This window comes from Lentzea sp., assembly GCF_036380075.1.
Lineage (GTDB): Bacteria > Actinomycetota > Actinomycetes > Mycobacteriales > Pseudonocardiaceae > Lentzea.
The window spans coordinates 1-55,923 of record NZ_DASVFL010000332.1; the positions used below are offsets into that span (position 1 = coordinate 1).

At 72.8% G+C, this 55,923-nt stretch carries 57 protein-coding genes; 38 read left to right on the top strand and 19 right to left on the bottom strand.

Translation table 11 applies throughout. The features are described 5' to 3' along the window. Window positions 1-554: 554 nt before the first annotated feature. From VF330_RS35105 to VF330_RS35115, 3 genes are all read left to right on the top strand, one after another. Window positions 555-791 carry a hypothetical protein gene (locus tag VF330_RS35105; RefSeq protein WP_330856036.1) on the top strand — a complete coding sequence of 79 codons (237 nt, stop codon included), beginning with the start codon at window positions 555-557 and terminating at the stop codon, window positions 789-791. A 133-nt stretch (window positions 792-924) separates the two neighbouring features. Beyond that, a complete protein-coding gene (locus tag VF330_RS35110) occupies window positions 925-1,227 on the top strand; it encodes a hypothetical protein (RefSeq protein WP_330856037.1) in 303 nt (100 codons plus the stop codon). Between the two features lie 282 nt (window positions 1,228-1,509). Beyond that, window positions 1,510-1,680, top strand: coding sequence for a hypothetical protein (locus VF330_RS35115; RefSeq protein ID WP_330856038.1), 171 nt, complete (start codon window positions 1,510-1,512; stop codon window positions 1,678-1,680). Window positions 1,681-1,686: 6 nt separating this feature from the next. On the opposite strand, the gene VF330_RS35120 is transcribed toward VF330_RS35115, so the two are convergent. Then, on the bottom strand, window positions 1,687-2,745 hold the full coding sequence (locus VF330_RS35120) for a glycoside hydrolase family 43 protein (protein ID WP_330856039.1): 1,059 nt from the start codon (window positions 2,743-2,745) through the stop codon (window positions 1,687-1,689). 352 nt (window positions 2,746-3,097) lie between these two features. On the opposite strand from VF330_RS35120, the gene VF330_RS35125 reads away from it, so the two are divergent. The 7 genes from VF330_RS35125 to VF330_RS35155 all read left to right on the top strand — a co-directional run bounded on the left by VF330_RS35125 (window position 3,098) and on the right by VF330_RS35155 (window position 10,689). After that, entirely contained in the window at window positions 3,098-4,606 is a 1,509-nt protein-coding gene (locus VF330_RS35125) for a sugar ABC transporter ATP-binding protein (RefSeq protein ID WP_330856040.1), read from the top strand. Then, entirely contained in the window at window positions 4,603-5,628 is a 1,026-nt protein-coding gene (locus tag VF330_RS35130; protein WP_330856041.1) for an ABC transporter permease, read from the top strand. Before VF330_RS35125 ends, VF330_RS35130 begins: the two co-directional genes overlap by 4 nt. Window positions 5,629-5,672: 44 nt before the next feature. After that, window positions 5,673-6,701, top strand: a complete 1,029-nt coding sequence (locus VF330_RS35135) for a substrate-binding domain-containing protein (protein WP_330856042.1) — start codon at window positions 5,673-5,675, stop codon at window positions 6,699-6,701. A gap of 68 nt (window positions 6,702-6,769) precedes the next feature. Further along, a complete protein-coding gene (locus tag VF330_RS35140; protein WP_330856091.1) occupies window positions 6,770-7,906 on the top strand; it encodes a Gfo/Idh/MocA family oxidoreductase in 1,137 nt (378 codons plus the stop codon). 26 nt (window positions 7,907-7,932) lie between these two features. Beyond that, window positions 7,933-8,940 (top strand): sugar phosphate isomerase/epimerase family protein, encoded by a 1,008-nt coding sequence (locus VF330_RS35145; RefSeq protein ID WP_330856043.1) that lies wholly within the window; start codon window positions 7,933-7,935, stop codon window positions 8,938-8,940. A gap of 41 nt (window positions 8,941-8,981) precedes the next feature. Next, window positions 8,982-10,205, top strand: coding sequence for an ROK family transcriptional regulator (locus tag VF330_RS35150; RefSeq protein WP_330856044.1), 1,224 nt, complete (start codon window positions 8,982-8,984; stop codon window positions 10,203-10,205). 178 nt (window positions 10,206-10,383) lie between these two features. Further along, complete coding sequence (locus VF330_RS35155; protein ID WP_330856045.1) at window positions 10,384-10,689, top strand: LuxR C-terminal-related transcriptional regulator; 306 nt, start codon at window positions 10,384-10,386, stop codon at window positions 10,687-10,689. A 20-nt stretch (window positions 10,690-10,709) separates the two neighbouring features. Here the strand turns inward: VF330_RS35155 and VF330_RS35160 are convergent, their stop codons facing one another. Then, window positions 10,710-11,273 (bottom strand): helix-turn-helix domain-containing protein, encoded by a 564-nt coding sequence (locus tag VF330_RS35160; RefSeq protein WP_330856046.1) that lies wholly within the window; start codon window positions 11,271-11,273, stop codon window positions 10,710-10,712. A gap of 114 nt (window positions 11,274-11,387) precedes the next feature. Between VF330_RS35160 and VF330_RS35165 the strand changes: the two genes are divergently transcribed. Both VF330_RS35165 and VF330_RS35170 read left to right on the top strand, forming a co-directional pair. Next, window positions 11,388-11,822, top strand: coding sequence for a DUF6069 family protein (locus VF330_RS35165; RefSeq protein WP_330856047.1), 435 nt, complete (start codon window positions 11,388-11,390; stop codon window positions 11,820-11,822). Between the two features lie 193 nt (window positions 11,823-12,015). Next, complete coding sequence (locus VF330_RS35170; protein ID WP_330856048.1) at window positions 12,016-13,917, top strand: serine/threonine-protein kinase; 1,902 nt, start codon at window positions 12,016-12,018, stop codon at window positions 13,915-13,917. A 4-nt stretch (window positions 13,918-13,921) separates the two neighbouring features. On the opposite strand, the gene VF330_RS35175 is transcribed toward VF330_RS35170, so the two are convergent. From VF330_RS35175 to VF330_RS35185, 3 genes are read right to left on the bottom strand one after another with little or no spacing between them, the layout of a single operon-like run. Continuing rightward, window positions 13,922-14,749 carry a catechol 1,2-dioxygenase gene (locus tag VF330_RS35175; protein WP_330856049.1) on the bottom strand — a complete coding sequence of 276 codons (828 nt, stop codon included), beginning with the start codon at window positions 14,747-14,749 and terminating at the stop codon, window positions 13,922-13,924. A gap of 22 nt (window positions 14,750-14,771) precedes the next feature. Then, a complete protein-coding gene (locus tag VF330_RS35180; RefSeq protein ID WP_330856050.1) occupies window positions 14,772-15,761 on the bottom strand; it encodes an amidohydrolase family protein in 990 nt (329 codons plus the stop codon). Between the two features lie 6 nt (window positions 15,762-15,767). Then, entirely contained in the window at window positions 15,768-16,331 is a 564-nt protein-coding gene (locus tag VF330_RS35185; RefSeq protein WP_330856051.1) for an NAD(P)H-dependent oxidoreductase, read from the bottom strand. Window positions 16,332-16,431: 100 nt separating this feature from the next. Between VF330_RS35185 and VF330_RS35190 the strand changes: the two genes are divergently transcribed. After that, window positions 16,432-16,920, top strand: a complete 489-nt coding sequence (locus tag VF330_RS35190) for a MarR family winged helix-turn-helix transcriptional regulator (protein ID WP_330856052.1) — start codon at window positions 16,432-16,434, stop codon at window positions 16,918-16,920. Here the strand turns inward: VF330_RS35190 and VF330_RS35195 are convergent. Further along, the gene (locus tag VF330_RS35195; protein WP_330856092.1) at window positions 16,917-17,423 is read right to left on the bottom strand and encodes a mycothiol transferase; all 507 of its coding nucleotides are present in this window, start codon (window positions 17,421-17,423) and stop codon (window positions 16,917-16,919) included. The genes VF330_RS35190 and VF330_RS35195 overlap by 4 nt on opposite strands. 48 nt (window positions 17,424-17,471) lie before the next feature. Continuing rightward, window positions 17,472-18,044: a helix-turn-helix domain-containing protein gene (locus VF330_RS35200; RefSeq protein ID WP_330856053.1), complete on the bottom strand. Its 573-nt coding sequence runs from the start codon at window positions 18,042-18,044 to the stop codon at window positions 17,472-17,474. A gap of 62 nt (window positions 18,045-18,106) precedes the next feature. Here VF330_RS35200 and VF330_RS35205 point away from each other — a divergent pair, with 62 nt between their 5' ends. Both VF330_RS35205 and VF330_RS35210 read left to right on the top strand, forming a co-directional pair. Next, entirely contained in the window at window positions 18,107-19,261 is a 1,155-nt protein-coding gene (locus VF330_RS35205; protein WP_330856054.1) for an epoxide hydrolase family protein, read from the top strand. Between the two features lie 84 nt (window positions 19,262-19,345). After that, window positions 19,346-19,846, top strand: a complete 501-nt coding sequence (locus VF330_RS35210; protein ID WP_330856055.1) for a helix-turn-helix domain-containing protein — start codon at window positions 19,346-19,348, stop codon at window positions 19,844-19,846. A 22-nt stretch (window positions 19,847-19,868) separates the two neighbouring features. On the opposite strand, the gene VF330_RS35215 is transcribed toward VF330_RS35210, so the two are convergent. After that, a complete protein-coding gene (locus tag VF330_RS35215; protein ID WP_330856056.1) occupies window positions 19,869-21,044 on the bottom strand; it encodes a thiolase family protein in 1,176 nt (391 codons plus the stop codon). A gap of 236 nt (window positions 21,045-21,280) precedes the next feature. On the opposite strand from VF330_RS35215, the gene VF330_RS35220 reads away from it, so the two are divergent. After that, window positions 21,281-23,302 carry an MGH1-like glycoside hydrolase domain-containing protein gene (locus VF330_RS35220; protein WP_330856057.1) on the top strand — a complete coding sequence of 674 codons (2,022 nt, stop codon included), beginning with the start codon at window positions 21,281-21,283 and terminating at the stop codon, window positions 23,300-23,302. Here VF330_RS35220 and VF330_RS35225 read toward each other — a convergent pair. Further along, window positions 23,287-25,722 carry an ATP-binding protein gene (locus VF330_RS35225; protein ID WP_330856058.1) on the bottom strand — a complete coding sequence of 812 codons (2,436 nt, stop codon included), beginning with the start codon at window positions 25,720-25,722 and terminating at the stop codon, window positions 23,287-23,289. The genes VF330_RS35220 and VF330_RS35225 overlap by 16 nt on opposite strands. A 131-nt stretch (window positions 25,723-25,853) precedes the next feature. On the opposite strand from VF330_RS35225, the gene VF330_RS35230 reads away from it, so the two are divergent. Then, the gene (locus VF330_RS35230; protein ID WP_330856059.1) at window positions 25,854-27,824 is read left to right on the top strand and encodes a S8 family serine peptidase; all 1,971 of its coding nucleotides are present in this window, start codon (window positions 25,854-25,856) and stop codon (window positions 27,822-27,824) included. Between the two features lie 115 nt (window positions 27,825-27,939). Here VF330_RS35230 and VF330_RS35235 read toward each other — a convergent pair whose 3' ends face one another. After that, on the bottom strand, window positions 27,940-28,440 hold the full coding sequence (locus tag VF330_RS35235) for a MarR family winged helix-turn-helix transcriptional regulator (protein WP_330856060.1): 501 nt from the start codon (window positions 28,438-28,440) through the stop codon (window positions 27,940-27,942). 44 nt (window positions 28,441-28,484) lie between these two features. Between VF330_RS35235 and VF330_RS35240 the strand changes: the two genes are divergently transcribed. From VF330_RS35240 to VF330_RS35265, 6 genes are all read left to right on the top strand, one after another. Continuing rightward, window positions 28,485-29,147 carry an NADPH-dependent F420 reductase gene (locus VF330_RS35240; RefSeq protein ID WP_414675528.1) on the top strand — a complete coding sequence of 221 codons (663 nt, stop codon included), beginning with the start codon at window positions 28,485-28,487 and terminating at the stop codon, window positions 29,145-29,147. Window positions 29,148-29,169: 22 nt separating this feature from the next. After that, complete coding sequence (locus VF330_RS35245) at window positions 29,170-30,147, top strand: NADPH:quinone reductase (protein ID WP_330856062.1); 978 nt, start codon at window positions 29,170-29,172, stop codon at window positions 30,145-30,147. 24 nt (window positions 30,148-30,171) lie between these two features. Then, the gene (locus VF330_RS35250) at window positions 30,172-31,719 is read left to right on the top strand and encodes a helix-turn-helix domain-containing protein (RefSeq protein ID WP_330856063.1); all 1,548 of its coding nucleotides are present in this window, start codon (window positions 30,172-30,174) and stop codon (window positions 31,717-31,719) included. Between the two features lie 85 nt (window positions 31,720-31,804). Then, window positions 31,805-33,064 carry an NAD(P)/FAD-dependent oxidoreductase gene (locus VF330_RS35255; RefSeq protein WP_330856064.1) on the top strand — a complete coding sequence of 420 codons (1,260 nt, stop codon included), beginning with the start codon at window positions 31,805-31,807 and terminating at the stop codon, window positions 33,062-33,064. Next, window positions 33,061-33,225, top strand: a complete 165-nt coding sequence (locus VF330_RS35260; RefSeq protein ID WP_330856065.1) for a hypothetical protein — start codon at window positions 33,061-33,063, stop codon at window positions 33,223-33,225. Before VF330_RS35255 ends, VF330_RS35260 begins: the two co-directional genes overlap by 4 nt. Before the next feature lie 120 nt (window positions 33,226-33,345). Continuing rightward, window positions 33,346-33,762 (top strand): GreA/GreB family elongation factor, encoded by a 417-nt coding sequence (locus VF330_RS35265; RefSeq protein WP_330856066.1) that lies wholly within the window; start codon window positions 33,346-33,348, stop codon window positions 33,760-33,762. Window position 33,763: 1 nt separating this feature from the next. Here the strand turns inward: VF330_RS35265 and VF330_RS35270 are convergent, their stop codons facing one another. Further along, entirely contained in the window at window positions 33,764-34,660 is an 897-nt protein-coding gene (locus VF330_RS35270; RefSeq protein WP_330856067.1) for a LysR family transcriptional regulator, read from the bottom strand. Window positions 34,661-34,751: 91 nt separating this feature from the next. Here VF330_RS35270 and VF330_RS35275 point away from each other — a divergent pair, with 91 nt between their 5' ends. Next, entirely contained in the window at window positions 34,752-35,825 is a 1,074-nt protein-coding gene (locus VF330_RS35275; protein WP_330856068.1) for an alcohol dehydrogenase catalytic domain-containing protein, read from the top strand. An 88-nt stretch (window positions 35,826-35,913) separates the two neighbouring features. After that, window positions 35,914-36,780, top strand: a complete 867-nt coding sequence (locus tag VF330_RS35280) for a helix-turn-helix transcriptional regulator (protein WP_330856069.1) — start codon at window positions 35,914-35,916, stop codon at window positions 36,778-36,780. A 9-nt stretch (window positions 36,781-36,789) separates the two neighbouring features. On the opposite strand, the gene VF330_RS35285 is transcribed toward VF330_RS35280, so the two are convergent. Both VF330_RS35285 and VF330_RS35290 read right to left on the bottom strand, forming a co-directional pair. After that, window positions 36,790-37,380, bottom strand: coding sequence for a TetR family transcriptional regulator (locus tag VF330_RS35285; RefSeq protein WP_330856070.1), 591 nt, complete (start codon window positions 37,378-37,380; stop codon window positions 36,790-36,792). A 116-nt stretch (window positions 37,381-37,496) separates the two neighbouring features. After that, window positions 37,497-37,820, bottom strand: coding sequence for a hypothetical protein (locus VF330_RS35290; protein WP_330856071.1), 324 nt, complete (start codon window positions 37,818-37,820; stop codon window positions 37,497-37,499). A gap of 91 nt (window positions 37,821-37,911) precedes the next feature. Here VF330_RS35290 and VF330_RS35295 point away from each other — a divergent pair, with 91 nt between their 5' ends. The 3 genes from VF330_RS35295 (at window position 37,912) to VF330_RS35305 (ending at window position 39,998) form a co-directional block, all read left to right on the top strand. Beyond that, a complete protein-coding gene (locus VF330_RS35295) occupies window positions 37,912-38,547 on the top strand; it encodes a TetR/AcrR family transcriptional regulator (protein WP_330856072.1) in 636 nt (211 codons plus the stop codon). Window positions 38,548-38,619: 72 nt separating this feature from the next. Beyond that, window positions 38,620-39,330, top strand: a complete 711-nt coding sequence (locus VF330_RS35300; protein ID WP_330856073.1) for a hypothetical protein — start codon at window positions 38,620-38,622, stop codon at window positions 39,328-39,330. Next, window positions 39,327-39,998 carry a DUF4166 domain-containing protein gene (locus tag VF330_RS35305; RefSeq protein WP_330856074.1) on the top strand — a complete coding sequence of 224 codons (672 nt, stop codon included), beginning with the start codon at window positions 39,327-39,329 and terminating at the stop codon, window positions 39,996-39,998. The genes VF330_RS35300 and VF330_RS35305 overlap by 4 nt, the downstream gene beginning before the upstream one ends. A 7-nt stretch (window positions 39,999-40,005) precedes the next feature. Here VF330_RS35305 and VF330_RS35310 read toward each other — a convergent pair whose 3' ends face one another. Together VF330_RS35310 and VF330_RS35315 are read right to left on the bottom strand one after the other, a co-directional pair. Beyond that, window positions 40,006-42,801 (bottom strand): ATP-binding protein, encoded by a 2,796-nt coding sequence (locus tag VF330_RS35310; RefSeq protein WP_330856075.1) that lies wholly within the window; start codon window positions 42,799-42,801, stop codon window positions 40,006-40,008. 409 nt (window positions 42,802-43,210) lie between these two features. Then, a complete protein-coding gene (locus VF330_RS35315; protein WP_330856076.1) occupies window positions 43,211-46,090 on the bottom strand; it encodes an AfsR/SARP family transcriptional regulator in 2,880 nt (959 codons plus the stop codon). Between the two features lie 138 nt (window positions 46,091-46,228). Here VF330_RS35315 and VF330_RS35320 point away from each other — a divergent pair, with 138 nt between their 5' ends. From VF330_RS35320 to VF330_RS35330, 3 genes are read left to right on the top strand one after another with little or no spacing between them, the layout of a single operon-like run. Beyond that, a complete protein-coding gene (locus VF330_RS35320) occupies window positions 46,229-46,768 on the top strand; it encodes a hypothetical protein (RefSeq protein WP_330856077.1) in 540 nt (179 codons plus the stop codon). A 7-nt stretch (window positions 46,769-46,775) separates the two neighbouring features. Next, complete coding sequence (locus VF330_RS35325) at window positions 46,776-47,318, top strand: hypothetical protein (RefSeq protein WP_330856078.1); 543 nt, start codon at window positions 46,776-46,778, stop codon at window positions 47,316-47,318. A gap of 37 nt (window positions 47,319-47,355) precedes the next feature. Then, window positions 47,356-47,841 carry a hypothetical protein gene (locus VF330_RS35330; protein ID WP_330856079.1) on the top strand — a complete coding sequence of 162 codons (486 nt, stop codon included), beginning with the start codon at window positions 47,356-47,358 and terminating at the stop codon, window positions 47,839-47,841. A gap of 24 nt (window positions 47,842-47,865) precedes the next feature. Here the strand turns inward: VF330_RS35330 and VF330_RS35335 are convergent, their stop codons facing one another. Beyond that, entirely contained in the window at window positions 47,866-48,078 is a 213-nt protein-coding gene (locus VF330_RS35335) for a hypothetical protein (RefSeq protein WP_330856080.1), read from the bottom strand. Window positions 48,079-48,198: 120 nt separating this feature from the next. On the opposite strand from VF330_RS35335, the gene VF330_RS35340 reads away from it, so the two are divergent. Further along, window positions 48,199-48,387, top strand: coding sequence for a hypothetical protein (locus VF330_RS35340; protein ID WP_330856081.1), 189 nt, complete (start codon window positions 48,199-48,201; stop codon window positions 48,385-48,387). Between the two features lie 215 nt (window positions 48,388-48,602). Here VF330_RS35340 and VF330_RS35345 read toward each other — a convergent pair whose 3' ends face one another. Together VF330_RS35345 and VF330_RS35350 are read right to left on the bottom strand one after the other, a co-directional pair. Further along, window positions 48,603-48,893 carry a DUF202 domain-containing protein gene (locus VF330_RS35345; RefSeq protein WP_330856082.1) on the bottom strand — a complete coding sequence of 97 codons (291 nt, stop codon included), beginning with the start codon at window positions 48,891-48,893 and terminating at the stop codon, window positions 48,603-48,605. Then, window positions 48,890-49,234 (bottom strand): YidH family protein, encoded by a 345-nt coding sequence (locus VF330_RS35350; protein ID WP_330856083.1) that lies wholly within the window; start codon window positions 49,232-49,234, stop codon window positions 48,890-48,892. Before VF330_RS35350 ends, VF330_RS35345 begins: the two co-directional genes overlap by 4 nt. A 175-nt stretch (window positions 49,235-49,409) precedes the next feature. Here VF330_RS35350 and VF330_RS35355 point away from each other — a divergent pair, with 175 nt between their 5' ends. From VF330_RS35355 to VF330_RS35375, 5 genes are all read left to right on the top strand, one after another. After that, a complete protein-coding gene (locus VF330_RS35355; RefSeq protein WP_330856084.1) occupies window positions 49,410-49,874 on the top strand; it encodes a helix-turn-helix domain-containing protein in 465 nt (154 codons plus the stop codon). Between the two features lies 1 nt (window position 49,875). Further along, entirely contained in the window at window positions 49,876-50,229 is a 354-nt protein-coding gene (locus VF330_RS35360) for a hypothetical protein (protein WP_330856085.1), read from the top strand. After that, on the top strand, window positions 50,226-51,275 hold the full coding sequence (locus VF330_RS35365) for an alpha/beta hydrolase (protein WP_330856086.1): 1,050 nt from the start codon (window positions 50,226-50,228) through the stop codon (window positions 51,273-51,275). Before VF330_RS35360 ends, VF330_RS35365 begins: the two co-directional genes overlap by 4 nt. Before the next feature lie 190 nt (window positions 51,276-51,465). Continuing rightward, entirely contained in the window at window positions 51,466-53,919 is a 2,454-nt protein-coding gene (locus VF330_RS35370) for a reprolysin-like metallopeptidase (protein WP_330856087.1), read from the top strand. Window positions 53,920-53,941: 22 nt separating this feature from the next. Next, window positions 53,942-54,418, top strand: a complete 477-nt coding sequence (locus tag VF330_RS35375) for a hypothetical protein (RefSeq protein WP_330856088.1) — start codon at window positions 53,942-53,944, stop codon at window positions 54,416-54,418. Between the two features lie 6 nt (window positions 54,419-54,424). On the opposite strand, the gene VF330_RS35380 is transcribed toward VF330_RS35375, so the two are convergent. Further along, the gene (locus VF330_RS35380; protein WP_330856089.1) at window positions 54,425-55,339 is read right to left on the bottom strand and encodes a MerR family transcriptional regulator; all 915 of its coding nucleotides are present in this window, start codon (window positions 55,337-55,339) and stop codon (window positions 54,425-54,427) included. Window positions 55,340-55,455: 116 nt separating this feature from the next. Between VF330_RS35380 and VF330_RS35385 the strand changes: the two genes are divergently transcribed. Then, window positions 55,456-55,923: helix-turn-helix transcriptional regulator (locus tag VF330_RS35385; RefSeq protein ID WP_330856090.1), on the top strand; the 468-nt coding region annotated here is incomplete at its 3' end.

The window sequence follows — 55,923 nt, forward strand, 5'->3', positions numbered from 1 at the left end:
CGAGCTGCCGGCTCAACTCGACCATTCCGGTGATGAGTGGTCGACCGTATTGCCTGCTGCCGAGGTGGACAAGCGCTGACCTGCGCGGGAAATGCTTGCGGTGTCACCGACCTGCGGTTCGGCCGTCCGGCCTCCTCGGGACCGGGCGCCCCCGCACGCCGCTCCTGACATCGGCGGCGAGGAGATAAGTGCAGCTCAGATGCAACACCGCACTTCATCAAGCGTGGGTCCGACCTTGCTCGGTCTGATCAACCGCGGAGCACGCCGTCCCGGGACGGGCCTCCTGGCGCCGTCCGGCGCCCTCCTTCACCCCAAAGAAAGATGCGAGCGGCGGCATTCCCTGATCTCTCCTGCTCACGGCGGCGGAAATTCTTAAACATCCCAAACCAAGTATCACTCGAAAGTGTGATTCGGGCTGTTTCGGCGACACCATCGCGTGGTCCGCGATTTGGTTTGTCTTGACCATTTGGATACGGTCCCCTCGGACTTGCGAACGGCGGTGAAACGCCGACGTGAATCCGTTCTCTCGACAGATTTCGAACAAGGAGATTTTTGTGCTGAAGAAGGCAGGGGCGGCCGTCGCTATCGCGGGCGCTTTCCTCGGTATTGGTACCTCCGCTCTGGCCGATGCCCCTGAGCTCGACCTCACGGACCAGGTCGGCGTCGCCGACCTCAACGACTCCGAGGTCGCCAGCGACCTGAACGCCTGCTTCATCGACGTCAACGTCATCGCGGTGCCGGTGCTGTCCGACAACGACAGCGGCCTCTGCGCCAACCCCGACGACAAGTGACGCGGAACGGCGCCCGCTCCGGCGGCGCGCCGTTCTCCCGGTGGGGAACGGGGCTCTGGCAGGGGTGCCGGCTCCGTTTTCCGCCTCGTCGCACGTTCAGATCGAACGACTGGTTCGTGAGGAGAAAGAAATCATGCTGAAGAAGGCATTCGCCGCGGCTGCCGTCGGCGCCGGTTTCCTGATGTTGGGCACGCCCGCGTTCGCGACCCAGGGCGGCGCGATGGACGACATGATGGACCTCGCGTCGAAGTACGACCACGACCACCAGGTCGGCCTGGTGAACATGGAAGACTCCGAGCTGCTCAGCGACATCAACGTCTGCCACGTCGACGTGAACGTCATCGCGGTGCCGCTCCTCTCCAACAACGACGGTGGTCCGTGCACCAACCCGGACCTCGAGGTCGAGGACGTCTACGAGGGCGACTCGGACCGCTGACCGCGGCACGCATCGGTGAGGCCGTCGCCGCCCTGGTCCCTACCGGTTGATCGCTTCGGGGGCCGGTACGCCCGAAGCAGCTGACGATCCCGCCGGTGTGCGGGGGCCCCACCGCGTTCGACCCGGAGACGCCCGGCTGGACCACCCAGCCGGGCGTTTCGCTGCGTTCTGGAGTTGTTCTTGCGCCACAAGGGTTTCCGAGGCGGCGAACCTGTCACCTGATCCGGGGGTTTAGGCGTGTCACTGCAGGATCTGTGATCTGGGCTGATCACCATTGTGGGCATGACCAGAACGCCTATCTTCGACGAGCTCTACGCCAAGTACGTCATGGGCTCGCCGGTGGGAGAGCCCGTGACGCCGAAGGTGACCGCGCCGCTGGAGCCGTGGCAGGAGCAGGCCGCCGTCCCGTACACGGGCCGGCACCAGACGCCGGAGTGGCCGACCGGCGAATGACGGCTCCTACTCGAAGAACTTGAGGCCGAACCCGGTGTCGGACGGCGCGCCGGGGGAGTTGGCCCGGCTGTAGGTGGTGGAGCCCCACCACACGAACGTCCCCGAGTACCAGTGCCGGTTGCTCCACGAGTACGGGGTGCCCTTGGCCACGGCGTGGTACAGGAAGGGGAACTTCGGCCCGGCCGGCGGGCTGGTCGCGATGTCGCCGTTGAGCAGCACGAACGTGTTGTGGCCCGGGCCGCTGACGTTCAGCGTGGGGTGCCAGCCGGACATCATCGTGGCGGCGTTCGACCCGAACAGGCACCCGTTGGACTTGTACCAGTCCCACACGTAGGTCGGGTCCCCGCCCGCGCGCAGCCTCAGGTCGGCGAGGCAGTACTGGTCGCTCCAGCTGCCGTTCGCGGAGTAGACGACGTGCAGCTGCCCGTTCGGGTCCTTGATCGCCTCCGGCGACTCGTTGATGTACGGGTTGCCGACGACGCGCTCCCAGCTCTCCCGCGGCTGGGAGATGACGTACCGCGAGCCGGTCGGCGTGGTCGGGCTGCTCATCCGCGCGATGTAGAGGTTCTGCTCGACGTTGGTGTCACCGGCCCACCCCGACCACACGAACCAGCGCTGCCCGTTGAAGGTGAAGAGCGTGCCGTCGATGGCCCACTTGTCGCCGGGGAGCGCGAGCTTGGTCTCGGCGCCGTAGCCGCTGCCGGCCTGCGCCGAGCTGATCACGTACATCCGGTGCGCCGCACCTCGCCCGGCGCTGAAGTAGACGTAGAACCGGCCGCCGTCGGTGACGATCTCCGGCGCCCACACCTCGCCGAGACCGCGGGTGTCGGTCCAGACGCGCTGGGCGGTCGCGGTGGCCAGGCCGTCGGGCGACGAGGCCTGGCGCACGACGATGCCGGTGTCGACCGACTGCACGCCGACGTAGGTCGAGCCGATCCGGAGCACGCTCGGGTCCGCGGCTCTGAGACCCGTGGGGCCGGCGCCCGAGGACGGTGCGCCGAGGACGGTCGTGGTGGTGAGCAGGACGAGAACGACGGCACAGCGGAAGAACCGCGAGAACATCATGGCGACATCCCTCGGTGATCGGCGCCCTGGCAGGGGGTGGGCGTTCCCCGAAGGATCGCCTGAGTCCGGGCGGCGGGGTAAGCGGCGCGCCGCACTTGCTCGATCCAGCAGGCCCGAGATTGGTCTGAACCGGTGAGCGGAGCCCCCGCGCGGAGCCGCGGGTCAAGTCCGAAGTTGGCCGATATGTGCCACTCCGCCAATCTTGACCGCGTGGGGGCCGTCCATTTGACTTGAGTTCTCGCAAGACGGAACTTCCCTCCGGCACAACGGTTGCCGGGCCCCCGGAGGACTCAATGGTGAGCTCGCCCGCGCTTCGTCGCGCGCTCGTCCTGCCCTGGACGGGAGAGGCCGCATGACGGCCGCGGCCCTGCTGTCGGTCGAGGGCGTGGTGAAGCGCTTCCCCGGCGTGACGGCACTGGGAGGCGTGGACTTCGACGTCCGCGCGGGGGAGGTGCACTGCCTGCTCGGGCAGAACGGCGCGGGCAAGTCGACGCTGATCAAGGTGCTGTCCGGCGCGCACCGGCCCGACGAGGGCGAGATCCGCTGGCGGGGCGAGGTCGTGTCGTTCGGCAACCCGACCGCCGCGATGCGCAGCGGGGTGGCCGCGATCTACCAGGAGCTCGACCTCGTGGCGGGCCTGTCGGTGGCCGACAACGTGTTCCTCGGCCACGAACTGTCCACCGCGGGCTTCAGCAGGCGGTCGGAGGCGCGCCGCAGGACCAGGGCGCTGCTCGACCGGCTGGGGCACCCCGACATCTCGCCCGACCGCGACGTCGGCCGGTTGTCCGTGGCGCACCAGCAGATCGTCAGCATGGCGCGGGCGCTGTCGCTCGACGGGCAGCTGCTGATCATGGACGAGCCGTCGGCCGTGCTGGACCCGGACGAGGTGCGCGTCCTGTTCGGGATCATCAGGGAGCTCACCGCCCAGGGGGTGGCGGTGATCTACATCTCGCACCGGCTGGCGGAGATCAGGGAGATCGGCGACCGCGTGACCGTCCTCAAGGACGGCCGCACCGTCGCGACCGGCCTGCCGGCCCGCGAGGTGAAGACCTCGGACCTGATCGCGCTGATGACCGGCCGGGTGCTGGAGAACGTGTTCCCGCACCGCACCCCGGTCGCCCCGGACGCGCCCGAGGTCCTGAAGGTGCGCGGCCTGACCGACGGCGCGCGCTTCGATGAGGTGGACTTCACCGTCCACGCCGGTGAGGTCGTCGGTTTCGCCGGGCTCGTCGGGTCGGGGCGGTCGGAGATCCTGGAAACCGTCTACGGCGCGCGCAAAGCGGCCTCCGGGACCGTCGAGGTGGACGGCAGGAAGCTGCGGCGCGGCAGCGTCGGAGCGGCCGTGCGCGCCGGGATGGGACTGTGCCCGGAGGAGCGCAAGAGCCAGGGGCTGCTGCTCGACCAGGCCGTGTTCCGCAACATCACCGTCTCCTCGATGTCGTCGTTCGCGAAGTTCGGGTTCCTGGACGACCGGGCCGAACGCGCCCGCGCGGCCGAGCTCACCGAGTCGCTGGACGTCCGGCCCGCCGGGGTCGACCGGGTGGTGCGCGGCCTGTCCGGCGGCAACCAGCAGAAGGTCGTGCTCGCGCGGTGGCTGCTGCGGGAGTGCCGGGTGCTGCTGCTGGACGAACCGACCCGCGGCGTGGACGTGGGTGCGCGCAGCGAGATCTACGAGCTGATCCGCGCACTGGCGGACCGGGGTGTGGCCGTCGTCGTCGTGTCGAGCGACGTCGAGGAGGTCCTGGGCCTGGCCGACCGGGTCCTGGTGGTGCGCGAGGGCAGGGTCGTCCACGAGGGCCCCGCCGACGAGATCGACGAGTCCCGGGTCCTCGACCTGGTCATGGAAGGACACGCCGCATGAGCGAGGACACCGCCTTGTCCGCGCAGCAGAGCGCTCCCGTCGTGAAGAAGGAGTCGAGCCTGCAGGCCCTGCTCGCTTCTCCCGCCGGGCGCAACACCGGTCTCGTCGTCGCCCTCGTCCTGCTGTGCCTGGGCGGGGTGGTCACCGCGGGCGACCGGTTCGCCGACGTCGACAACCTGCTCACCATCCTGCGGCTCGCCGCGGTGATCGGTGTCGTGAGCGTCGGCATGACGTTCGTGATCACCGGCGGCGGGATCGACCTGTCGGTGGGCGCGATCGTCGCGCTGTCGTCGGTGTGGGCGACCACCCTCGCCACGCAGGGGATCGCCAACGACACGCACTGGATCGTCATCGTGTTCACCGCACTGCTGGTGGGTGGTGCGTGCGGCCTGGTCAACGGCGCGCTCATCGCCTACGGACGGGTCGTGGCGTTCATCGCGACCCTGGCGAGCCTCGCCGCCGCCCGCGGTCTCGCCGAGATCATCTCCAACCGCAAGACGCAGATCGTGAACGTCCCGGGCTTCACCGCGTTCTTCGACGCCTCGGTGCTGGGGGTACCGGTGCTCGTGGTGATCTTCGCGGTGGTCGCCGCCGGCGGCTGGGTGCTGCTCAACCGCACCACTTTCGGCCGCAGGACGTTCGCGGTCGGCGGCAACCCGGAGGCGGCGCGGCTGGCCGGCATCGACGTGCGGCGCCACACGGTGATGCTCTACACGCTGCTCGGCCTGTGCTGCGGGCTGGCGGCCGTGATGCTGATCGCCCGCACCACCACGGGAAGCGCGACGCACGGCGGCCTGTACGAGCTCGACGCCATCGCCGCGGTCGTCATCGGCGGCACGCTGCTCACCGGCGGCCGCGGCACGATCGCGGGCACCGTCTTCGGCGTCCTGATCTTCACCACGCTGTCGAACGTCTTCACCCTCAACAACCTCTCCATCTCCGCCCAGGCCGTCGCGAAGGGAGCGATCATCGTGGTCGCCGTCCTCCTGCAGCAGCGGCTCGCCCGACGCAGCGGCGCTTGACGCCGCGACTCCAGCCCGCCGCCACCCGAGGAGAACAGAAACCCATGCAACTCAAGAGAACCGCGCTCCTCTTCGCCGCCTCAGCGCTGGTGCTGACCGCCTGCACGGGCAACACGCCCGAGAGCCAGGGCGGCGGGAACCAGGGCGGCGGTGTGAAGGTCGCCAACGACGAGCCCGGCAAGAAGGTCGTCATCGGCTTCTCCGCCCCAGCCGCCGACCACGGCTGGATGGCCGCGATCACCGACGCCGCCAAGAAGGAGGCCGGCAAGTACTCCGACGTCGAGCTGCGCGTCGTCGAGGGCACCAACGACGTCAACCTCCAGATCAGCCAGGTGGAGACCTTCATCAACAACAAGGTCGACGCGATCGTGCTGCTGCCGTTCGACGGCGCGGCGCTCACCCCGGTGGCGCTCAAGGCCATGAAGGCCGGCATCACCGTGATCAACGTCGACCGCCAGTTCGACAGCCCGTTCGCCGCCCGGTCCACGGTGCTGGGCGACAACTACGGCATGGGCGTCTCCGCGGGCACGTACGTCTGCGAGCGGCTCAAGGACAAGCCGAACGCCGTCGTCGCCGAGATCGCGGGCATCGACTCGCTGCCGCTCACCCAGGACCGCAGCAAGGGCTTCGCGCAGGCGCTCGCCGGCTGCAACCTGAAGGTCGGCAACCGCGTCGCGGCCGAGTTCACCGTGGAGAGCGGCGAGCGCGCGGCGGCCAACCTGCTGCAGGCCGCGCCCAAGATCGACGCCATCTGGAACCACGACGACGACCAGGGCGTCGGTGTCGCCGCGGCCGTCAAGAACTCCGGCCGCAGCGAGTTCTTCATGGTCGGCGGCGCGGGTTCGGCCAACGTGATGCGGGAGATCAAGGCGGACAACGGCCCGCACAAGGCCACCGTCATCTACCCGTCCACCCAGGGCGCCGACGGCATCCGGCTCGCGCGGCTCGCGGTGCAGAACAAGAGCCTCGGAGACCTGGTCGAGGTGGAGGTCCCGCGGCAGGTCCAGCTCTACGCGCCGGTCGTGACGAAGGACAACGTCGACCGCTACCTGCCGACCGCCTTCGAGTCCTGAGATCCCGAGAGGACCGCATTGTGACGACTTCTGGCACCACCTCTGGGACGACGCCGCTGGGCGTCGCGATGGTCGGCCACGCGTTCATGGGAGCCGCTCATTCCCAGGCGTGGCGGGTCGCGCCGCGCTTCTTCGACCTGCCGCTGCGACCGGTGATGTCCGTGCTGGCCGGCCGCGACGCGGACCGGACGAGGGCGGCCGCCGAACGCCTGGGCTGGGCGGAGGCCGTGACCGACTGGAAGTCCGTGCTGGACCGCGACGACGTGCACGTGGTGGACATCTGCACGCCGGGTGACACGCACGCGGAGATCGCGATCGCCGCTCTCGAGGCGGGCAAGCACGTGCTGTGCGAGAAGCCGATGGCCAACACCGTCGACGAGGCGGTCGCGATGGCGGAGGCCGCCGCACGGGCGGCCGGGCGCGGTGTGCGGGCGATGGTCGGGTTCACCTACCGCCGGGTGCCCGCCCTCGGTCTCGCCCGCGACCTGGTGGCGCAGGGCAGGCTCGGCCGGATCCACCACGTCCGCGCCCAGTACCTGCAGGACTGGATCGTCGACCCGGCCGCGCCGCTGTCGTGGCGGCTGGACAAGGACAAGGCGGGGTCCGGGGCACTGGGTGACATCGGCGCGCACATCGTCGACGCCACCCAGTTCATCCTCGGCGACACCGTCGCCGAGGTCACCGGGACGCTCCAGACGTTCGTGCCGGAGCGTCCGCTCGCGACCAGCCACTCCGGACTGTCCGGCACCGCCTCCGACGAGAGGGGACCGGTCACGGTCGACGACGCCGCGCTGTTCCTGGCGCGGTTCGCCGGCGGCGCGCTCGGCTCGTTCGAGGCCACCCGGTTCGCCAACGGCCGCAAGAACGCGCTGCGGATCGAGGTCAACGGGTCGGCGGGCAGCCTGGCGTTCGACTTCGAGGACATGAACGTGCTGCAGTTCTTCGACGGCACCGAGGACTCGTCCATCGCCGGGTTCCGCCGGATCATCGTCACCGAGCCGGAGCACCCGTACGTGGCGGCTTGGTGGCCGGCCGGGCACGGTCTGGGCTACGAGCACGGCTTCACGCACCAGGCCGTCGACTTCGTGCGCGCGATCGCCGCGGGCACCGACCCGGCGCCGACGTTCGCGGACGGTCTGCAGGTGCAGCGCGTCCTGGCCGCCGTCGAGGCGAGCTCGGCGTCCCGCACGTGGCAGCAGGTCTGAGCAGGGTTTCGAGGAGGAGACCGGAGATGGCACGTCCGATCACGTTGTTCACCGGGCAGTGGGCCGACCTGCCGTTCGAGGAGGTCTGCCGGCTCGCCTCCGGCTGGGGCTACGACGGCCTGGAGATCGCCTGCTGGGGCGACCACCTCGACCCGTGGCGCGCGGCGGAGGACGACGACTACGTCGCCGACCGGCTCGCGATCCTCGCCAAGCACGACCTGAAGGTGTGGACGATCTCCAACCACCTCACCGGTCAGGCCGTGTGCGACGACCCGATCGACGAGCGGCACCAGGGCATCCTGTCCGCCCGCAACTGGGGCGACGGCGACCCCGAGGGCGTGCGGCAGCGGGCGGCGGAGGAGATGAAGGCGACCGCGCGGGCCGCCGCCAGGCTCGGCGTGAAGACCGTCGTCGGGTTCACCGGCTCGTCGATCTGGAAGACCGTCGCGATGTTCCCGCCGGTCCCCGCGTCCATGATCGACGCCGGGTACCAGGACTTCGCCGACCGCTGGAACCCCATCCTGGACGTGTTCGACGAGGTCGGCGTCCGGTTCGCGCACGAGGTCCACCCGTCGGAGATCGCCTACGACTACTGGACCACCGTGCGCGCGTTGGAGGCCATCGGGCACCGGCCCGCGTTCGGCCTCAACTGGGACCCGTCGCACTTCGTCTGGCAGGACCTCGACCCGGTCGGGTTCCTGTGGGACTTCCGCGACCGGATCTACCACGTCGACTGCAAGGACGCCCGGCGCCAGGTCGGCAACGGCCGCAACGGCCGGATGGGCTCGCACCTCGCCTGGGCCGACCCCCGGCGCGGCTGGGACTTCGTCTCCACCGGACGCGGTGACGTGCCGTGGGAGCAGTCGTTCCGGATGCTCAACACCATCGGCTACGACGGTCCGATCAGCGTCGAGTGGGAGGACGCGGGCATCGACCGGCTCGTCGGCGCGCCCGAGGCGCTGGAGTTCATCCGCCGCAACGCCTTCGACGCGCCGTCGGCCGCGTTCGACGCCGCGTTCAGCTCGGGCGGCTGACGGGCACGTCCGTCCTCCCGAACCGATGTGACAATTGATCGATGGAGAGCACCTTGGGTGTCGAGGCGGGATCGCCGGCCGCAGTGCTGCGCATGCTGATGGACGGCGGCCCGCACACCCGAGCGGAGATCGTGACGGCGACGGGCCTCGCCCGGTCCACCGTGCGGGCGCGGCTGGACCTGCTGGTGGCCGCGGGCCTGGTCACCGGCAGCGGCACGGGGGAGTCCACCGGCGGCCGGCCGGCGGGCCGGTTCGGGTTCAACCCCGTGGCGCAGCTGGTGCTGGCCGCCGAGGTGGGGGCCACGCACGCCACGGTCGCCGTCTCCGACCTGGGGTGCCGGCTGCTCGCCGTCGACCAGGTGGAGCTCGACGTCGCGGACGGACCGGCGGCGATCCTGCCGCTGCTGGCCGCGACCTGGCGCGCACTGCTCAGGACCGTGGACGGCGCGGAGATCGCCGGCGTGGGCATCGGCCTGCCGGGCCCGGTCGAGCACTCCACCGGCCGCCCGAACAACCCGCCGATCATGCCGGGCTGGGACGGTTACGACGTGCCCGCGGCGATCGCGGCGGAGTTCGGCGTGCCCGTGCTCGTCGACAACGAGGTCAACCTGATGGCGCTGGGCGAGCACACCGCCTCGCACCCGGACGTGCGGCACATGATCGTGGTGAAGGCGGCCACCGGCATCGGCGCGGGCCTGGTCAGCAACGGCGTGCTGCACCGCGGCGCGGCGGGCGCGGCCGGCGACCTCGGGCACATCAGGGTGCCCGACGGCGGCGACGTGCTCTGCCGCTGCGGCAACACCGGGTGCCTGGAGGCGGTCGCCGCCGGTCCCGCGCTGGCGGCGAGGCTGCGCGAGCTCGGGCACCCCGCGCACTCGACCGCCGACGTCGTGAACCTGGTCCGCGCGGGCAACCTGGAGGCCGGCCGCGTCGTGCGGCAGGCGGGCAGGGACATCGGCGAGGTGCTCGCGGGCTGCGTGAGCATGTTCAACCCGTCGCTCGTGGTCATCGGCGGCCTGCTGGCGGACGCGGGGGAGATGCTGCTCGCGGGCGTGCGCGAGTCGATCTACCGCCGGTCGCTGCCGCTGGCCACCGAGAACCTGCGGATCGTCGCGTCGGGAGCCGGCGTGACGGCCGGCGCGCTGGGCGCGGCGGCCATGGTGGTGCGGCACGTGCTGTCGCCGGAGGTGCTGGACGCGCGGCTGGGCGAGGTCGCCGCCGGGGTGTCCGCGGCCGAGCCGCAGCTGTCGTCGCACGCCACCTAGACCCGTCCTGATCTCCCGAAGGGCCTCCGTGCACCCGCGCGGAGGCCCTTTCGCATGCCCCGAGCGGCCACTTGCTGGGGGAGTAATGGCGATGTCACTCCCGAAGTCGATTGCGATATGACATCGAGGTGAGGACTTTTGATTGACAGTCGCCAATAGTCGCGCCTACGGTCACCACATGTCTGTGACCCGCGTAACAACGGGGACCGTGGTCGAAGTGCGGCACCCCAGAGGCGTTCACACCGTCGCCGTGCGCAACGAGCCCACGGCGGCCACGCAGCACCTGCTCCAGCTCATGCGCACCGGCGCGACCGACCGCGCGATCGCGCGCGAGCTCGACGTCAGCCTGCGCACGCTGAACCGGCGCATCGCGCGCCTGCAGTCGTTGCTGGGAGTGCAGTCGAGGTTCCAGCTCGGCGTGCTCGCCGCGGAGCTGGACTGGCTCGCCGACAGGGCCGTCGTCGCCACCGAGCAGTGCGCCTGACGACCCGCCCGTAGACCCCGCTACCCGGGGCGGTGCCCGTCGAGGAACCGCCGCACGACGGCCTCGGGATCGGCGGGCGCCTGGGTGGCCCGCTGGTCCACCCGCCGGGCGAAGGACCGCATCATCAACGGCCCCACCAGGGCGAAGAACGTGTGTCGCGGCGGCTCGGTGACGAGGGCGCCCCGCCGCTGGTGGTGCAGGATCACCTCGTCCACCTTCTCGAGCAGCGCCTCCGGTTCGGCGAGCACCGCCGCCACGTCCGGGCTGAACTTCGCCTCCCGCATCAGGGTCAGCACCACGCCGCCGCGCGTCTCGTAGAGCCGCGCGTAGTAGCTCACGATCGTCAGGAGGTCGGCGGCCACGTCGTCGCCCGGCGCGTCCAGGTCGAGCGCGAACCCGACGAAGTTGCTGCGCACCGCCTGCCGCAGCAGGTTCTCCTTCGAGGTGAACCTGCGGAACAGCGTCACCTCGTTGATCCCGGCGGCGTCGGCGATCGCGCGGGTGGTCGCCCGCTCGTACCCCTGGTCGGCGATCACCTTCAGGACCGCGTCGTACACCGCCTGGTCGGTCACCCGGCTGGCCACTCACCCTCCTCGATCGGCCGCTGATGCAAGTGAGCACTTGCATCAGAGTGCACCGGATGGCTACCGTGATTGCAAGTGACCGCTTGCAAATCAGCCTATCGAAGGACAGGGCCCATGGCCGACACCGGCGTTCCCGCACGCTCCTCAGTTCTCGCTCCCGGCGTCGGAGAGGTCGCCGTCGGCCTCCTGGGGGCCGCGGTGGTCTCGATCGCGGTCAACTCGCTGATCGCCCTGGTCGCGGGCAAGCTCATCCCCGCCGACGCCGACCGCAAGGGCCTCGCCCTCGTCGAGTACGCGCCGGCCACCGTGATCGGCATCCTGCTCGGCACGCTCGGCTGGTACCTCGTGCGCCGCTTCGCCGGCGACCCGCGGCGGGTGCTGCGCGTCCTCGTCCCGGTCGTGGTCGTGCTCTCGTGGATCCCCGACCTGGGCATCCTCGCGGGCGGCGCGACCCTGGTGAACTCGATCGCGCTGATCCTGATGCACGCCGTCGTCGCCGGTGCCACCGTGCCCGTGCTGTCGCGGGTGCTGCCGCTCGGCGCGAGGTGACCGCTCCCCGGAGCTGATCCGGCCCCTCGCCCACCCGGCCGCGCGGCACGACGTCCGAACGGAAGAGGAACGATCCCGTCGTTCGCACACCTGTCGGTGTGCAAGTTTGTAGGCTGCTCCGTGCACCTGGGGGAACCCGTGGCGGTCGGCGCGCGTCGACCCGTACGGACAAGGCGCGCGGGACACGAGGACGATGACGGAAGAGACGTTCGGGCCGTACCGGATCGAGCAGCTGCTCGGTCGCGGTGGGATGGGCGAGGTGCACCGGGCCTACGACACGGCGCACGACCGGGTCGTGGCGCTCAAGAGGCTGTCGCCCGGCTACCACGACGACCAGGAGTTCCGCGCCCGCTTCCGCCGCGAGGCGCAGATCGTCGCACGGCTGCGCGAGCCGCACGTCATCCCGATCCACGCCTACGGCGAGATCGAGGACCGGCTCTACCTCGACATGCGCCTGGTGGAGGGCTCCGACCTGTCGGACCTCATCGACCAGGGCACCTTCGAGCCCGCGCGGGCCGTGCGGATCGTCGAGCAGGTGGCGAGCGCCCTGGACGCCGCGCACGCCGACGGACTCGTGCACCGCGACGTGAAGCCGTCGAACATCCTCGTGACCTCCGGCGACTTCGTGTACCTGGTGGACTTCGGCATCGCCCGCAGCTCGTCCCCGGCCGCGACGAGCCTGACCGCGTCCGGTTCGGTGGTCGGCACCCTCGACTACATGGCCCCGGAACGCTTCGAGAGCGGCCCGGTGGACGGCCGCGCCGACGTCTACGCCCTGGCCTGCGTGCTGTTCGCGTGCGTGGCGGGCCGCCGCCCGTTCACCGCGGAGGGCACCGCCGCCCAGATCTGGGCGCACATGCGTGAGGAACCGCCCAAGGCCTCGCCGCTGAACCCGGCGGTGCCGGCGGCGCTGGACCACGTCATCGCGAAGGGCATGGCCAAGGACCCGGGCGACCGCTACGCCACGGCGGGCGCGCTCGCCCAGGCCGCGGCGCAGGCGCTGACCGCCGCGACGCCACCGGGCGGCCCGGGACCGGGGATCGCGGCCGGCCTCCCGACGCCGCCGCAGCAGGGCCCCGGCACGCCGGCCGGCGGCCAGCAGGTTCTCGGCACCCCGGCCGGCGGCCAGCCGGGACTCGGCACCCCGGCGGGGCTCGCGACACCGCCGGGCGGTCAGCCGGGACTCGCCACGCCACCCGGCGGTCAGGCGGCGTCGGGCCGTCCGCCGCTGGCCAGCCCTCCCGGCGGCTTCCCCCGCCCCGCCACCTCGGGCCCCCAGCCGCAGTTCCCCCGCCCGACGACGCCCCAGCACGCGACGACACCGCCACCGTTCCAGCCCTTCACGACCGGCCCGCAGCCGGTCCACCCGCAGCCGTACCCGCCGGCGTCGCGGTCCGGCACGACGTCACCGGGCAAGCGCGCCGCCCTCGTCGGCGGCGTCCTCGCGGTGGTGGCCGCCATCGTCACGACGATCCTGGTCGCCACGAACGGCGACAAGATCCTCGGCTCCGGCACCTCCACCACCGACTCGACCAGCTCGACCACGACGAGCACCACGACGAGCTCGGCCGGCGGCAGCTCGGCGCCGCCCCCGACCACCACCACGACGAGGCCGCCGCAGAACGACGCCCTGACGGCCGCCCTGCCCGCCATCTACCGGACCTCGAACCTCTGCCTGCCCATGACGCCGGACCGGAACGCGATCGCCGCCGTCCGCTGCGGCACGGTCGCCGACACCGACCCGTTCGCCCCGCCGCCGGACGCCGGCGAGTTCCTGCTCTTCGCCGACAGGGCCCAGCAGGACTCCTACTTCCTGGAGCTGGTGAGGGGGCGCGGCATCCCGCGCAACGACGAGCGCGGCGGGTGCCGCCCCAAGGTCGACGCCATCCACTACTCGACCTACTACCGCACCGTCCAGGGCCCGCTCGACGGCGACTTCACGACGTGCTTCCTCGCGGACGGCACCGCCCAGGTCTGGTGGTCCGACTCCAAGACCCTCACCATCGGCGTGCTGAAGAAGCCGGGGGACGTCGAGGTGCTCGACAAGCTCGACCTGTGGTGGAACCACAACGTCCTGTCGAAGCTGCCGGACTGACACCTCAGCCGGTCGCCGGGCGCAGGACGAAGTCGTACGTGAGGGCGCGGTGGTCGTCGTGCCGGGTGGTCGTCTTCACCGCGGAGGCCGGGACGGCGCCCTCGACGGTGCTGTCCACCACCGGGTCGCCGTCGAAGTAGATCTGCGTGGTCAGCGGCAGGTACCCGTCGGCCATCACGATCGAATGGATGTGCAACGGCCGCTGACCGCGGAACTCCAGCGCGTCGACCAACCTGGCGAGCGGACCGCCGGTCGCCAGGCCGAAGGTCTCGACGCCGGGCACGACCGTGCGGAACTCGTAGCGGCCCTCGCCGTCGGCGATGACCCGCCCGCGGAGGTTGTCGACCGGGACTCCGGTGGAGTCGTTGGGGATGTGCAACGGCAGGAAGTCGCTCGCGTCCAGTCCTGAGTAGACGTTGTTCGCGTCGATCTGCCAGATCTCCAGTGCCGCGCCGGGCAACGCGTCGCCGTTGGTGGAGCGGACGGTGCCGGACACGACGAGGGGTTCACCGGGTTCGTCCGGGCGCATCGGCAGCACGGCGGGGGAGTGCAGGACGGGCGCGCCCGGCCGGTGCGCGGGGCCCTCCATCTCCCAGTGGCTCGCGCCGTCCTTCTCCGGGTGCGCGTAGGAAGCACCCGCGGTCGCCTTCAGAACCGTCTTGTAGAACAGGATGCTCGCGGCCGTCAGTTCGCCGGCGTCGGCGGTCTCCTGCACCCAGCCGATCGCCGCGAGCAGCTCGTCGAGGGTGACCTCGTGCCTGAGGATGACGTCGTCGACCGCCCGGCGGAGGTCGCCGAAGACGACCTGCACCCGGCTCGGGGACTCGTTCAAGTCCGGTCCTTTCGCGGGAAGGTCAGCGCCGGATGCCGGCGACGAGCCTCTCCCAGTTGCCGTGCGCGATGAGCTCGCGCTCGAAGTCGGTGACGGGCGCGGAGTCCAGGAAGGCGCGTGCGGATCCGCCGCGTTCGGTGTTGAACGGGTGGTCGGAGGCGTACATGATCCGTTCGGCGCCGACCACCTCCAGGCTCCACCGCAGGTACCGGTGGCTGGAGATGCCGCCGGGGGTGACGAAGACGTTGGTGCGGAAGTACTCCGCGACGGGCTGTCGCAACGAGGTGAGCTCGTCCAGGACGGCGACGCGGTCGAGGTAGAACAGCACGACCTCGCCCCAGTGGCCGAGAACCACCTGCAGCTCGGGGAACCGGTCGAACACGCCGGCCAGGATCATCCGCAGGACCGTCAGACCCGCGTCGTGGTGCCACCCGAACGCGCCGGTCGCGAGCATGCCGTCCACCGGCTCGCCGAACCCGCGGTAGCTCGCCTCGACGACCGCCGGGAACGGCGCCCGCGGGTGCAGGTAGACGGGCGCGCGCAGGTCCGCGGCGGCCTCGTAGACGTCCCAGAACTCCGGCGCGTCGAGGAAACGGCCACCGGAGTGCGCGTTCACGAGCGCCCCGGCGAACCCCAGCTCGGTGACGGCGCGCCGCAGCTCGTCCGCGGCGGCCGCCGGTGCGGGCGTGGCCAGCGCGGCAAAGCCTTGCAGCCGATCGGGATTGCGCCGGACCGCGTCCGCGACCGTGTCGTTCACGAGCGTCTGCAACGCGACCGCCTCCGCGGCGGGCAGGTTCTGCAGGCCCGGTGTCGTCAGCGACAGCACCGCGGTGTCGATCCCGGCGTCGTCCATGGCGGCGATCCGCCCGTCACCGAGGTCCAGCAGGTCCGCGGTGACGTTCGAGGTGAGCGCACGTTCCATCATCGGCTCGGCGAGCCGCGGGTCGTGCCGCCGCCACGCCCGCGCCACGTCGGCGGTGAGGAAGTGCTCCTCCAGCCCGTACAGCCTCATCGCCGGTCAGCTCCGGACGGTCTTCAGAGCGCGGGCCCACGACTCGAGCTGGTCGAACAGCACCTCGGCGGCGGCGTCGTGCCGGGCGGCGGGCTTGAACACCGAGAAGTTCTCGAAGTCGGTCAGCAACGAGAACGAGAGTTGCTGGCGGACGTGCGCGATCTGCAGTTCGCTGGAGATCGCCCGTAGGTGCTCGACCGCCCGCGCCCCGCCGAGCGAGCCGTAGGAGACGAACGCGGCGGCCTTGTTGTTCCATTCGCCGTACAGGTGGTCGATCGCGTTCTTCAGCACGCCGGACGTGGAGTGGTTGTACTCGGGCGTGACGAAGACGAAGCCGTCGAACCGCGCGATCGTCGCCGACCAGGCCTTCGTGTGCTCGCCGGAGTACCTGCCCGTGCTGGCCGGCAACGCCTCGTCGAGGTGCGGCAGCGGGTGGTCGAGCAGGTCGACCAGCTCGTAGCCGGCGTTCGCCCGTTCCTTCGCCCTGGTCAGCACCCAGTCCGCCACCGCGGCACCGTTGCGACCGGGACGGGTGCTGCCGAGGATGATCGCGAGCTTCAGCTCGTTCATGGTGCCGCCTCCGGAACCGGTTGACTTGAATCTTCAAGTGAGCGTAGCGACGCTGACTTGAAGATTCAAGTGAGGGGACCGGTCGGTAGACTGCCCGGCCATGCCCGCCAGACGGAAGTCCGAAGTGGACGAACAGCGGTGGCTGACCGGCGACGAGCTGGCGACGTGGCGCGGCTTCATGAAGCTCGTGCAGCGCCTGCCCGCCGCCCTGGAGTCGCAGCTGCAGCAGGACTCGAACCTCAGCTTCGTCGAGTACCACGTGCTGGCTCACCTGTCCGAGCAGCCGGAGCGGCGCATGCGGCTCAGCGAGCTCGCCCTGCTGGCGAACACGGAGCTGTCCCGCCTGTCCCACCTGGTCGGCCGGCTGGAGAAGCGCGGCTTCGCCTACCGCGAGCCGGACCCGGACAACGGCCGCTACACCCGCGCGGTGCTGACCGCCGAGGGCTTCGCGCACCTGGAGAGCGCGGCACCCGCGCACGTGGCGCGGGTGCTCGGCCTGTTCGTCGACGTCCTCGAACCGGACGACCTTCGCGCCCTGCGGCGGATCTCCGCCAAGGTGCTCGCCCGCATCGACGCCGAGGCGGGTTAGCCCTCCGGCAACAGCCCGCGCGCGAACGCCGCCTGCCCGGCGTGCTGGAGGTCGTCCTCCAGCACGCTGACCAGCCGCACGGCGCGCGTCACCGGCGGGTCCCACGCGTCGTCGACCACGTCGGGCAGGTCGGTGGCCTTGAGGTCACCCAGGTAGGCCTTGGTGCGCTCGTGCACGGCCCGGTGGTAGGCCACCAGCAGGTCGGCGGTCGCGGCGACCGCCGAGACCTGCTCGGAGTCGTGACCGTAGCCGGTGTCCCCGGCGGGCAGCGGCAGGGCGAACCGGTCGGCCCAGCCCTCGTCGGTCCACGCCTGACCGGTGCCCGCCAGGTCGGCGACGTGGTCGTCCTGCACGCGGGTGAGGTGCCAGACGAGCCAGGCGATCGAGTTCGCGGTTCCGTCGACCCGGTGGGTGAGCTGGTCGGCGGACAGGCCGTCCACGATCTCCTCGACGGCCTGCCGGACCCGGTCGAAGCCGTCCAGGAGCACGTCCGTTGCGCTGATCTCGCTCATGCTCCGGGGTTACCCGCGCGCCGGGCGTTCCAGTCGCCGTCAGTGCGGCGCCGCCAGGCGCAGCAGGGTGTTCCCGGCGAACTCCCGCCGCGCCTGCACGCTCGGCGGGACGCCGTCGAACACGAGCTGGTTCAGCGTCCAGGCGAACCCGACCTCCAGCGCCCGCCGCACGAGCTGTTCGTCGATGCTCGTGCCGCGGCCGGCCGCGTTCCGCGTGAGCGCGGCCGCGTTCTCGTCGCACGACACGTCGAACAGGCGCCGCATCTGCGCGCGCAGCTCGTCGTCGCGGCGGGCGGCGTTGAGCAGTTCGATCAACGCGATGCCGTGGGTGCCGATGAGGGTGTCGACCATCGAGTCGAGGCAGGCCGCGAAGTCGCCCGTGAGGCTGTCCGTGGCGCCGAACGCGGCGGGCGCGCAGTCGGCGGCCCGGCGCAGGGCCGCGGCCACCAGGTCCGCCCGGCCGCCGGGCCAGTACCGGTACAGCGTCGTCTTCGACGTCTGCGCACGGGCGACGACGACGTCGGTGGTCAGTCCTTCGTAACCGATCTCGGAGATCAGCTCGGTGACGACGGCGAGGATCTGGTCCTGTCGCGCTCCTCCGCGGGCTTGCACATGTGTACTGTACCGTACTGATAAGTGTACGGATCAGTACTCATCGAGCTCCCGAGGACGCCATGAACCCGATTCGCCCCTTCACGCTCGACGTTCCCGAGAAAGACCTCGACGACCTGCGGCAGCGGCTCGCGGCCACCCGCTGGCCCGTCGACGGCCCCGACGTGGGCACCGAACAGGGACCGCAGACCGCGCGGATCCGCGCGTTGGCCGAGCACTGGCGCACGCGGCACGACTGGCGCGCGGCCGAACGGACGCTCAACGGCTGGGGTCTGTTCCGCACCGAGATCGACGGCCTGGACATCGACTTCGCGCACGTCCGGTCGCCGCACGAGGACGCGTTGCCGCTGGTGCTCACGCACGGCTGGCCTGGCTCGATCCTCGAGTTCCGGCACGTGGTCGGACCGCTGACCGACCCCGAGGCGCACGGCGGCCACGCGCGCGACGCCTTCCACGTGGTGCTGCCGACGTTGCCCGGCTTCGGGTTCTCCGCGGCACCGGCCGAGCCCGGCTGGGGCGTCGGCCGCACCGCGAAGGCGTGGGAGACCCTCATGGCCCGCCTCGGGTACGAGCGCTGGGGCGCGCAGGGCGGCGACCTCGGCAGCGCGGTCACCGAGGAGCTGGCCCACCGCGGGGCGGCCGGTCTCGTCGGCATCCACCTCAACATGCTGACGTTCGACCCGACCCCGGACGAGGTCGCGGCGGCGGACCCGGATGAACGCGCCGCCCTCGACGACGCCGAGCGCTACCGGCACCACCAGTCCGCCTACGCGGCCCTGCAGAGCACCCAGCCGCAGACGATCGGCTACTCCCTGGCCGACTCGCCGGCCGGGCTGGCCGCGTGGCTGCACGCCATCTTCCAGGACCAGGGCGGCACGCCCGGCGACGCGGAGGCGAGCTTCGACGTCGACGAGCTGCTGGACAACCTGTCGCTGTACTGGCTGCCCGGTTCCGCGGTGACGGCGGCCCGGTTCTACTGGGAGCTGACCCGCGAGGGGTGGCGGCCGCCGTTCAGCCGGGAGTCCCCGCTGGCCCTGCCCACCGGCGTCACGATGACCCCGCGGGACGTCGTGCGGAAGTCCCGCCGCTGGACCGAGAAGCGCTACTCCAACCTGGTCCACTTCGGACAGACGGCGAGCGGTGGTCACTTCGCCGCCTGGGAGCAGCCGGAGCAGTTCGTCGCCGACGTGCGGGCGACGTTCGCGGGCGTGCGGTGACCACCCGGCCGTGACGGGTGCCGCGCCCTGCCGGGGTGGGCTCGGCTGGGTATGCCGGAGGCAAGCCAGGGGTAGGCTTCCGGCATGCCCATGCAGATGCAGGGACCACTGTCCAGGTTGGACGAGTGGCAGCCGCAGCGGTGCTCGGTCGCGCTGGCGCTGGAGGTCGTCGGCACGAAGTCCGCGATGCTCCTGGTGCGGGAGGCCTTCTACGGCACCACCCGGTTCGAGGGTTTCGTGCGGCGCGTGGGCATCACCGAGGCCGTCGCCGCGAAACGGCTGAAGGAGCTCGTCGAGGCCGGGGTGCTCGAGAAGCGGCCCTACCGGGAGCCCGGCGCGCGGACGCGGGACGAGTACGTGCTCACCGAGAAGGGCGAGGCGCTGCTTCCGGTGGTCGTCGCGCTGATGCAGTGGGGAGACGCCTACCTCCAGGAGGACGGCGGTCCGCTCCAGGTCGTGTCGGCGGAGACCGGCGAACCGGTCAGCGCGCAGGTCGGTCCGTCCGGGGCGCGGTCGTTGCGGACGGACGGTGTGGCGGTGCGCGTGAGCCGGCGGCGGGGGAGCGGCCGGGCTCGCGGGAGGTGAGGCGAGCCCGGCCTGTGCCCGGTCAGGCGTCGAGGCGTTCGACGATCGTCGCGTTGGCCAGCCCGCCCGCCTCGCACATGACCTGGAGCCCGTACCGGCCGCCGGTCTGCTCCAGGCCGCCGAGCAGGGTGGTCATCAGGCGCGCGCCCGAAGCACCGAGCGGGTGGCCGATCGCGAGCGCGCCGCCGTGGACGTTGACCTTGGCGGGGTCGGCGCCGGTCTCCGCCTGCCAGGCCAGCACGACGGAGGCGAACGCCTCGTTCACCTCGAACAGGTCGATGTCCCGCAGCGCGAGCCCGGCGCGGTCGAGGACCTTGCGGGTGGCGGGGATGATCCCGGTGAGCATGAGCACCGGGTCGTCGCCGACGACGGCGAACGAGTGCAGGCGCGCCCGCGGCCGGAGCCCCAGGCGGGCGGCCGCCTCCTCGCTGGTCACCATGACCGCGGCGGCGCCGTCGTTGACCGGTGAGGAGTTGCCGGCCGTGACGCGCCAGTCCAGGTCCGGGAACCGCGCGGCCCAGTGGTCGGAGCGGAACGCGGGCCGCAGCCCGGACAACACGCCGGTGGTCGTGTCCGGCCGGATCGTCTCGTCCACGCCCAGGTCGGTCACGCGCGCCACCTGCGCGTCGAAGAGCCCGTCCTTCCACGCCGCGGCGGCCTTGCGGTGCGACTCGGCGGCGAACTCGTCGAGCTCGGCGCGGGAGAGGTCCCAGCGCCGGGCGATGAGCTCGGCGCTGATCCCCTGGGGCACGAGCCCGTTCTCGTACCGCGCGTGCACCTTGGGGCCCGCGAAGTCCCGGCCGAGCGTCTGCGACCCGATCGGGACGCGGCTCATCGACTCGACGCCGGACGCGATCACCACGTCGTAGGCGCCGGCGATGACGCCCTGGGCGGCGAAGTGCAGTGCCTGCTGGCTCGACCCGCACTGCCGGTCGACCGTCACGCCGGGCACCGACTCGGGGAACCCCGCCGCGAGCGCGGCCCAGCGGGCGGTGTTGCCGGACTGCTCGCCGACCTGGCCGACGGCTCCGCTGATGACGTCGTCGACCGCGGCCGGGTCGATGCCGGTGCGGTCGACGAGCGCCGCGAGGACGGTGCTGTGCAGGTCGACCGGGTGGACGTCCGCGTAGGCGCCGCCGGACTTGCCCCGGGCGAGGGGCGTGCGGACGGCGTCGACGACGACGGCGCTGGTGCTCATGGCGGATCCTCCCGCGGCGGTGGCGTGTTCCTGACTTTGCTCAACTATAGCCAGGGTGGGGGCTGGCAATGCCAGGGTGAAGCCAGCTCCGGAGGTGGGGGTCGTCACAGCCACGCGCGTCGGAACGCTGACAGAAGAAGACAGGATCGTTACCGGGTGATTGCGTGGGAGCGATTCCATGGTGCACTGCCCTCACGGCTCCGGTCGGGTCCGGGTGCCGGGAAAGGGTGCGCGGAATGAGTCTGCGGCGGCGGATCGGTCGTGTTCTCCTGGTCCTGACGACCCTGTCCGGCGTGGTCGCCGGCGCCCCACCGGCGACAGCGGCCACCACGCCGTCGCTGAGGTTCGCCAGCCCGCTGAGCCAGGCCCTCTACGGCAGTCCGTACGCGGCCGCGCTGGACAACCTGTTGCGCGTCAACGCACTGGGCTACGACTCGCGCTACAACAAGAGCGGCCTGCTCGACCCGGCCACCGGGTTCTTCCGCGCGGGCGGCGGCTACCAGCAGCCGTGGACGCGCGACGCGTCGATCAACAGCTGGAACGCGGGCAGCCAGCTGGCCCCGGCGCTGGCGAGGAACACGCTGTGGGCCGTGGTGGACAAGGACTCCGCCGGCGCGCTGCGGGTGCAGCAGGACGACCAGCAGTGGGACCAGGTCGTGTGGCTCACCGCCGCCTGGAACCACTACCTCGTCACCGGCGACCTGGCGTTCCTCGACAACGCCTACCGCACCGCCAAGAACACCCTCGCGATCAGGGAACGCGCCGGCACGGCGGGCTTCAACGCCACCTACGGCCTGTTCACCGGTGCCTCGTTCTTCAACGACGGCATCGCCGGCTACCCCGCGCCGCCCGCCGACGCGACCGAGTCCGTCAGCACCGGCAGCATGCCGTGGCCGGGCGTCGCGAGCGGGATGTACCTGAGCACCAACGCGGTCTACCACGCCGCCTACCTCAACGCGGCGAACATGGCCGAGCGGCTGGGCCAGGCGCAGGAGGCCACCGGGTACCGGACGAAGGCCGCCGCGCTCAAGACCGCGATCAACCGCCACTTCTGGAACGCGCAGACGGGCCTGTACAACTACCAGCTGCTCGCCGACGGCAGCCAGGGCGCCTACCAGGAGGGCGCCGGACTCGCGTTCGCGCTGCTGTTCGACATCGCGAACCCGGACCAGGCGCGGTCCGTCATCAGCCGCGCCCGCTCGATGACGTGGGGCATGCCCGACACCTTCCCGCACTGGAACCGCTACTCCGACGCGCAGCCCGGCCGCCACAACGCGATCGTCTGGCCGCTCGTGCAGGGCCTGTGGGCCAAAGCGCTGGCACGGCAGGGCAACCAGAACCTGTTCGCCTCCGAGGTGACGCGCCTGGCGAAGCTCGCGAACAACAACAGCGGCTTCTGGGAGATCTACAACGGCAGCACCGGCGTCGTCGACGGCGGCTACCAGCGGCTCGGCGACACGGTGAAGTTCCACTGGGGGTCGGAACCCGACCAGACCTGGTCGGCCACCGCGTACCTGGACATGGTCCACACCGGACTGTTCGGGCTGCGCTACGGCCAGCAGGGGCTCACCTTCGCGCCGAACCTGCCCGCGGGCTGGGGTGACGTCACGCTGCAGAACCTGCGCTACCGCGGCGCCGATCTCACGATCACGTTGCGCGGCGCGGGAACCACGATCGGCTCGGTCAAGCTCGACGGCCAGCCGTCGCGCGCCGAGATCCCCGCGACGCTCCAGGGCGCGCACACCGTCGAGATCACGCTGACGGGCGCGGCCGCGGGCGACCGCGACGGCGACGGCCTGGGCGACGCGCAGGACCGCTGCCCCGACATCGGCGGAGGGGTCGCCGGCTGCCCGTCACCGAGCCGCCTGGACGCCGAGGACGCCCGCAACACCGGCGGCGTCAAGACGAACGTCAACCACACCGGCTACTCCGGCCGCGCGTTCGTGGACGGCCTCTGGGCCGAGGGCGCCGCGTCGTCGTTCACGCTGCACCGCGCGTCGGCGGCACCGGGCACCGGCTCGATCACCCTGCGGTACGCCAACGGCAACAGCGACTCCCGCACGATGACGCTGTCGGTCGACGGGCGCGCCGTGCGCCAGGTGAGCTTCCCGAAGATCTCCGACAGCTGGGACGCCTGGGGCACGGTCACTTTCGACGGCGTTCCGGTGAGCGGCAGCGACCCGGTGGTGACGATCTCCTACGGCTCGGGCGACAACGGCAGGATCAACCTCGACTGGCTCAGCTACAGCGGGGCCTGACCCAGCCCGGCGACGAAGTCCTCCAGGGCCGGGTCGTCGAGGCCGCGCCCGGTGTCGAGGCGCTCGGTCCACCGCTCAGGACCGAGCGCCGCCGCCACCACCGCGACGGCCCGTTCCCGCACGCCGGCCACGAACGGCGTGATCTTCTTGCGCCGCAGGCGGTCCGCCGCTCCCAGCAGCACCGCCGCCGACGCCGGGTCACGTGCGCAGAGGTGGCGCGCGTGCAGGTCCAGCGCCTCCGCCACCGAGTCGCGGTCGCGGGTCGTGTGGTTCAACGAGATCCGCAGGGTGGTGGCCAGCTCCCGCCACGCCGCCGCCGGATCGCCCAGGGCGTGCCGGACCACCCCGGCGCGCAGCCGGACAGTGGCCTCGACGCGGTCGTTCCCGTTGCCTCCCGACGACTCCGAGAGCAGGCGGTCGGATCGCCGCAGGGCCGCCGAGGACGCCACGGGGTCGGTGTCGAGCAGCGCCAGCGCCGCGGTCGCCTCGGTCAAGGCCGCCAGCAGCGTGTGGCCGCCGGCGGTGAGCGGCGGCACGGCTTTCGCCGCCCAGCTCACCGCGGTGGCGGTCCGGCCCAGGTCCAGGGCGAGGAAGGCGAGGTTGAACAGCGTGCGGCCCAGGTCGACCGGCCCGGTCCCGGCGCGCTTCTTGGCCGCCAGCGCGGACTCCAGCTGCCGGTAGGCGTCCTGCGGGCGGCCGAGCTCGACGGACACCGACGAGAGGTTGTTGAGCACACGGCCGAGCGTCGCGTCGTCACCGGAGAGCTTCGCGGCGGCGAGCGCCGTGCGCAGGTGCGCCAAGGCCTCCCGGGGCTTCCCGTGCTCCACCGCCACCATGCCGAGCAGGCTCAGTGCGGCCGTCCGCGTGCCGTGGTCGTCCTCCGCGGTCGCCGCCAGCGCGCGCCGGGCCGCCCCGGCCGCCGCGCCGAGGTCGCCGCGCAACGCCGCCAGCTGTCCCGACCTGACCAGCAGCGGCGGGACACCACCCGCGCCCACCTGGCTCAGCAGCTCCGCGCCCTCGCCGAGCCGCCCGGTGGCCTCGTAGAACCGGACCAGCGCCATCGACGTGTCCGCGTCGAGCCGGGCCCGGTCCTCGCGGGCAGCCCAGCGCACCGCGGCGCGGATGTTGGCCGCGTCGAGCGCGCCGAACGTCGCACCGTTCCGCAGCTCCTCCAGGTAGTGCACGGAGATCCGCCCACGGACGTCCTCGGACTCGTCCGAGGCGGCGAGGTGCTCCTGCGCCAGCTCGGCGACCATGTCCGGCAACGCGTAGCGCGACGAGTCGCCGTCCGGCGTGCTCCGGACGAGGTTGAGGTCGACCAGCTCGGTCAGCTCCGCCGGCGCGGGCCCGAAGACCGCTTCGAGGTCGGCCAGCCGGACACCGCCGTCGAACCCGCCCAGGCGGCCGAACACCGCGCGTGCCCCGGCGGTGACGAGGTCCAGCGTCGCCTCGACCGCGGCGCGCAACGACCGGTGCCGCGCGGGCAGGTCGCGGTCCCCGTCGGTGAGGTACCGCAACCGGTGGGTGAGCCGCTCGGCCAGCTCGGCCGGGCGCATCAGCCGCACCCAGCCCGCCGCCAGCTCGATCGCGAGCGGGAGGTTCTCCACCCTGTGGCAGATCGTCTCGACGGCCGCCTCGGCGTCGGGGTCCAGCGGGGTGTCCAGCCGGGCGCGCCGCGCGAACAGCTCGGCCGCGGCCCGGGAAGGCAGTCCCGCCAACGGGAGCACCCGTTCGTCGCGCACCCGCAACGGCCGCTGGCTCGTGACCACCACGGTCAGCCCTGGGCACCGGCGGGACAGCGCGGCGAGGTCGGCTGCGGCGTCCACGAGCTGCTCGAACCGGTCCACCACCAGCACCACCCGCCGGTCGCCCAGGTGCGCGGCCACCCGGTCCGCCGGGGCGAGCCGCGACGGGCCGCAGCCCAGCGCGTCCGCCACCAGGTCGCCGACCAGGACCACGTCGGTGACGGCGGACAGGTCCAGGGTGCTCACCACGAGGTCGGTGCGGCCGCTCAGCAACGCGGCCAGCTCGGCCGCGAGGCTCGACTTGCCGGCGCCCGCCGGTCCGGTGACCGTGACGATCCGGTGCCGTGCCAGGAGAACGAGGTCCAGCAACGATCTCAGCTCGTCCGACCGTCCGAGGAGGCCACCGCCGGTGCTCACCACCGCCGCCCGTGCGGGCGTCGAGTGCGGCCGTGCCGCGGCGAGGAACGCGGTGAGGTCGTCTCCCGCCAGCGCGAGCGCCGTGGCCATCAGCCGCGCCGACTGCGCCCGGGGTACCCGCCTGCCCTGCTCCAGATCCCGCAGCGCGCGGTCGCTGATCCCGCTGAGCCTGGCCAGTTCCACCTGGCTCAGCCCCGTGGTCGCCCGGTGGCGGCGCAGCAGCTCGGCGAACGCGCTCGCGGACCCCTCCGGCGTCACCGGGCCGACCGTAGCGGAAGTTGACCGGAAACTCCGGGAGTTGCGCTCGCTTCCCCTCTCGCCGGCCGTCATCGTCTTCCCACGGACGTCGGGGGACAGGTCCGCGGACGGGATTTCGTGGGGAGACGGAATTGTCGTACACATCAGGACGGCGGCGCGGGCTGGTGCTCGTGCTCGCCGTCGCGGCGGCGACCGCGGGGCTGGCGACGCCCGCGGCGGCCGCGGAGGGGGAGATCCGCGTCGGCGCGGGAGCGAGGACCATCGCCGGCCGGTACGTCGTGGTGCTCGAGGAAGGCGCCTCCGAGAGGGCGCGGACCGCCGAGACCGCGGCCGACGTCGTCACCAGGAACGGTGGCGGTGACGTGGGGGAGACCTGGCAGCACGCGGTGCACGGGTTCTCCGTCGGGGCGAGCGAGACGACGGCCAGGCGGATCGCGGCCGACCCGCGGGTCGCCTACGTCGAGCAGGACGCCGAGGTCACCGCGGAGGCGAGCCAGCCGACGCCGTCGGCGCTGTGGGGCCTGGACCGGCTCGACCAGCTCAGCGGCCGGTCGAACGGGCAGTACGTCTCCAGCGGTTCCGGTGCCCGCTCCGTGCGGGCGTACGTGATCGACACGGGCATCCGCACGACGCACACCGACTTCGGCGGCCGGGCGAGCTGGGGCACCAACACCACCGGGGACAACAACAACACCGACTGCAACGGGCACGGCACGCACGTCGCGGGCACCATCGGCGGCAGCACGCACGGCGTCGCGAAGTCCGTGCGGCTGGTCGCGGTGAAGGTGCTGAACTGCTTCGGTTCGGGCAGCACCTCCAGCGTCATCGGCGGTGTCGACTGGGTGACGCAGCACGCCGTGCGCCCGGCCGTCGCCAACATGAGCCTCGGCGGCGGAGCCAGCGCGACGCTGGACGCCGCCGTCGAGACGTCGATCGCGTCCGGCGTCACGTACGCGGTCGCGGCGGGCAACTCGAACACCGACGCCTGCGCCACCTCGCCCGCCAGGACGCCGAACGCCATCACCGTCGGCGCGACCGACCGCGACGACGTGCGGCCGACCGACTGGTCGAGCGGGGGCAGCAACTTCGGCAGCTGCGTGGACATCTTCGCGCCCGGCGACGACATCACGTCGTTGTCGAACGCCAGTGACACCGGCACGAGGGTGCTCAGCGGGACGTCGATGGCCGCACCGCACGCGGCCGGCGTCGCCGCGCTGTACCTGGGACGGCACCCGAACGCCTCGACGACCGGCGTCTGGTTCGACATGGTCCTCGTCGAGTCCACGAAGGACGTCGTGGTGAACGCGGGCCCCGGCTCGCCGAACGCGCTGCTCAACTCGCGCTTCACCTTCGGCGGCCCGGACGGCGACTACGACGACGACCAGACCACGGACACCACCGTGTGGCGTCCGTCGACGGGCCAGTGGTTCGTGCGCAACCAGTTCTCGCAGCAGTGGGGCCAGCAGGGCGACGTCCCCGTTCCCGGTGACTACAACGGGGACGGCCGGACCGACGTCGCGGTGTGGCGCCCGTCGACCGGGCAGTGGTTCGTCAACGGCCAGTTCACCGTCGCCTGGGGCCAGCAGGGCGACGTCCCGGTGCCGGCCGACTACAACGGCGACGAGATCACCGACGTCGCGGTCTGGCGCCCGTCCACCGGGCAGTGGTTCGTGCAGAACCAGTTCACGCGGCAGTGGGGGCAGCAGGGCGACATCCCGGTGCCCGGCGACTTCGACGGCGGCGGCGCGGCGCAACCGGCCGTGTGGCGTCCGTCGACCGGAACGTGGCACTACGTCGCGGCGTTCGGCACCGTCGTGTCCATTCCGTGGGGCCAGAGCGGTGACTTGCCGGTGCCCGCCGACTACACCGGCGACGGCAGCACGGATCTGACCGTGTGGCGTCCGTCGACCGGGCAGTGGTTCGTGCGCGACCAGTTCTCGCAGCAGTGGGGTCAGCAGGGCGACATCCCGGTGCCCGGTGACTACAACGGCGACGGGATCGGGGACCTCGCGGTCTGGCGCCCGTCGACGGGGCAGTGGTTCGTGCGCGACCAGTTCAGCGTCGCCTGGGGCGTGCAAGGCGACAAGCCGCTGGCGTCGTAGGTCCGCGGCCGGCTGACGAGGGCCGCCTCCGGAACGTCTCCGGGGGGCGGCCCTTCGTCGTCAGGGCCGGATCAGGACCTTCAGCGCAGTCCGGTCTCCACCCGCACGCGGCGGGTCAGCTCTCCAGCCACTCGGGACGCGTCGCCGCGGCCGGGTCCAGCCGTTCGAGGATGCGTTCGTGGGCGGTGCGCAGCTGGTCGAGCTGGGCCGGGTCGAGCGCGTCCACGACCAGCTCGCGGACCGTCGTGACATGACCGGACGCGGCCAGCTCGACGGACGCCAAGCCCTCGGGCGTGAGGACCGCGCGGCTGGCACGGCCGTCGTCGGGGTCGGGCTCGCGGCGCAGCAGACCCCGGTTCTCCAGCCGCTTCACGACGTTCGACAGGCGCGACAGCGAGGAGCTGGTGAGCTGCGCGAGGCGGCTCAGGCGCAGGGTCCGGTCGGGCGTCTCGGAGAGCATCGACAGGACGTGGTACTCGAAGAACGACAGGCCGGCGTCGCGTTCGAGCTGCGCGTCGAGGATCGCGGGCAGCCTGGTCAGCACGCGGACCATGTCGAGCCACGCCAGTCGTTGCTCCGCGGTCAGCCAGCGCGGGTTCTCGGAGGCCGGGGTCACAGACCCAATTTACTTGACGCTTGAACCAAACGCACCTAGCCTCGGTGACAGAAAGTTCAAACTTGAACTATTTGGAGGCTGTCATGCGAGTCGCGATCATCGGTGCGGGCAACGTCGGGGCGGGCCTCGCCGGAGCCGCCAGTGCCGCGGGCCACGACGTCACCGTCGCCGCCGCGCACGAGGAGAACGCGGTCAAGGTCGCCGGGAACGTCGGCGGGAAGGCCGCGGCGACGGCGGCCGAGGCGGCTCAGGGGGCCGACGTGGTGGTGCTGGCGGTGCCCGCCGGTGTCGCGGCCACCGTGCTGGCCGAGGTGGAGGACGCGGGCGCGGTCGTCCTCGACGCCACCAACCCGCTCAACGACACCTTCAGCGACCTCATGACCGGCGGCACCAGCCACGCCGAGCAGCTGGCGGCCGGCGCTCCCGGCGTGAAGCTCGTGAAGGCGTTCAACACGGTCTTCGCCTCCCGCCTGGGTGCGCCGAACGAAGGCGGCCAGCCGCTCGACGGCTACTACGCCGGTGACGACGACGCCGCCAAGCAGGTCGCGGCGGAGCTGCTGGCCTCGCTGGGCTTCCGGCCGGTCGACGCGGGCAGCCTGCGGATGGCGCGGTCGCTGGAGGAGCTCGCGTTCCTGAACATCAGCCTGAACGCGCGCCACGGCTGGACGTGGCAGAGCGGCTGGCGCCTCGCCGGACCGACGGCCTGAGCCCCGGCCGAGGAGGAGCGTCGTGTTCGCGTCCTGGTACGACCGGCAGGGTGCTGCCGGAGACGTTCTCCGGCTGGGAGAGCTGCCCGACCCCGAACCGGCACCCGGGGAGGTGCGGGTCGCCGTGCGGCTGTCCGGCGTGAACCCCGGCGACACGAAGAAACGACGTGGCTGGCTGGGTTCCGCGATGCCGTACCCGCGCGTCGTCCCGCACAGCGACGCCGCGGGCGTGGTGGACGCGGTCGGTGAGGGCGTCGACAGGAGCCGCGTCGGACAGCGCGTGTGGGTCTACAACGCACAGTCCTATCGCGCCTTCGGCACGGCCGCCCAGTACGTGGTCGTGCCCGAGAACCTGGCCGTGCCGCTGCCGGACCACGTGAGCGACGAGCTGGGTGCGAGTCTCGGCATCCCTGGGATCACCGCCCACCGCACGGTCTTCGCCGACGGACCGGTCGACGGCCGGACCGTGCTGGTGCACGGCGTGCTCGGCGGTGTCGGGTCGTTCGCCGCGCAGCTCGCGCGGTGGGGTGGCGCGACCGTGCTGGGAACGGTGACGAAGGTGCGGGACCTCGATCTCGTCGACCCCGCGGTCGTCTCGCACACCGTGTCCCTCGACGATCCCGTTGCGGCACAGGCGATCCGGGACCACGCACCGGACGGCGTGCACCGGATCGTCGAGGTTTCGCTGTCCGACAACGCCGATCTCGACGTCGCCGTGGTCGCCCAGGACGGGGTCATCGCCGCCTACGGCACCCGTGAGGACCGCACAGAGCTGCCCTTCTGGCCGTTGCTCTTCGCGAACGTCACGATGCGCCTGTTCGGCAGCGACGACTTCCCGGCGGCCGCGAAACGGGCCGCGGCACGCGACCTCACCGCCGCTGCCGCCGCGGGTGCCTTGACCGTCCGGGTCGGGCAGGTGTTCGGCCTTGACGAGATCGCCGCGGCCCACGAGCGGGTCGACGCCGGCGGCGGTGGCCGCGTCCTCGTCACCCCGCCCTGAGGCCGTGGGGCAGAGTGGTCGTCCATGGTGAGGCTGGACCGTCTGGTCAACGTGCTGGGTGGGTACGGGGTTCGGTTGTGCTGCTGCCCGGTGTCGCGGTCGGCGGAGCTGCGCGGCGTGGTGCTGCGGGACGCCGCTGACGACCGCGCCGAGGTCGGCGACGTCTACCTCGCCGTCGGCGTCGGGTCCGTGGCGGAGGCCGTGCGTGCGGCGGCGTCGGCACGGGCGGTCGTCGTGCTCCTGCGGGGCGGCGAGGAGCTGTTGGCGGACGCCGTCGCGGTGGGGGAGGCCGAGGGCGTCGCGGTGATGCTGGCGGACCCGGCCCTGTCGTGGAGCCAGCTGGCGGGGGTCGTCTACGGCCTCGTGCTGGAGGGCAGGGAGACGGAGTCGGGGCGCGGTCCCACCGACCTGTTCGCGCTGGCCGACAGCCTCGCGGCCGCCGCGGGAGGCGCGGTCACGATCGAGGACCCGCTGTCGCGCGTGCTCGCCTACTCGGGTCCGCAGGACGAGGTCGACGCGGCCCGGCGGGAGACCATCCTGGGCCGCCAGGTGCCGGCCGGGGTGCGCGAGTTCTTCGACGCGGCGGGCGTGCGGGCGCATCTGGCGGCGTCCGACGAACCGCTCTTCGTCGCGGGCGATCCCGCGCGCGGCCTGACCGGGCGGGTGGTGGTCGCGGTCAGGGTGGGCCGCGAGCTGCTCGGGGCGATCTGGGTGGCGTGCCCGGCGCCGGTGGAGGGCGCCCGGCGCACCGCGCTGACCGACGGCGCCCGGACGGTGGCGTTGCACCTGCTGCGGTCACGGGCCAGCGCCGACCTGGAACGACAGGTGGAGTCCGAGTGGGTGATCCGGCTGCTGGAGGGGACGGCGGACGCCGCGACCGTGCTGAGCCAGCTCGGGCTGCCACCGGGACCGGCCAGGGTGGTCGCGGTGCGCGCCCACGTCGGCGACGAGCGGCACGCGGCCGTGCTGCTGGCGTTCGAGCAGGCGACGACCGGGTTCGGCTGGTCGCGGCCGGGACGCAGCGCGCTGTCCGGCACCGGCGTCTACACGATCCTGCCCGGCGAACGGGTGGCCGCGGCGCGGAGCTGGCTGGCGGCGCTCGAAGCGGCACTGCCCCGCGACGTCACCGTGTCGGCGGGGATCAGCGCGGTCGCCGAGCCCGCGGACCTGCCCGCGGCGCGCCAGGAGGCGGACGAGTGCCTCGCGCTGCACGAGATGCGGACCGGTGACGCGGCGCCGCTCGCCTACGACGAGTCGTGGGACGAGATCCTGCTCCAACGCCTGCGCACCGCCGCACGCGTCGGCCGGGCGTCGGCGCGCGGACCGGTGGCGGACCTGCGCAAGCACGACGGCGAGCACGGCACCGACCACGTGGCGACGCTGCGGGCGTGGCTGGAGGCCCAGGGCGACCTCGCGACGGCGGGGGAACGGCTCGGCGTGCACGGCAACACCGTGCGCAACCGGCTGCGGAAGATGGCCGACGTGACCGTCCTCGACCTCGACGACCCCGCGAAGAGGGTCGCGATGATGATCGACCTCGCGGCGACGGTGTCGGAAACCGACAACCGGTGACCCCGCGGTTGTAGGAACCGGACATCCGGTTCGGGTCCTGTCCACCGCATCCTGGCTTCGGGAGCGCCGAGGACAGGAGGCAGGGATGAGCGGCGTCGAGCGCCTCGACGGCGGTCCGCGCACGGCGGTGGTCGTGGGAGCGGGCATCGTGGGGCTGTCCACGGCGTGGTTCCTCCAGGAACGCGGCGTGGACGTGACCGTCGTCGACCGCACGGGTGTGGCGGCGGGGGCGTCCTGGGGCAACGCCGGGTGGATCGCACCCGGTCTCGCGATCCCGCTCAACGAACCGGCGGTGCTGCGCTACGGGCTGCGGGCCCTGCTCGACCCGGCCGCGCCGCTGCACGTGCCGCTGACCGCCGATCCGCGGCTCTGGTCGTTCCTCGTGCGCTTCGCCGCGCAGTGCCGGTGGCCGTCGTGGACCAGGGCGGTGAAGGCGAACCTGCCCCTCAACGACGAGTGCGTCGAGGCGTACGACGTGCTCACCGCCAACGGCGTCGACGCGTCCACCGTCGACGCGCCGATCACCGCTGCCTTCACCACTCCCGCCCTGGCGCAGGGCCTCGTGCGGGAGCTGGACCGGCTCGCCGAAGCGGGACAACGGGTCGAGTACGCCCGACTGTCCACAGCGGACCTGGTCGAGCAGGTTCCCCTCGCATCAGACTCACTCACGGCAGGTGTGCGCATCGACGGGCAGCGGTTCGTCGACCCCGGCGGGTTCGTGCAGTCGCTGGGACGTGCGGTGGTCGCCCGCGGTGCCACCGTCCGGTCCTTCGAGGTGGCCGACGTCCTCGCCGAACGCGGTGGCGTCACCGTGAAGGCACAGGACGGCACCGCCCTCTCCGCCGACGTGGCGGTGCTGGCCACCGGCGCCTGGCTGCCCGCACTGGCGGCACGGGCGGGTGTCCGCACACCGGTCCGCGCCGGCCGTGGCTACTCGTTCACGGTGCCCGTGGACAGGCCCGTCCCCGGCCCGGTCTACCTGCCGGAGGTGCGCGTCGCGTGCACGCCCTACCGGGGTGGTCTGCGGGTCGCGGGCACGATGGAGTTCCGCGACCCGGACGCGCCGCTGGACGAGGCGCGGATCGCCTCGATCATCTCCTCGGCCCGGCCGCTGCTGGCCGGCGTGGACTGGGAGGGCCGCACCGACGTCTGGGTCGGTCCGCGCCCGGTCACCCCGGACGGCAGGGCGCTCGTCGGCGCGACCCGGACGCCGGGCGTCTACGTCGCGGGCGGGCACGGCATGTGGGGTCTCGCGCACGGACCCGTCACCGGGCGGCTGCTGGCCGAGCAGGTCACCACCGGCAAACAGCCCGGTGCCCTGCGCGAGCTCGACCCGCTCCGGTGACCGCCGACCCCGCCGGTGCCCCGCTGACCGGCGACGAACGCGCCGAGCTGTCGTGGCTGCGCAAGGAGAACGAGTTCCTCCGCGTGCAGCGCGACCTCCTCCTGGACGTGGCGTCCGGCTATGCGCACGACTTCGACGCGCTGCTGCGCCGCCCCTGCTGACCTCTTCCCCTGTCCGCGCGGGTCGAGGGCCGAACCCGGCTCGCACGGACGCCCCCGCCGTCAGGGCGGTACCTCCCTCCACACCGTCCTGGCGGCACCTACTCGTGCCCTGGAGGCATCATGACGAGCACGACCCCGCGCGTGTGGCTGTCACCGCAGGCGCACCACCGGCTGCGCAACGAGCTCACGGCGCTGCTCGCGCGGTCCCACCGCGGCGACCAGGACGGCGCGCGGATCCGGAAGATCAACGAGCTCCTCACGAACGCGATCGTGGGGGAGGACCCGCCCGACGACGGCGTCGCGGAACCCGGCATGGTGCTCACCGTCCGCTTCGACGACACCGGCGAGACCGAGACGTTCCTGCTCGGCGCCCGCGGTGCCGAGCACGGCGCGGTCGAGGTCTACTCGCCGGACTCCCCGCTGGGTGCGGCCCTGCTCGGCGCCCGCCGGGGCGAGCAGCGCGCCTACCGGACCCCCGGCGGCACGACGATGTCCGTCACGCTGCTCAACGCCGTGCCCTACGGGAGCCTGGCGTAGCTCACTGCCGGACGGTCGCCGCGATCGCCTCGGTGACCGCCGCGACCGCCGGGGAGACCGGACCGGGCAGCCGTGCGACCAGCACCCGGCGGACCTCCGGCGGCGCGCCCTGGACCCGCAGGGTGCTCACGCCGTCCGGCAGCACGGGCGTCAGCTGCTCGGGGACCGTGGTGACGCCGAAGCCGCCGGCGACCAGGTGCAGCTTCGTCAGCCAGTCCCGTGCGCTGTGGACGATCCGGGGCCGGCCCGGCAGGCCCGGCCAGACCCCGAGCAGCGGCTCGGAGGTCGTGCCGGGCGTGGAGATCCACGGCGCGTCGACCAGTTCGTCGACGTGGACCGACGTGCGCCCGGCGAACGTTCCGGTGGCGGACGCCGCGACGAGGAGCTCCACGTCCTGGACGGTCGTGACGTGCAGCCGCGGCGACTCGCCGTCCGGCGGCCGGTGCGGCGGGCGGGACGTCAGCACGGCGAGGTCGATCGAGCCGGTGCGCAACGCCCGCGCCAGACCGGGGGTGGTGCCCTCCCGCGTGGTGACCCGGATCCACGGCGCCGCCGCGGTGAGCCGTGCCAGCGCGGCGGGCAGCACCACCGGGCCCGCGCTCAGGATCACGCCCAGCCGCACCACCTCGGCGCGCGGGTCGCCGGACAGGTCCCTGCCCGCGGCGTCGACGGACGCGAGGATCGTCCTGGCGTGGCGCAGCAACGTCAGTCCCGCCGGGGTGAGCCGCACCCCGTCCTGCCGCCGTTCGAACAGGGTGACGCCCGCGCCGCGTTCGAGCGCGACCGCCTGCCGGGAGACCGCCGACTGCGTGTAACCCAGCTGCGCGGCGGCCGCGGTGAAGCTGCCCGACTCGGAGATCTGGCACAGCACGCGCAGGTTCGCGCTCGACACGTCCATGCCGACCACGCATACCAGAGATGCCAGATCTTCGCTTCCCGCATGCCGGAACCGCTCCTAGCGTGAAGGGTGACCAGACAGGAGTTCTTCAGTGCTAGCAGCAACTTTGACGGCGTTCGGCTCTCCGCTCGCCGTGCGGGACGTGCCCGATCCGCGGAACCGCGGCGGCGAGGTGGTGGTCGAGGTCCTCGCGACCTGCGTGCCCCCGTACGCGGACGAGGTGTTCAGCGGCGAACGGCGCTACCCGCTCGAACTGCCGGTCATCCCCGGTGTGGGCGGCATCGGCCGCATCGTTTCCGTGGGTCCTGACGCGACGAAACTGCGCGAGGGCGACCTGGTGTGGTGCGACTGCACCGTCCGCGCCCGCGACGACGCCTTGACACCGGACATCACCCTGCAGGGCTGGAGCTCGCGCGGCGAGGGCGGCGCACGACTGGCCCGGCACCTGCACGACGGCTCGTTCGCCGAGCTCATGCGGGTGCCCACCGAGAACGTGCACCCGCTGCCCGAATCAGCCGATCCCGTGCGGTGGTCCGCGCTCAGCGTGCACACCATCCCCTACGGCGGCCTGCTCGCCGGCGGCCTCGAAGCGGGGGAGACGCTGCTCGTCAGCGGCGCCACCGGCACCCTCGGCAGCAGCGCGGTCGCCGTCGCCCTCGCCATGGGCGCCGGGCACGTGGTCGTGCCCGGCCGCAACCGCGCCGTGCTCGACCTGCTCGCGGACCGGTTCGGCACGCGGGTGACCCCGATCGAGCTCACCGGCGACGAGGACGCCGACCGCGCGGCGATGAGCGTCCGCACTGTCGACATGGTCCTCGACCTGCTGCCACCGCAGGCACCCAGCTCGGTGGCACGCGCGGCGGCCATGACCGTGCGCGAGTACGGGCGGGTCGTGCTGATGGGCGGCGTCGGCATGCTCGGCGGCGCCGACCTGGCGCTGCCCTACCCGTGGATCATGCGCAACTCGGTCACCGTGCGCGGGCAGTGGATGTACCCGCGAACCGCGAACGCGGGCATGATCCGCCTGGTCGCCGCGGGCGCGCTGGACCTCGACGCCGAGCGCTTCACCACGTTCGGCCTCGGCGAGGTCAACGAAGCCGTCCGCCACGCGGCGGCGCACGGCGGTCCGTTCGACCGCACCGTTCTCACACCCGCCGTCCGCTGAGACCGGCACCTGGTCCGCGGCGTCGCCGGTGAGGGTGGGTGTGACGTGACCAGGCAGGCCCACCCCCGCGCGAGCTAGCGTCGAGCCCGTGGAAACGCGCAACGCACTGGGCGCCTTCTTGCGGGCTCGCCGGGAACGGACGAGCCCGGACCGGGCCGGCGTCGAACCGGACTCCCGGCGCAGGACACCAGGTCTGCGCCGGGAGGAGGTGGCCCTGCTCTCCGGCGTCAGCACCGACTACTACGCCCGCCTGGAGCAGGGACGCGAACGGCATCCGTCCGACCAGGTGCTGCACGCCCTGGCCAGGACGCTGAACCTCGACGCCGACGAGACCGCGCACCTCCGGCGCCTGGCCCGCGCGACGCCGGCGAGGAGCCGCCGCCGCGCCGCCGACCGGGCGGAGCCGGTCCTGCTGCGCCTGGCGGAGGGTTGGAACCACGTGCCGGTGCTGGTGATCGGGCACCGGATGGACGTCCTCGCCACCAACGGGCTGGGCAGGGCCCTGCTCGCCCGCATGCTCGACGAGGGCGAGACCAACCTCGTCCGCTTCGTCTTCCTGCACCCCGCCGCCCGCGAGCTGTACGGGAACTGGGACCGGGTCGCCCGCTCGTCGGTGGCCGCGCTCCGCGCCTCCGCCGGTGTCCACCAGGACGACCCCCGCCTGAACGAGCTGGTCGGTCAGCTCTCCGTGCGCAGCGGGGAGTTCCGCACCCTGTGGGCGCGGCACGAGGTGCGGCCGAAGCGGCGCGAGTTCAAGCAGTTCCTGCACCACGAGGTCGGCGAGCTCAACCTGAGCTACGACACGGTGACCGCCAACGGGATCGCGGACCAGCAGCTGATCGTCTACCACGCCGAGGACGACGCCACGCGGCAGGCGCTCGCCCTGCTGGGCACCCTCGCCGCCGAGTACCCGCCCGCCGTCGAGCTGCCGGAGAAGAAGATCCGGTCCACTTGAGACGGTTCGTCACGCCTGTGGGGACAGAAGAGTCTTCGCGTGCTCGCGGAGCAGGCGCTTCGCGCCGTCGAGGTCCAGGCGGTCGGGGTCGGTGAGCATCGTCAGGTGGATGCCGTCGACGACCACGAGCAGTCTGGTCACGTGGTCGTCGACCGCGTCCTCGGCGACCCGTCCCTCGGCGGCGAGGACGCCGAGCCAGCGGGTGAGCACCTCGGCGGACGCCCGCCGGCCGGAGTGCAGGAGCTCCGCCGTCGCCGTGCTCGCCTCGGGGCCGAACGACAGCCGGTAGTACTCGAGCCACCCCTGCAGCGAGGTCTCCACCTGCCCGGGAAGCGGCAGGAACTGGTCGAGGCGGTCCGCGAGGCGCTCGGCCGGCGGCCGGGACGCGTCCGCGATGTCCCCGTCCTCCAGCGTGACCGTGACGAGCTCCGCGGCCACCGCCTGGTGCAGGGCGGTCTGCGAGGGGAAGTAGTTGCGCAGCGTCGTCGCTCCCACGCCCGCGGCGGCGGCCACCGCCCGCACGCTCAGCGCCGCCAGTCCCTGCGCCTTCGCCAGGTCCACTGCGGCGCGCAGGATCTGCTCACGTTTGCCGACGCTCATCGCGCCACCGTACCGCACAGTGTGCGGTACGGTGTGCTGCCCTTCGGCCGGTGATGCGGGTCCGGGGTTCGACCGGGGCGGAACAGCCTGCCCGCGTCCGTGCCGACACCGGGCCATCACCCCGCGGTGAGCTTCTCCGCGACCGCGGCCTCCAGAGCGCGCAACGCCACCCGCAGGCTGTCGTCGTCCGCGGCCTCCCGGGAGGTGAGCAGCTCGACCTCGCTCGAACCCGCGCCGCTCGGCCGCGCGGTCAGGCGGCCCTGCTGCTCGTCGTCGCGCACCCAGCGGATCGTGCGTCCCTCGGCGTCCAGGTCGAGCTCGCAGCCGCGCAGCCGGTCCGGCAGCCACGAGGTCTCCTGCGACCGGTCCGCCGCGGTGTTGAGCACGATGTCCGCGTCGGCCTGCATCGTCGTCGTGTCCCGGATCTCGGTGCTGTCCATGGCGGCCGAGTACCCGTCGGCGCAATGGGAAAACGGGCGGGGAGTCCCCTGTGCACACCGGACGGCCGGAGCGTGCCTCTACGGTGGTGGCGTGGCCGACACCCGACAGCGCCTGATCGACGGCGCGATCGAGACCATCCGCACGCACGGTCTGACCGGGACCACGGCCCGCAGCATCGCGGCCACCGCCGGGGTCAACCAGGCGCTGGTCTTCTACCACTTCGGCACCGTCCACGACCTGCTCCAGGCCGCCTGCCTCGCCGCCACGCGGGCCAGGGTCGAGCCCTTCGCGGAGCGGCTCGACCAGGTCACCGACCTGCGCCAGCTCCTCGCCCTCGGCCGTGACCTGCACGCGGGGGAACGCGCCCAGGGCAACGTCATGGTGCTGGCCCAGCTGCTGGCCGGAGCCCAGACCGACCCCGCGCTCGCCCACGCCACCGCGGAGTCGCTGCAGCTGTGGATCACGCCGATCGAGCGCGCCCTGACGAGGTTGCTCGCCGGTTCCCCGGTGTCCGAGCTGGTCGACACGGCCGGTCTCGCGCGGGCCGTGAGCGCCGGGTTCATCGGGCTGGAGCTGTACGAGGGCGTCGACCCGGACGGGGCGCGGGCGGCGCTCGACTCGCTCGACCGGCTGGCGGTGCTCGTCGAGGTGGTCGACGACCTCGGACCCGTCGCCCACCGAGCCCTGCGCGCCAAGCTCCGCAGGACGAGCAAGAAGAACCGCTAGGAAAGGTTTGAGCAACTGCTCAAATCCGTCTACCCTCGTGTTTGAGCACTTGCTCAAACACGAGGAGGTCCTGTGCCGCGGCGACGAGCGCTGTACGTGGAGACCGTGATCCGCGCCGACCTCGACGAGGTGTGGCGGCGGACCCAGGAGCCGGGCCCGCACCAGCGGTGGGACCTCCGGTTCACCCGGATCGACTACCTGCCGAAGGCGGCACCGGACGCGGAACAGCGCTTCCGGTACGCGGTCCGCGTCCTGCCGGGGCTCGAGGTGGACGGGACCGGCGTCAGCGCCGGCGAGCGCACCAGGCCCGACGGCTCCCGGACCTCGGCGCTGCGGTTCGCGTCGGAGCACCCGTTGTCGTTGATCCGCTCGGGCGCGGGCTACTGGCGCTACGTGCCGACCGGCGCGGGCGTCCGGTTCCTCACCGGCTACGACTACGAACCCGGCTGGGGCCGGCTGGGCGCGCTGGCCGACCGCCCGTTCCGGCTGCTCATGGGATGGGGGACGGCCTGGTCGTTCGACCGGCTGCGGCTGTGGCTCGAACGCGGCGTGCCGCCCGAGGCGTCGTTGCGGCGGGCGCTGCTGGACGTCGGGACGCGAGCCGCCGCCTGCGCCGTGGCGTGGTGGACCGGCCCTGCCGTGCTCGCCGCCGCCGTCACCGCCGGCGCCCTGCTGGTTCCGCCCTCTCCGACCACCCCGGCCGCCAGGAGGTGCCGGCGGACCCCGCCCGACCGGCGTTCCGCGACCGCACCGGCGACCCTGTCCACCTTGGAGCTCTCATGACCTCGATCTTCCAGCGCGCCCTCGGCGACGACTTCGCCCGGCTGCACCCGCGGCTGCGCCGCCGGTTCGGCTTCGCCAGCGACGACGGCGTCGCCTGCGTCGGCACGGGCGTGATGGACCGGGTCTGGCACGGGCGCGGCTTCACCCGGCCGTTCCTGTGGCTCGGCGCCCAGCGCCACATCCTCCTGCCGGGGCAGGGCGAGAACATCCCCTTCACCATCGAGAACTACCCCTACCGCGACTCGCTGGGCAGGGAGACGGTGACGTTCGTCCGCACCTTCGACCTCGACCGCCCCCGGCGCTGGGACGCCACGATGATCTACAGCCCCGAACGGCGCTCCGTCGTCGACTACCTGGGCACGCACCAGCACGTCGCCGTCGACCTCGACCTGTCCGTGGACGACCGCGGCGCGCTCGTGATCCGCAGCGGCGAGCAGCGCTTCCACGAGGGCCCGCTGCACTTCCGCATCCCCGGCCTGGTGACCGGCACCGCCGTGGTCCGCGAGTCCTACGACGACGAGATCGGCCGGTTCCGCATCGACGTCGAGGTCTCCAACCACCGGTTCGGGCCGCTCTTCGGCTACCACGGCACGTTCACCTGCTCCTACCCCCGCGGCGAACCGGTGCCGGAGGCGATCCGGCCGGTGCGGGAGCAGGCGAGGGTCTGACCGCGGTTCAGCGGGCGTGCGCGGACATGCGGATCGCGAGCTGGGTCCGCGACCGAACGCCGAGCTTGCGATAGGCCCGGCCCAGGTGCGTCTCCACCGTCTTCTCCGTGACGAACAGGTTCTCGGCGATCTGCCGGTTCGTGAGCGCCCCGGCCGCGAGCTCGGCCACCCGCAGTTCCGACGGCGTCAGGGCGGCGACCCCGGTCACCTCGATGCGGGGCATCCGCCCGCCGCCGGTGGCGAGGCCGGCGCGCAGCCGTTCCGCGAGGGCCTCCGCGCCGCACTCCACGGCGATCTCGGCGGCCTCCCTCGTGGCGGCGCGCGCCTCCGCCCGGTCGTCACGCCGCTGGAGCGCGGCGCCGAGGTCGGCCAGCGCTCCGGCCAGCTCCAGCCGCGCCGGGCCTCCGCGCAGCAGGCGCACCGCCTCCGTGAGCGTGGCGACGTCGCCGTCCGCACCCGCCCGCAACGCCATCGCCTCCTGCCGCGGCACGCCGCACGCCCGCGCCAGCCGCAGCTGCTCCGCGACGAGCGCGGCCGCTTCCCCGCGACGTCCCGACTGCCGGTGTGCCTGGGCCGCGTACAGCCGCCACTGCACGTCCCACAACCCGACCACGCCCCACTGTTCGTACAACGTCCTGCACGTCATCGCGTCGGCCAGCAGCGCCTCGTGGTCGCCCCTCGCAGCGTGCAGACGCATCCGCGACTCCAACAACCACGTGTGCAGCGAGGAACGGGGTGGTTCGCCATCGGCCAGCACCCCGTCGTCGAGCACCGCGCGGGCCTCGTCCAGCCTGCCGCGTTCGACGAGCAGGTGGACGCGGGCGGCCTGCAGCGCGGGCAGTGCGACGTTGGGCCGCGGCGCCGCCTGCGTGCCGAGCTCCACGTGCTCGTCGGCCGCCGCCAGGTTCCCGCGCAGCAACGAGATCCGGGCCAGGTAGGCGTGCACGATGCCCACGGCGAACAGCTGCCCGCGTTCCAGGGTGTTGCGCAGCGCCCGCTGGGTGCGCTGCTCGGCCTCGACGAGCCGGTCGGCGACGAGCAGCGTGTTCACCGCGGACCAGATCGCCGACCGCTCCGGCGTGAGCCGGTTGGCGTCGAGCGCCGTCCTCGCCAGCGCGACCGCGTCGTCGGCGGGCCCGCCGGTGAACAGCCCCTCCAACGCCAGGTGCGCGGTCAGCACGGGGTCGCCGTCCTCGGTCGTCGCGCGGAACGCGGCCAGCCGGGCGACGAGCTCGGCGCGTGCGGACAGGTCCGCGCGGGCCACACCGAGCAGCTCCGACACCAGGTCCCGGACGAGCGGGGCGGGCGCGTCCGGCGGCAGCGCGCGAGCGGCCTGCAGCAGCAACGACAGCGCCGCACCGACCTCGCCGCACGCGTTGCGGAACCGCGCCAGGCTGTACCCGCACCGAGCGCGCTGCTCCGGCGTGGCCGCCCACGCCAGCGCCTCGCGCAGGTGGACGTCCGCGTCGGTGTGGGACAGCCGGTGCACCTCGCAGTTGCCCAGCAGGCGGCTGACCTCCGAGCGCACGTCCGCGTCCGGCGGTTCCTGCCGGGCGCGGGCGAGGTAGGTCGCCGCGTCCGGGGGTGACCCGCGCTGCCAGGCCTGCGCGGCGGCGGCCACGAGCACCTTCACCCGGTCCCGCCGCGCCGCGGGCACCGTCCGCAGCACGTGCGAGGCGACCCTCGCCACCGGAGCCCCGGCGGAGGCCAGCACGGCGGCCGCGCGGTCGTGCCCAGCCCCGCGTTCCGCAAGGGGGACCAGCGACAGCACCACGTCCCGCAGGACCACGTGCCCGAACGCGGGAGGGTCGGCGGTGCCGAAGAATCCGTGCCGCACCAGGCGTTCCGCGCAGACCGCCGCCGTGGCGACGTCCACCCCCGCCTGCGTGGCGACCAGGGCCAGCGTCGTGTCGTCGCCCAGCACCGCGACCGCGCGGGCGACCCGTCGCACCTCCTCCGGTTGCCGGCGCAACCGGGCGGCGACGTGCTCCCGGACCGCGTCGGGCCCGGCCGAGGCCACCGCCGCCGCGTCACCGGCGCTGTCGTCCTCGGCCAGCACCCGCACCAGCTCCCGGACGAACAGGGGGTTCCCGGCGGTCGTCACGTGGCACGCCGCGCAGAACTCGTCGTCGGCCCCGGCGACCGCCTCCCTGACCAGCCGCGCCACCCCGGCCGCGGTGAGGCTGCGCAACCGCAGGTGCGCGCAGTCCTCGGCGGCGAGCACGTCGTCGAGCAGGTCGCCGTCCTCGTGCTCACCGCTGCGCGTCGCGACGACCAGCAGCACCGGGACGGAGTCCAGCCGCCGGGCGAGGAAACCGAGGAACCGCATGGAGGAGGGGTCCGCCCACTGCGCGTCGTCGACGACCACCACCTGCGGCCCGCTCTCGGCGAGCGTCACCAGCAGCCAGTACAACCCGTTGAAGAGGCTGAACAACGAGCCCGTCGCACCGTCGCCGAGGTCGAAGATCCGCTCGGTGGCCGCCGCGGCCCCGCTGAACAGCACCCGCCGCCGTTCCTCGTCGGCGGGCAGCACGGGCTCCAGCAGCTGGCGCACCACGCCGAACGCGAAGTCCCGCTCCAGCTCGGCCCCGCGCGCCGACAGCACGGCGCACCCGGCGTCCGCGGCCGAGGCGCGGAACCGGCGCACCAGCGCCGTCTTGCCCATGCCCGCGCCCGCGTCGATGACGACCACCCCGCCCCGGCCCCGCGCCACCGCCTCGACGGCGGCCCGCAGCACGGCTGTCTCGGCGTCCCGTTCGACCAGATCGGGCAACGGGTCGGTGCCTACGGGATGCGAACGCATGACCGAGTTCTAGCGCACCGCGTCCCGGCCCGCGACAGCCGGGCGCACGAGCTGAATTCGAGGGCGGGTTTCGTCCTGCTCCATTCAGTTCTCGGGAAAGGGAGAACGGGTTCTCGTCGCTGTTTTCCGATCACCACCGGTCTCCTCGAGGTCGCCACCGCGCCACGTGACGGTGCTCTTCGCCAGCGTCGCGTGGCACAAGTTCAGCACGAAGAACTCGCACTCGTCTTCGTCGCCGTTCCGCAGTGCCTCGTCGTTGTTCCCGCGCTGAACAAAACCCGGCATTCTGGTTTCCTCGTTTCGTCATCGGCGAAACGAGCGAGAAAAGCAATCCCCGTTGATTTCCCGCTGTCGCTCTTCGCCTGAATGACGCTGAAGAAGGAATGTGCCCCCGACGTCGGGGAAGCCCCTACATGTTCCCCTTCAGTTCGCTGCCGCACACCGCGATGCCGGCCGCCGCGCGCGACTGCTCGTCCTGGTCACCGGTCTCGGACGCGATCGCCAGCGCCTCCCGATGGGCGGCGGGCGCACCGGGACGGCCGGCCGCGCGCAGGGCCTCGGCCAGGCCGTTGAGCGCGTTCGCCTCGCCGTAGCGGTGCCCGGTCGCCCGGAAGATCTCCAGCGCCTCCTCCTGCACGCCGACCGCCTCCTCGGGGCGGCCCAGGTGGACGAGGACCTGGCCGAGGTTGGACAGCGCCGCGGCCTCCCCGTAGCGGTGGCCGAGGTCGCGGAAGTGGGCCAGCGCCTCGTGCAGGTGCGCCGCGGCGGACGTGTGGCGGCCGAGGTGGGTGTAGGCGTCGGCCAGGTTGGTCAGCGCGCTCGCCTCGCCGGCGCGGTCGCCGAGCTCGCGGAACAGGTCCCTGCCCGCGCTCAGGGCCTCGGCGGCGCCCGCGTGGTCGCCCGTCTGGCCCTGCACGGTTCCGAGGTTGGTCAGCACCGACGCCGTGCCGTGCCGGTCGCCCAGCTCGCGGTAGCGGACGAGCGCCTGCCGGAGGTAGCCGACGGAGGCGCCGACGTCGCCCAGCCGGTCCTCGACGATGCCCAGGTGCGACAACGCGCGGGCCTCGCCCGCCCGGTCGGAGCGGTCGCGGTGCAGGCGCAGCGACTGCCGCAGGCGGGCCGCCGCGGGTCCGTAGCGGCCGAGGAGGCGGTGCACGGCGCCCAGGTTCGTCAACGCCCGTGCCTCGCCCTCGCGGTCGCCGGCCAGCCGTGCCGCGCGCAGACCGCCGGTGTGCACGACCAGCGCCTCGGTGTGGTGCCCGGTCTCGAGGTAGCGGTACAGCACCTCGGCCAGGCGCATCGCCTGGTCCGGACGGTCGTGGGCGGACGAGCACAGGTCCATGAGGTTGGGACGTTCGGCGTCGAGCCACGCGCGCATCCGGGCGGGGTCGGCCCCCGGCGCGACGACCCGGCCGGTCGGGTAGACGACGTCGACCGCCGCGGCTGCGGACGTCAGGTAGTGGTCGAGCAGCCGGTCGAACGCGGCGGACCGTTCGGGATCGTCCCGGGCCAGGTCGACGGCGTACGCGCGGAGCAGGTCGTGCATGCCGTGCCTCCCTCCCGGGCCGCGGTCGACCAGGTGCGCCCGGACGAGCACCTCCACCAGCAGGCCCGCCGCGTCGTGGTCGAGGCCGGTGAGCGCGGCGGCGCAGGCCACGTCGAAGTCGCGGCCGGGATGCACGCCCAGCAACCGGAACAGCCGCGCGGCCTGTGCCGGAAGGTGCTTGTAGGACCAGGAGAGCACCTCGCGGACCGCTGCCCGCCCGTCACCGCCGCCGTCGAGCAGCCGCAGCCGCCGCTGCCGGTCACCGAGCTCCTCGACCAGCTCGGCCAGCGCGGTCTCGGGCCGGCTGACCACGAGCTCCGCGGCGACCCGCAACGGCAGCGGCAGGTACGCGCACTGCTCGGCGAGCGCGGCCACCGCGGACGACCCGGAGCGCACCCGGTCGCCGATCAGCCCGCGCAGCAGCACGACCGCGTCGCCCCGCCGCAACGGCTTGAGGTCCAGCCGCCGCGCGCCGTGCACCGCGACCAGGCTCGCCAGGCTGTCCCGGCTCGTCACCACGACCACGCACGACGGCGTGCCGGGCAACAGCGGCCGGACCTGCTCGACCGTCGCCGCGTTGTCCAGCACGACCAGCAGCCGCCGGTCGGCCACCTCGGTCCGGTACCGGGCCGCCCGCGCGTCCACGTCGGCCGGGACGGCGGCACCGGTGACCCCCAGCGCCTCCAGGAAACCGCTCAGCACGTCCGCGGCGCTCACCGGCTTGCCGGCCTCGTAGCCGCGCAGGTTCGCGTACAGCTGGCCGTCCGGGAACCCGGCGCGCAGCCGGTGTCCCCAGTGGACGGCCAGCGCGGTCTTGCCCACTCCCGCCGTTCCGCACACCGCGACCACCGTCGTCGCCGCCGGGTCGCGGTCCGCGAGCATCCCGTCCAGGACGGCCAGTTCCGTTGCGCGGCCGAGGAAACCGGACGCGTTGGCGGGCAGCTGGGCGGGCACCGGACCGACGCCGCGGGGGACCGGTGCCAGTTCGTCGAGCAACTCCGCGTGGGCGGCGACGAGCTCCACTCCGGGGCCGATCGCCAGTTCCTCCCGCAGCACCCGCCGGGCGCTGTCGTAGACGGCGAACGCGTCCGCCCGGCGGCCGGCCGCGGCGTAGGCGCGGACGAGAAGTGCCTGCGCCGCCTCGTCCAACGGGTGGCCGGCCGCGTGCTCCACCAGCAGCGGCACCACGTCCACCGCCCGGCCCAGCCCGATCACCGCCTCGGCGTGGGCGAGCAGCGCGCCGCGGCGTTCACCCAGCAACGCGACGACCTTCGCGTGCCCGGTCAGTCCGGGGTGGTCGGCGAACGGCCGCCCCTGCCACAGGGCAAGCGCTTTCCCGAGCAGGTCCGCGACCTCCTCCGCCGCACTCGTCCTGCCCGCGGCCGCCACGAGGGAGCGGAACCGGTCCACGTCGACCTCGTGGTCCGGGACGTGCAACGCGTACCCGTTGCCGGCGAACGGAATGCTGGTGCTGCGCGCATAGCGGTGCCGGTCGGGGTCGAACAGCCGGCGCAGGTGCTTGACGTGCGTCTGGATCACGTTGGTGGCACTGGGCGGCGGGTTCTCGCCCCACAGCGCGTCGACCAGGTCCGCGCGGGACACCACCCGCCCACCGGCGAGGGCGAGCAGGCCGAGCACGGCGCGCCGTCCCGCCGGACCGAGGTCGATCTCCCGGCCGTCCCGCCAGGCCCGCACCGGGCCGAGAACCTGGACGCGCACCAGCACCCCCCATGCCACAACCATGCTGGCACAGGCCGTTCGACCGCGGCAACGGGGTGAACCTGGTGGCACGCGGCCGGTTCAGTCTCCGTCCAATCTGCGTCCAGACCTCCCGGGCAGCGTCAGCGGTGTCGGTTCCCGAACCCACTGGAGGTGCTCCGGATGATCCGGCAGCGAAGACTGACAGCGGCGCTGGCGGTGGTGGCAGCCGTCTTCTCCCTCGCGGTGGTGCCTGCCGCGACCGCGGCCGCACCGAACCTCGCCACGATCGGCGCGGCCGGACCGCACGCCACGCGGTTCGGGACGAGCGGTCCGAAGGCCCTCGCGAACGTTCCCGACGACCAGGTCAAGTGCGGGGTCGACGGCTGGAAGCCCACGTGGAGCCCGAAACCGACGGTCAACTTCGGGCTCAAGATGCAGTGCAACGGCAGATGGGTGCGCGGAGTCGTGCACCTCTACCTGTACTACCGGTTCAGCCAGAGCGACACCTGGACGCTCGCCGCCAGGAACGAGTTCATCCCGCTCCCCGGCGGCGACAGCTCGACCCTTGTGCTGCAAGGGCTCTCGCACACGCTCACGCCGTGCTTCCCGGCCTACTGGTACGGCCAGATCTACGTCGAGGCGACCTTCTACGCCGGCAGCCCGCTGACCGACTGGGCGTGGTTCGGCACCTCCCTCCCCGACCCGTTCCTGACCTGCTGAGGTGACGATGACCATCCGACCACGCCTGATCGGGCGCCTGGTCGCGGCACTGGCCGCGGTGCTCGTGGTGACGGCCGCTCCCGCCGGCGCCGCACCGGGAACCGGCGACGCGTTCCGCGCCGGTCCGGCGGTTCTCGTCGTGCACGGGCAAGCCCCGGACGTGCGGGTGCAGGCGACCCCGCCGCAGTCGTTCTGCTACGTCGGCGTCGCCTGGCCCGCCGCGATCGGCGCCGACTGGAAGGCCACCGCCACCTGGGGGCTCGACTGCCGCAGCCTCGCCGACCCGAACGCCCCTGCGCCGGACATCTTCATGGTCCTGATGGACGTGCACATCTACCAGGGCGTCTACAGCCCGTGGCACGAGGGGACCGAGGTCGCCCACGTGTCCTGCTCCAGCGGGTCCGGACCGAAGCCGACGTGCTCGGCGACGACCCCGGCGGCACTGGAGTTCGGCGTCCCGTACTTCACGAAGCTGCGCGTCCAGGTGGCCCTCAACGGCGGCAGCAACCCGGTGGGGGAGTTCTACACCGAGTCCATCCGCCGCACGTGACCCGCCGCTCCGCTTCCCGACTCCTTGGAGGTACACCGTGTCCCACCGCGTCCGCACCGCCGTCTCAGCCGCCGTCCTCGCGGTGACCAGTGCCGCGGCACTCGCCGTGACGGCGGCTCCGGCGTCCGCCGCCCCCGCGGGGGAGGGCGCCACGTTCACCGTGACGCTGACCAGGACGGCCGCCGCCGGCCTGGGAGCGCAGGAGGTCATCACGTGCGGCGGATCCGTCGGCTACCCGTGGGTGCTGGGCATCGACGTGCGCGTCGACGTCTTCGCGAGCTGCGACGCCCCCGTGGACCTGATCAGCGTTGCCGCCGGCGTCGAGGCGGACGGGGTCCTCGTCGCGGACAACGGCGGCACGAGGGCCGCCACCAGCTCCCACAGCGTCGCCTCGACCTACCAGTGCCTCGGCACGACCAAGACCTATCGGGGTGTGGGCGTCGTGACGTTCACGAAGTACGGCTACCAGGGTTCTCCGCTCACGATGGGCGGGGCGACGCCCCGGATCACGCTGAGCTGCTGACCTGACGTCGGACAGGCCCGCGCCTCACGGGGCGCGGGCCTGTCCGTTGCGCGACGGGTCCATCACGACCTGGGCGACCTGGTCGAGGTAGAAGTCCGGGGTGTCGTCCAGGTGGGCGAGGATGCGCGGTGCGAGCCAGCCCAGACCGTCCACCTGCTCCCGCAGCAGGCGCTTCTGGCCCTCGACGTCGCGGTGGTCGACGTCGAAACCGGCAGCGGGGAAGGAGAACATGGCCATCGCGCGGGTGGCGTCCCGGATGGGGCGCAGGGCGGCGGAGCGGCCGGTGTGCTTCTCCCGGTTCTCGAGGAACCAGCGTTGGGAACGCTGTAGAACGCGAGCACGAGCCCGAGGTGGCGGATGTACCGCTCCCGCGGTCCGAAGACCGCCGCGCGCAGCGTCGAGTGCAACCCGCCGGCCCCGACCACGAGGTCGAAACGGCGCCGGCCGCCGCTCGCGAACGTCACGTCGACCCCGTCCGCGTCCTGGGCGAGGCCGGCGATCCGGTCGCCGAACACGTACTCGACGGTGTCGCGGGTGTCGTCGTAGAGCACCTGGGACAGGTCGCCGCGCAGGATCTCGATGTCCGAGACGTACCCGTCCCCGCCGCCGTCGTCGTCGGCGCGGTAGGTCTCCAGCGCGGTGTCGGCCTTGGCGGCGTTGGTCGCGCCTGCCACCAACACCCTGCTGCCGCTCATCGCGACCCCCCGAAAACGCTCGTACGGACAACCGCGTGGGTCCCGTCCGGTGTGGACGGTTCGGCGTCAGCGCGGGTCGTGCAGGACGAGCGGCAGTGCGGACACGCAGGCGACGGCGACGAGCACGCCCACGAGCGCCAGGACGAGCGGCCTGCTCGCGACCAGACCGCGGTCGCGGCCCAGCGCGACCAGCGTCGCGGTGGCGGCGGCGGTGCAGACGGCGGGAACGACGGCCAGTCCCCACCCCTGGCGCACCGCGACGTGGAGCAGGAACAGGAAGCAGGCCGCGGACGAGAGCGTGGTGCGGGTCCACGCGAGGTTCGTGCGTTCGGGCTGCAGTCCGTTGTCGCGGTTCACCCCGCGATCACCAGCACGGCGCCCACCAGGGCCAGCAGCAGGACGCCGGTCGCGAGCACCGGCACCATCGTGCTGCGGGGGAGGGGTTCCCCCGCCCTCATGGCGCGTTGGACGCGGTACCAGCGCGGGAAGCTCGTGGCGGCCACCGTCGCCGCCAGACCGATGCAGGCCGCCGCGAGCACCGTCGTGCCGCCGGGGAGCTCGAACGGGGGCAGGAGCTGGCGCAGGCCGACGCCGGCGGCCAGCAGGCCCAGTGCGGTGCGGATCCACGCGAGGAACGTGCGTTCGTTGGCCAGCGTGAACCGGTAGTCGGGTTCGGTGTCCGGTGGTCCGGCCGACATCGTTCCCCCTCGTCTCTCCCGTGTGGTCGGTCGTGGTCGCCCCCAGTCTGCGGGAGCCGGTCCCCGCCGCACGAATCGACCGGTGCCGGCCTCGGAACCTCCTCCGCACACCCGCGACGATTTTGAGGAACGGTCGTTCTTGACTGATCGTTCCCGAAAAGGCTACGGTGGGCGCATGGGACGAAGAAGGTCATTCGACGTGGACGAGGCCGTGGAGGCGGCGGCGGACCTGTTCGCCCGCCGTGCCTACGACGGCGTCTCGATCGACGACCTCGTGACTCGGCTCGGCGTGCACCGCAACAGCCTCTACGGCGTCTTCGGCAGCAAACGCGGGTTGTACCTGGCGGCGTTGCGCCGCCACGTCGACCGGGACGTCCGGCCGTGGCTCGCCCGGCCGGACGACGCGCCGCCGTGGGACCTGCTGCTGGTCGCCGCGGTGGACCGGGCGCCGGACGACCCCGAGGTCGCCGAGCTGGTGTCGTCGGTCCTCGCCGACGTCGACGCCGCGACGGGCGACCCCCGCGCCACCGACGTGCTGGTGGGGCGGTGGCTGCGCCGGCGCGCGGAGGTGTCCGAGTCCCACGACGACGTTCCCGACCTCGACGACGCACCGCAACCGGTGCCCGGTAAGGAGATCTGACGTGGCAGTGATCAGCGTGCAGGGACAGGACCTGGTGGTGGAGATGGAGGGACTGGACAAGCTGTGGGCGTTGAAGAGCAGGCTCACCATCCCGCTGGCGCACGTGCGGGGCGCCACTGTGGACCCGGGAATCCTCGGTGAGCCCAAGGGGATTCGGGCGCCCGGCACGCACGTGCCCGGTGTGATCACGGCGGGCACGTTCCACCAGGACGGCGAGAAGGTCTTCTGGGCGGTCCGCGACGCGAAGAAGGCCGTGGTCGTGGAGCTGAGCGACGAGCGCTACACCCGGCTCGTGGTCGAGGTCGACGAGCCGCGCGAAGTGGTGGCCATGGTCGAGAAGGCGACGCGCCGATGAGGATCAGGCTCGCGGTCGCCCTAGCGGCGGCGGTCTCCACCACGGTGGTCGCGGCCCCGCCCTTCACCGCCGTCGCGTCGGCGATCGGGCCGTCGAGCGGCCGGCACGAGTCCGCGGCCCTGCTGCCCGCGCACGACGAGGAGGTGTCCTTCGTCGTGGACGGCACGACGACCCACGGAACGCTCCACGTGCCGGCGCGGCGCCGCGGCGAGCGCCTGGCGGCGGCCCTGCTGCTGCCGGGCAGCGGTCCGACCGACCGCGACGGCAACCAGCCCCCGTCGCTGACGCCGAACACCTTGCGCGACCTCGCGACCGCGCTGGACCGCGACCGGGTCGTGACGCTGCGGTTCGACAAGTACGGAACCGGCCGCACCGGCCTGGGCGCGTACGCCGGACGGCCCCAGGACCTCGACTACCCGGCTTTCGTGCGGCAGGCCGCGGCGGCACGCGACCTCCTCCAGGGTCGCGCGGAGGTGCACCGGCACCGGGTGGCGCTCATGGGGCACAGCGAGGGCGGTATGACGGCACTGGTGCTCGCCGCGGACGCCCCCGCCCGGCATCGCGCCGCCGCACTGGTCATGCTGCAACCCCAGTCGTTGCGGCTGCTCGACGTGCTGGCCATGCAGCTGCACGACCAGATCCGGCAGCTCGTCGACGCCGGCCAGCTGTCCCCGGAGGACGCCGCCGTCGTGGACCGCGCGATCGACACGGCCGTCGCGGACCTGCGCGCCGGTCGCCCGGTCGACACGACGGCCATGCCGGCGCCGCTCGCCGCGCTGTTCGGGTCGCTGGCCGGGCCGAGCCGGAAGTTCGTGACGACCGACGACGCGGTGTTCCCGCCCGACGTCGCCCGTCGCCTGCCGCGGATGCCCGTGCTCCTGACGTGCGGCGAGCTCGACGTGCAGGTGCCCTGCCACACCACGGACCAGCTCGCGTCCGTCGTGGGTCACCGGGTGGTCCTGCCCGGTGTCGGCCACTCGATGACCACCGCCGACGGGACGCTCTCGCCCGTGCTGACCGGGCAGCTCCGCGCCCTGCGGTGGTGAGGACGCTCCATTCGAGACGGACGCGGGTTCCGCGTCTCGAATGGAATGCGCTTTCCGGGTGTTACCCGGTCGAAGCCTCCGTTCAGGCGTAGAGGGGACTCGGCGTGTGTGGGTTGATGAAGGGGCAGTGCGGCTGTGCCGTCGGGCGTCGCCGCTCGCGCTGAACTCGACCTCCCGGGGGAGACCTGACGTGGCGGCACGCCGAGCACTCGTCCTGATGCTGACCACGGTCACGGTGGGCGTGCTGATGACCGCACCGGGCAAGGCCGCCGCCGCGGGCAACCCGTGGACCGGGGTCGACGGCGTCACGGCGCGGTCGGAACGGCAAGCCGGGTTCACCCTCGACCGTTCGGCGCTGGCCGCCGGTCTGGCCGGAACCGGCACCGTCGAGACCGTGCTGCCGACGCCCGCGGGCACGTTCGAACGGTTCGCGCTCGTGGACACGCCGGTGATGGAGCCGGGTCTCGCGGCGCGGCACCCGGAGATCAGGACGTACGCGGGCAGGGGCCTGGACGACCCGACCGCGTCCGTCCGCGCGGACCTGACGCCGCTGGGGTTCCACGCCTCGGTGCGGTCGCAGCGCGGACAGTGGCTGGTCGCCCCGCAATCCCGTGGCGACCGGAGCCTCTACGCCAGCTCTTTCGAGCTGGGCCCGGCCGAACCGTTGCGGGAGGCCGTTGCGGCGTACGCGCCGCAACGGTCACGTCCCGCCGGCGCCGGGAGAACAAGCCCGGTCGTGCAGCTTCGCACCTACCGGCTCGCGATGATCAGCGACCCGTCCTACGCGCGGTACTTCGGCGCGGAGAACGTGGTCGCCGCGAAGGCGGCCCTGGTCAACCGGATCGCGCAGATCTACGAGGACGAGCTGGCGATCCGGTTGCTGATGGTCGACGGCACGGACCGGCTCAACCTCAGCACGGACGCCCTGGCGACCGGGCCGGACGGTCCGTGCGGCTCCGCGCCGTGCTTCTCGCCCGGGGAGCTCCAGCAGTGCGTGACCGGAACCCTCGGCCGCGCCGCGACGGTGCTGGGGCAGCTGATCGGCGCGAGCAACTACGAGATCGGACACGTGGTGCTGGGCGTCCGGGGCGGTGGCGGGGGAGTGCCCGGCGTGGGCGGCCCCGACAAGGCGGCGGCGTGCACCGGCATCGCCACACCCGCCGGTGATTACTTCGCCGTCGACTACGTGGCGCACGAGGTGGGACACCAGTTCGGCGCCGAGCACACCTTCGACGGCACCCAGTTCGGGTGCGGCACCGGGCAGCGCGTCGCCGGGTCCTCCTTCGAGCCCGGCAGCGGGTCGACGATCATGTCGTACGCGGGCATCTGCCAGCAGGACAACGTCCAGCGCCACAACGACCCCTACTTCTCCCACCGCACCCGCGCGGAGATCGCCGCGTTCACCTCGCCGTTCCCGTGGAACCTGGACGAGGTGCAGAACGCGTCGCTGCGGGACTTCGGCAGCGGCGACTCGTTCACGCTGACCTACGACGGCCGCAGGTCCGCGCCCGTCACCCACGCCGGCTACACCCGGGAGGCGATCAAGGCGGCCGTGGAGTCGGTCCTGCCCGCCGGTGGACAGGTCGAGGTCGCGGGCCTCGGGGACAACGTGAACCGGCCGACCCCCTTCGACACCACCGGTTTCCAGGTCACCTTCGGCGGAACCCTGGAGGGGGTGGACGTTCCCGCGCTGGGCATCGACGTCACCGGGGCGTCCGGCTGGGTCGGCGAGACGACCAAGGGCGGCCCGCAGGTCAACGAGGGCCACCTCGTGCAGCCCACCCGCAACCACGCGCCGCTCGTGAGGATGCCCGCGCGCCGCACCATCCCGGCACGCACCCCGTTCGCCCTGACCGGCCACGCCTCCGACCCCGACGGCGACCCGGTCACCTACCTGTGGGAGCAGGACGACCGCGGCGGCGAGAACGGCACCGCGTTGGTGGACAACCACAAGACCGACGGCCCGCTGTTCCGCGTGTTCGGCACCGCGGCCGTCGTCAGCGCCGAGGACGCGCTGAAGTACCACTCGCCGGGCGCCAACGCCGTGAGCACCGACCCGCGCCGGGTGTTCCCCGACCTCGCGCAGATCGCGGCGAACAACACCAACGCGCGCACCGGCCGATGCCCGGCCGCGCCGCCGCCTCCGGCACCGGAGACCGGCTTCGACACCAACGTTCCCGCCGGCCTCGTCGACTGCTACTCGGAGTTCCTCCCCACCGCCGACTGGGTCGGTGTGGACGGTGCGCGCACCCTGCACTTCAAGCTCACCGCCCGCGACGGCAGGCAGGGCGGCGGCGGGGTCGGCAGCGCCGGCACCGAGCTCGTGGTCGCGCCGGGCACCGGACCGTTCCTGGTGACCTCCCAGGCCTCCCGCGCCACGTACCGCGGCGGATCGTCGCAGCGCATCACCTGGGACGTGGCGGGAACGGCGAAGGCCCCGGTGAACGCGGCCGCAGTCCGGATCACGTTCTCCACCGACGGCGGACGGACCTTCCCGCACGTGCTCGCGTCCGTCACCCGCAACGACGGGGCCGAGACCGTGCGGTTGCCGCAGGTGCGGACCGACCGGGGCCGGATCGGGGTCGAGGCCGTCGGCAACGTCTTCTTCGATCTCAACGACGCCGACCTGACGATCACCGGCTGAGCGGGGCTGGTTGGATGACGCCGTGCACTACACCGAGGTGGAGCGAACCGTCCGCGAGCTCGTCGCGGGAGCGGATGACGGGCAACGGCACCGGTTCGGCGCGGAGACGGTCGTCCGGCTGACGACGGGGGACGACCTCGCGGACGCGGCGGAGGCCGAGTTCGACGACGACGCCCGGCAGGCGTTCGAGCAGGCGTGCGCCGATCCGGCGGGAAGCACACCGGAGCAGCTGCGCGCGTGGCTGGACACCATCGACGGGGGCATCCTGTCCGACGGCGACATGGAACCGCAGGTGCTGTGGGCGCTGGAGGCGTTGGAGCATTGGGCCGGGTTCCTCGCCGGCCGCGATCCCGAGCTCGTCGCGCAGCTGGCGATCCGCGGGCTGGAGGCGGTGGACCACGAGGTCTCCGCGTCCCTGGACGACTTCCTCGCCTCGCCGGAGATGGCGGCGGAGTTCGCGCGGATCGAGGGGCACCTGCGCCCGGCGGCCAAGGCCTGACGCGCGTCAGGCCCCCTCCTCGACGACGAGCCGCAGAACCGTGGCCAGCCACAGCAGGTCCTCCGTGGCGTCCGGCGCGCTGCGCCGTCCGTTCACGCGGCCGACGAGGCTGCGGTACCGCTCCGCGTCCGCGGCGATCCCCGATTCCAGGGACAGCAGCACGGCCCTGAGATCGGTGTCCCCGAACAGATCGGAGACCAGGTCCGCCGCGGCGGTGGTGCCGGGACGGACGTCCCGCGCCCTGGCCCGCGCGACGGCGTCCACGACCTGGCGGGCCCACCAGATGGCCGCGCCGGGCGGTGCCTCCCGTCCCGGTGCCGCGGTGTTCAGCTCCAGGAACGTGCCGAGCCGGGTGCGGAAGTCCTGGTCCCGCACCAGCTCGGCCAGCTCGATCCAGGCGTCCACCTGGTCGGGCGCCGGGTCGTCCGGCAGGTCGATGCGCAGTGCGCGCACCCGGTCGCGCAGCGCGGGGTCGATGTCGAGGCGGTCGAACACGTCCGCCTTGAAGTCGTCGATGATCTGGGCGCGTTCGGCTGCCGACAGCCGGGCCAGGCGGTTCATCAGCGAGGTCTCCTCGAGGGTGGGTCGTCGTCGGGCCACAGTGGACAGAACGGCTCTGCTCACCTTGAGCGCGCGGATCTGCGCGTCGATCGCGGTCACCTGCGCCGCCGCGACCTCGGCGACGGTGTCCCCGCGTTCGAGCACCCCGCGCACGTCGTCGAGCCCGAGACCCAGCTCGCGCAACGTGCGGATCAGCTCGACCCGGAGCACCGACGCGGCGTCGTAGAGCCGGTAGCCGCTCGCCGAGCGGCCGGCCGGCGTGATGACGCCCTCGTTCGACCAGAAGCGCAGGGTGCGGGCCGAGAGGCCCGTGCGGCGCGCCAGCCGGCCGATGGTGAGCAGGTCGCTGCGTTCGTCCATGAGGGCAATCCTGGACTTTGCAGCCGCTGGAAGGTCAAGAAGCGCAGCCTGACCCTGGCAGGAGCAGGAACAACGGGGAGAGGCACCACCGCCTGAGCGCGGTTGGCGTTCCGGACATGGACGCCACCGGGCCCGCGAACGCGGCAGAAAACCCCCTCGGTGCCTTTCTGCGGGCACGCCGCGAGCTGGCCGACCCGGCCGAGATCGGGGTGCCGCCGATCGGCCGCCGGCGGACGCCGGGCCTGCGCCGGGAGGAGGTCGCGACGCTCGCGGGCATCAGCGCGGCCTACTACACCCGCCTCGAACAGGGCCGGGACGCCAACCCGTCGCCGCAGGTGATCGAGGCGCTCGCGCACGTCCTCGGCTTGGACTCCGAGGCACGCGCCTACCTGCGCGGGCTGGTGGCCGACGCGCCCGCGTCCCGGCCCGTCCGTCCCGCCGAAGCCGTCTCGCACCGCCTCACCCAGCTGCTCGACCGCTGGAGCGGCGAGGCGGTGATCGTGGTCGGCCGGTTCCGCGACGTCCTGGCCGCGAACGCGCTGGCGGTCGCGCTCAACCCCGGCTACCGGCCCGGCCGCAACCTG

Excerpts from the sequence above, each read along its gene's own strand:
- VF330_RS35205 (WP_330856054.1), top strand. The coding sequence starts at position 18,107 with ATGAACCCGATTCGCCCCTTCACGCTCGACGTTCCCGAGAAAGACCTC.
- VF330_RS35110 (WP_330856037.1), top strand. The coding sequence starts at position 925 with ATGCTGAAGAAGGCATTCGCCGCGGCTGCCGTCGGCGCCGGTTTCCTG.
- VF330_RS35210 (WP_330856055.1), top strand. The coding sequence starts at position 19,346 with ATGCCCATGCAGATGCAGGGACCACTGTCCAGGTTGGACGAGTGGCAG.
- VF330_RS35145 (WP_330856043.1), top strand. The coding sequence starts at position 7,933 with ATGGCACGTCCGATCACGTTGTTCACCGGGCAGTGGGCCGACCTGCCG.
- VF330_RS35380 (WP_330856089.1), bottom strand. The coding sequence starts at position 55,339 with ATGGACGAACGCAGCGACCTGCTCACCATCGGCCGGCTGGCGCGCCGC.
- VF330_RS35250 (WP_330856063.1), top strand. The coding sequence starts at position 30,172 with ATGGTGAGGCTGGACCGTCTGGTCAACGTGCTGGGTGGGTACGGGGTT.
- VF330_RS35140 (WP_330856091.1), top strand. The coding sequence starts at position 6,770 with ATGGTCGGCCACGCGTTCATGGGAGCCGCTCATTCCCAGGCGTGGCGG.
- VF330_RS35265 (WP_330856066.1), top strand. The coding sequence starts at position 33,346 with ATGACGAGCACGACCCCGCGCGTGTGGCTGTCACCGCAGGCGCACCAC.
- VF330_RS35290 (WP_330856071.1), bottom strand. The coding sequence starts at position 37,820 with ATGGACAGCACCGAGATCCGGGACACGACGACGATGCAGGCCGACGCG.
- VF330_RS35215 (WP_330856056.1), bottom strand. The coding sequence starts at position 21,044 with ATGAGCACCAGCGCCGTCGTCGTCGACGCCGTCCGCACGCCCCTCGCC.
- VF330_RS35165 (WP_330856047.1), top strand. The coding sequence starts at position 11,388 with ATGGCCGACACCGGCGTTCCCGCACGCTCCTCAGTTCTCGCTCCCGGC.
- VF330_RS35135 (WP_330856042.1), top strand. The coding sequence starts at position 5,673 with ATGCAACTCAAGAGAACCGCGCTCCTCTTCGCCGCCTCAGCGCTGGTG.
- VF330_RS35130 (WP_330856041.1), top strand. The coding sequence starts at position 4,603 with ATGAGCGAGGACACCGCCTTGTCCGCGCAGCAGAGCGCTCCCGTCGTG.
- VF330_RS35190 (WP_330856052.1), top strand. The coding sequence starts at position 16,432 with ATGCCCGCCAGACGGAAGTCCGAAGTGGACGAACAGCGGTGGCTGACC.
- VF330_RS35315 (WP_330856076.1), bottom strand. The coding sequence starts at position 46,090 with ATGGTTGTGGCATGGGGGGTGCTGGTGCGCGTCCAGGTTCTCGGCCCG.
- VF330_RS35220 (WP_330856057.1), top strand. The coding sequence starts at position 21,281 with ATGAGTCTGCGGCGGCGGATCGGTCGTGTTCTCCTGGTCCTGACGACC.
- VF330_RS35180 (WP_330856050.1), bottom strand. The coding sequence starts at position 15,761 with ATGAGGCTGTACGGGCTGGAGGAGCACTTCCTCACCGCCGACGTGGCG.
- VF330_RS35340 (WP_330856081.1), top strand. The coding sequence starts at position 48,199 with ATGTACCGCTCCCGCGGTCCGAAGACCGCCGCGCGCAGCGTCGAGTGC.
- VF330_RS35150 (WP_330856044.1), top strand. The coding sequence starts at position 8,982 with ATGGAGAGCACCTTGGGTGTCGAGGCGGGATCGCCGGCCGCAGTGCTG.
- VF330_RS35365 (WP_330856086.1), top strand. The coding sequence starts at position 50,226 with ATGAGGATCAGGCTCGCGGTCGCCCTAGCGGCGGCGGTCTCCACCACG.
- VF330_RS35350 (WP_330856083.1), bottom strand. The coding sequence starts at position 49,234 with ATGTCGGCCGGACCACCGGACACCGAACCCGACTACCGGTTCACGCTG.
- VF330_RS35155 (WP_330856045.1), top strand. The coding sequence starts at position 10,384 with ATGTCTGTGACCCGCGTAACAACGGGGACCGTGGTCGAAGTGCGGCAC.
- VF330_RS35335 (WP_330856080.1), bottom strand. The coding sequence starts at position 48,078 with ATGGCCATGTTCTCCTTCCCCGCTGCCGGTTTCGACGTCGACCACCGC.
- VF330_RS35120 (WP_330856039.1), bottom strand. The coding sequence starts at position 2,745 with ATGATGTTCTCGCGGTTCTTCCGCTGTGCCGTCGTTCTCGTCCTGCTC.
- VF330_RS35325 (WP_330856078.1), top strand. The coding sequence starts at position 46,776 with ATGACCATCCGACCACGCCTGATCGGGCGCCTGGTCGCGGCACTGGCC.
- VF330_RS35125 (WP_330856040.1), top strand. The coding sequence starts at position 3,098 with ATGACGGCCGCGGCCCTGCTGTCGGTCGAGGGCGTGGTGAAGCGCTTC.
- VF330_RS35170 (WP_330856048.1), top strand. The coding sequence starts at position 12,016 with ATGACGGAAGAGACGTTCGGGCCGTACCGGATCGAGCAGCTGCTCGGT.
- VF330_RS35320 (WP_330856077.1), top strand. The coding sequence starts at position 46,229 with ATGATCCGGCAGCGAAGACTGACAGCGGCGCTGGCGGTGGTGGCAGCC.
- VF330_RS35310 (WP_330856075.1), bottom strand. The coding sequence starts at position 42,801 with ATGCGTTCGCATCCCGTAGGCACCGACCCGTTGCCCGATCTGGTCGAA.
- VF330_RS35115 (WP_330856038.1), top strand. The coding sequence starts at position 1,510 with ATGACCAGAACGCCTATCTTCGACGAGCTCTACGCCAAGTACGTCATG.
- VF330_RS35270 (WP_330856067.1), bottom strand. The coding sequence starts at position 34,660 with ATGGACGTGTCGAGCGCGAACCTGCGCGTGCTGTGCCAGATCTCCGAG.
- VF330_RS35285 (WP_330856070.1), bottom strand. The coding sequence starts at position 37,380 with ATGAGCGTCGGCAAACGTGAGCAGATCCTGCGCGCCGCAGTGGACCTG.
- VF330_RS35355 (WP_330856084.1), top strand. The coding sequence starts at position 49,410 with ATGGGACGAAGAAGGTCATTCGACGTGGACGAGGCCGTGGAGGCGGCG.
- VF330_RS35255 (WP_330856064.1), top strand. The coding sequence starts at position 31,805 with ATGAGCGGCGTCGAGCGCCTCGACGGCGGTCCGCGCACGGCGGTGGTC.
- VF330_RS35305 (WP_330856074.1), top strand. The coding sequence starts at position 39,327 with ATGACCTCGATCTTCCAGCGCGCCCTCGGCGACGACTTCGCCCGGCTG.
- VF330_RS35185 (WP_330856051.1), bottom strand. The coding sequence starts at position 16,331 with ATGAACGAGCTGAAGCTCGCGATCATCCTCGGCAGCACCCGTCCCGGT.